General features: G+C 62.7%; 52 protein-coding genes and 3 pseudogenes (2 of these 55 cut by a window edge). 27 read left to right on the forward strand and 28 right to left on the reverse strand.

The features are described from left to right. From ABSY17_RS01540 to ABSY17_RS01610, 15 genes and pseudogenes are all read right to left on the reverse strand, one after another. Positions 1–575: the 5' portion of a UTP--glucose-1-phosphate uridylyltransferase gene (locus ABSY17_RS01540; protein ID WP_378941495.1), read on the reverse strand. The gene continues 313 nt to the left of window position 1, outside the view; only the first 575 of its 888 coding nucleotides appear in the window; its start codon is at positions 573–575; its stop codon lies beyond the left edge, outside the window. A gap of 17 nt (positions 576–592) precedes the next feature. Beyond that, complete coding sequence (locus ABSY17_RS01545) at positions 593–1,780, reverse strand: polysaccharide pyruvyl transferase family protein (RefSeq protein WP_378941715.1); 1,188 nt, start codon at positions 1,778–1,780, stop codon at positions 593–595. 7 nt (positions 1,781–1,787) lie between these two features. Beyond that, positions 1,788–2,393 (reverse strand): annotated as a pseudogene (locus tag ABSY17_RS01550) (glycosyltransferase); the annotation flags it as partial. Between the two features lie 185 nt (positions 2,394–2,578). Next, on the reverse strand, positions 2,579–2,797 hold the full coding sequence (locus tag ABSY17_RS01555; protein WP_305335607.1) for a hypothetical protein: 219 nt from the start codon (positions 2,795–2,797) through the stop codon (positions 2,579–2,581). After that, the gene (istB, locus tag ABSY17_RS01560) at positions 2,794–3,558 is read right to left on the reverse strand and encodes an IS21-like element helper ATPase IstB (RefSeq protein ID WP_304833932.1); all 765 of its coding nucleotides are present in this window, start codon (positions 3,556–3,558) and stop codon (positions 2,794–2,796) included. The genes ABSY17_RS01555 and istB overlap by 4 nt, the downstream gene beginning before the upstream one ends. Beyond that, positions 3,545–5,062, reverse strand: coding sequence for an IS21 family transposase (gene istA, locus ABSY17_RS01565; protein WP_378940750.1), 1,518 nt, complete (start codon positions 5,060–5,062; stop codon positions 3,545–3,547). The genes istB and istA overlap by 14 nt, the downstream gene beginning before the upstream one ends. 835 nt (positions 5,063–5,897) lie before the next feature. Continuing rightward, a pseudogene (locus tag ABSY17_RS01570) lies at positions 5,898–6,614 on the reverse strand (glycosyltransferase); the annotation flags it as partial. Continuing rightward, positions 6,611–8,680 carry a hypothetical protein gene (locus ABSY17_RS01575; RefSeq protein WP_378941497.1) on the reverse strand — a complete coding sequence of 690 codons (2,070 nt, stop codon included), beginning with the start codon at positions 8,678–8,680 and terminating at the stop codon, positions 6,611–6,613. The gene ABSY17_RS01575 and the pseudogene ABSY17_RS01570, both read right to left, overlap by 4 nt. A gap of 143 nt (positions 8,681–8,823) precedes the next feature. Then, the gene (locus tag ABSY17_RS01580) at positions 8,824–9,558 is read right to left on the reverse strand and encodes a hypothetical protein (protein ID WP_378941500.1); all 735 of its coding nucleotides are present in this window, start codon (positions 9,556–9,558) and stop codon (positions 8,824–8,826) included. After that, a complete protein-coding gene (locus ABSY17_RS01585; protein ID WP_378941502.1) occupies positions 9,548–10,825 on the reverse strand; it encodes a glycosyltransferase family 4 protein in 1,278 nt (425 codons plus the stop codon). Before ABSY17_RS01585 ends, ABSY17_RS01580 begins: the two co-directional genes overlap by 11 nt. A 2-nt stretch (positions 10,826–10,827) precedes the next feature. Further along, positions 10,828–11,667, reverse strand: a complete 840-nt coding sequence (locus tag ABSY17_RS01590) for a class I SAM-dependent methyltransferase (protein WP_378941504.1) — start codon at positions 11,665–11,667, stop codon at positions 10,828–10,830. Beyond that, a complete protein-coding gene (locus ABSY17_RS01595; protein ID WP_378941507.1) occupies positions 11,664–13,919 on the reverse strand; it encodes a glycosyltransferase family 2 protein in 2,256 nt (751 codons plus the stop codon). Before ABSY17_RS01595 ends, ABSY17_RS01590 begins: the two co-directional genes overlap by 4 nt. A gap of 74 nt (positions 13,920–13,993) precedes the next feature. Then, positions 13,994–14,653 (reverse strand): calcium-binding protein, encoded by a 660-nt coding sequence (locus tag ABSY17_RS01600; RefSeq protein WP_378941509.1) that lies wholly within the window; start codon positions 14,651–14,653, stop codon positions 13,994–13,996. Positions 14,654–15,016: 363 nt separating this feature from the next. Continuing rightward, on the reverse strand, positions 15,017–16,315 hold the full coding sequence (locus ABSY17_RS01605; protein WP_378941511.1) for an HlyD family type I secretion periplasmic adaptor subunit: 1,299 nt from the start codon (positions 16,313–16,315) through the stop codon (positions 15,017–15,019). 110 nt (positions 16,316–16,425) lie between these two features. Further along, positions 16,426–18,195 (reverse strand): type I secretion system permease/ATPase, encoded by a 1,770-nt coding sequence (locus tag ABSY17_RS01610; RefSeq protein WP_378941513.1) that lies wholly within the window; start codon positions 18,193–18,195, stop codon positions 16,426–16,428. 194 nt (positions 18,196–18,389) lie between these two features. On the opposite strand from ABSY17_RS01610, the gene ABSY17_RS01615 reads away from it, so the two are divergent. From ABSY17_RS01615 to ABSY17_RS01680, 14 genes and pseudogenes are all read left to right on the forward strand, one after another. Further along, the gene (locus ABSY17_RS01615; RefSeq protein ID WP_378941516.1) at positions 18,390–18,959 is read left to right on the forward strand and encodes a MarR family transcriptional regulator; all 570 of its coding nucleotides are present in this window, start codon (positions 18,390–18,392) and stop codon (positions 18,957–18,959) included. A 45-nt stretch (positions 18,960–19,004) separates the two neighbouring features. Beyond that, entirely contained in the window at positions 19,005–20,255 is a 1,251-nt protein-coding gene (locus ABSY17_RS01620; protein ID WP_378941519.1) for a glycosyltransferase family 4 protein, read from the forward strand. 182 nt (positions 20,256–20,437) lie between these two features. Further along, the gene (locus ABSY17_RS01625; RefSeq protein ID WP_378941521.1) at positions 20,438–21,910 is read left to right on the forward strand and encodes a DUF6212 domain-containing protein; all 1,473 of its coding nucleotides are present in this window, start codon (positions 20,438–20,440) and stop codon (positions 21,908–21,910) included. After that, a complete protein-coding gene (locus ABSY17_RS01630) occupies positions 21,897–24,569 on the forward strand; it encodes a glycosyltransferase (protein ID WP_378941524.1) in 2,673 nt (890 codons plus the stop codon). The genes ABSY17_RS01625 and ABSY17_RS01630 overlap by 14 nt, the downstream gene beginning before the upstream one ends. A gap of 41 nt (positions 24,570–24,610) precedes the next feature. Then, entirely contained in the window at positions 24,611–25,789 is a 1,179-nt protein-coding gene (locus ABSY17_RS01635) for a polysaccharide pyruvyl transferase family protein (RefSeq protein WP_378941526.1), read from the forward strand. 46 nt (positions 25,790–25,835) lie between these two features. Next, a complete protein-coding gene (locus tag ABSY17_RS01640; protein WP_378941529.1) occupies positions 25,836–27,008 on the forward strand; it encodes a polysaccharide pyruvyl transferase family protein in 1,173 nt (390 codons plus the stop codon). Between the two features lie 43 nt (positions 27,009–27,051). Further along, positions 27,052–28,152 (forward strand): glycoside hydrolase, encoded by a 1,101-nt coding sequence (locus ABSY17_RS01645; RefSeq protein ID WP_378941531.1) that lies wholly within the window; start codon positions 27,052–27,054, stop codon positions 28,150–28,152. Between the two features lie 83 nt (positions 28,153–28,235). Then, positions 28,236–29,186: a hypothetical protein gene (locus ABSY17_RS01650; protein ID WP_378941717.1), complete on the forward strand. Its 951-nt coding sequence runs from the start codon at positions 28,236–28,238 to the stop codon at positions 29,184–29,186. 66 nt (positions 29,187–29,252) lie between these two features. Then, entirely contained in the window at positions 29,253–30,134 is an 882-nt protein-coding gene (rfbA, locus tag ABSY17_RS01655) for a glucose-1-phosphate thymidylyltransferase RfbA (protein ID WP_378941533.1), read from the forward strand. Then, on the forward strand, positions 30,127–30,690 hold the full coding sequence (gene rfbC, locus ABSY17_RS01660; RefSeq protein ID WP_378941536.1) for a dTDP-4-dehydrorhamnose 3,5-epimerase: 564 nt from the start codon (positions 30,127–30,129) through the stop codon (positions 30,688–30,690). The genes rfbA and rfbC overlap by 8 nt, the downstream gene beginning before the upstream one ends. Continuing rightward, positions 30,687–31,766, forward strand: coding sequence for a dTDP-glucose 4,6-dehydratase (gene rfbB / locus ABSY17_RS01665; protein ID WP_378941539.1), 1,080 nt, complete (start codon positions 30,687–30,689; stop codon positions 31,764–31,766). Before rfbC ends, rfbB begins: the two co-directional genes overlap by 4 nt. A gap of 5 nt (positions 31,767–31,771) precedes the next feature. Beyond that, on the forward strand, positions 31,772–32,773 hold the full coding sequence (gene rfbD / locus ABSY17_RS01670) for a dTDP-4-dehydrorhamnose reductase (protein WP_378941541.1): 1,002 nt from the start codon (positions 31,772–31,774) through the stop codon (positions 32,771–32,773). Next, positions 32,691–33,117: pseudogene (locus ABSY17_RS01675) on the forward strand (IS6 family transposase); the annotation flags it as partial. The gene rfbD and the pseudogene ABSY17_RS01675, both read left to right, overlap by 83 nt. 189 nt (positions 33,118–33,306) lie before the next feature. Further along, complete coding sequence (locus tag ABSY17_RS01680; RefSeq protein WP_378941544.1) at positions 33,307–33,927, forward strand: hypothetical protein; 621 nt, start codon at positions 33,307–33,309, stop codon at positions 33,925–33,927. A gap of 448 nt (positions 33,928–34,375) precedes the next feature. Here ABSY17_RS01680 and ABSY17_RS01685 read toward each other — a convergent pair whose 3' ends face one another. Together ABSY17_RS01685 and ABSY17_RS01690 are read right to left on the reverse strand one after the other, a co-directional pair. Then, positions 34,376–35,626, reverse strand: coding sequence for a D-amino acid dehydrogenase (locus tag ABSY17_RS01685; protein ID WP_378941546.1), 1,251 nt, complete (start codon positions 35,624–35,626; stop codon positions 34,376–34,378). A 29-nt stretch (positions 35,627–35,655) separates the two neighbouring features. After that, positions 35,656–36,009: a RidA family protein gene (locus ABSY17_RS01690; RefSeq protein ID WP_378941549.1), complete on the reverse strand. Its 354-nt coding sequence runs from the start codon at positions 36,007–36,009 to the stop codon at positions 35,656–35,658. Between the two features lie 175 nt (positions 36,010–36,184). On the opposite strand from ABSY17_RS01690, the gene ABSY17_RS01695 reads away from it, so the two are divergent. The 8 genes from ABSY17_RS01695 (at position 36,185) to ABSY17_RS01730 (ending at position 46,132) form a co-directional block, all read left to right on the forward strand. Further along, entirely contained in the window at positions 36,185–36,880 is a 696-nt protein-coding gene (locus ABSY17_RS01695; RefSeq protein ID WP_378941719.1) for a GntR family transcriptional regulator, read from the forward strand. Positions 36,881–37,059: 179 nt separating this feature from the next. Beyond that, positions 37,060–40,539: an indolepyruvate ferredoxin oxidoreductase family protein gene (locus ABSY17_RS01700; protein WP_378941551.1), complete on the forward strand. Its 3,480-nt coding sequence runs from the start codon at positions 37,060–37,062 to the stop codon at positions 40,537–40,539. Between the two features lie 292 nt (positions 40,540–40,831). Next, complete coding sequence (locus ABSY17_RS01705; RefSeq protein WP_378941553.1) at positions 40,832–41,923, forward strand: ABC transporter substrate-binding protein; 1,092 nt, start codon at positions 40,832–40,834, stop codon at positions 41,921–41,923. Between the two features lie 99 nt (positions 41,924–42,022). Then, positions 42,023–42,916, forward strand: a complete 894-nt coding sequence (locus ABSY17_RS01710) for a branched-chain amino acid ABC transporter permease (RefSeq protein ID WP_378941556.1) — start codon at positions 42,023–42,025, stop codon at positions 42,914–42,916. Continuing rightward, complete coding sequence (locus ABSY17_RS01715; RefSeq protein WP_378941558.1) at positions 42,909–43,802, forward strand: branched-chain amino acid ABC transporter permease; 894 nt, start codon at positions 42,909–42,911, stop codon at positions 43,800–43,802. Before ABSY17_RS01710 ends, ABSY17_RS01715 begins: the two co-directional genes overlap by 8 nt. After that, positions 43,795–44,556, forward strand: coding sequence for an ABC transporter ATP-binding protein (locus tag ABSY17_RS01720; RefSeq protein ID WP_378941560.1), 762 nt, complete (start codon positions 43,795–43,797; stop codon positions 44,554–44,556). Before ABSY17_RS01715 ends, ABSY17_RS01720 begins: the two co-directional genes overlap by 8 nt. Next, the gene (locus ABSY17_RS01725; protein ID WP_378941562.1) at positions 44,553–45,305 is read left to right on the forward strand and encodes an ABC transporter ATP-binding protein; all 753 of its coding nucleotides are present in this window, start codon (positions 44,553–44,555) and stop codon (positions 45,303–45,305) included. The genes ABSY17_RS01720 and ABSY17_RS01725 overlap by 4 nt, the downstream gene beginning before the upstream one ends. A gap of 32 nt (positions 45,306–45,337) precedes the next feature. After that, complete coding sequence (locus ABSY17_RS01730; RefSeq protein WP_378941565.1) at positions 45,338–46,132, forward strand: Asp/Glu racemase; 795 nt, start codon at positions 45,338–45,340, stop codon at positions 46,130–46,132. A gap of 256 nt (positions 46,133–46,388) precedes the next feature. Here the strand turns inward: ABSY17_RS01730 and ABSY17_RS01735 are convergent, their stop codons facing one another. From ABSY17_RS01735 to ABSY17_RS01785, 11 genes are all read right to left on the reverse strand, one after another. Beyond that, positions 46,389–47,093, reverse strand: coding sequence for a GntR family transcriptional regulator (locus ABSY17_RS01735; RefSeq protein WP_378941567.1), 705 nt, complete (start codon positions 47,091–47,093; stop codon positions 46,389–46,391). Positions 47,094–47,213: 120 nt separating this feature from the next. Then, positions 47,214–47,963 carry an aspartate/glutamate racemase family protein gene (locus tag ABSY17_RS01740; protein WP_378941570.1) on the reverse strand — a complete coding sequence of 250 codons (750 nt, stop codon included), beginning with the start codon at positions 47,961–47,963 and terminating at the stop codon, positions 47,214–47,216. Positions 47,964–47,974: 11 nt separating this feature from the next. Continuing rightward, positions 47,975–48,697: an ABC transporter ATP-binding protein gene (locus ABSY17_RS01745; protein ID WP_378941572.1), complete on the reverse strand. Its 723-nt coding sequence runs from the start codon at positions 48,695–48,697 to the stop codon at positions 47,975–47,977. 3 nt (positions 48,698–48,700) lie between these two features. Further along, positions 48,701–49,480 (reverse strand): ABC transporter ATP-binding protein, encoded by a 780-nt coding sequence (locus ABSY17_RS01750; protein WP_378941575.1) that lies wholly within the window; start codon positions 49,478–49,480, stop codon positions 48,701–48,703. Between the two features lie 4 nt (positions 49,481–49,484). Beyond that, positions 49,485–50,465: a branched-chain amino acid ABC transporter permease gene (locus ABSY17_RS01755; protein WP_378941577.1), complete on the reverse strand. Its 981-nt coding sequence runs from the start codon at positions 50,463–50,465 to the stop codon at positions 49,485–49,487. 4 nt (positions 50,466–50,469) lie between these two features. After that, entirely contained in the window at positions 50,470–51,336 is an 867-nt protein-coding gene (locus tag ABSY17_RS01760; RefSeq protein WP_378941579.1) for a branched-chain amino acid ABC transporter permease, read from the reverse strand. A gap of 68 nt (positions 51,337–51,404) precedes the next feature. After that, entirely contained in the window at positions 51,405–52,604 is a 1,200-nt protein-coding gene (locus tag ABSY17_RS01765) for an ABC transporter substrate-binding protein (protein ID WP_378941582.1), read from the reverse strand. A 540-nt stretch (positions 52,605–53,144) separates the two neighbouring features. Further along, on the reverse strand, positions 53,145–53,333 hold the full coding sequence (locus ABSY17_RS01770) for a hypothetical protein (RefSeq protein WP_378941585.1): 189 nt from the start codon (positions 53,331–53,333) through the stop codon (positions 53,145–53,147). Positions 53,334–53,414: 81 nt separating this feature from the next. After that, on the reverse strand, positions 53,415–53,807 hold the full coding sequence (locus ABSY17_RS01775) for a hypothetical protein (RefSeq protein ID WP_378941587.1): 393 nt from the start codon (positions 53,805–53,807) through the stop codon (positions 53,415–53,417). A 71-nt stretch (positions 53,808–53,878) separates the two neighbouring features. Beyond that, positions 53,879–55,507: a chaperonin GroEL gene (groL, locus tag ABSY17_RS01780; RefSeq protein ID WP_378941589.1), complete on the reverse strand. Its 1,629-nt coding sequence runs from the start codon at positions 55,505–55,507 to the stop codon at positions 53,879–53,881. Positions 55,508–55,547: 40 nt separating this feature from the next. After that, entirely contained in the window at positions 55,548–55,709 is a 162-nt protein-coding gene (locus ABSY17_RS01785) for a hypothetical protein (RefSeq protein ID WP_378941591.1), read from the reverse strand. 507 nt (positions 55,710–56,216) lie between these two features. On the opposite strand from ABSY17_RS01785, the gene ABSY17_RS01790 reads away from it, so the two are divergent. The 5 genes from ABSY17_RS01790 to ABSY17_RS01810 form a co-directional block, all read left to right on the forward strand. Beyond that, positions 56,217–56,477: a hypothetical protein gene (locus ABSY17_RS01790; protein WP_378941594.1), complete on the forward strand. Its 261-nt coding sequence runs from the start codon at positions 56,217–56,219 to the stop codon at positions 56,475–56,477. Continuing rightward, positions 56,474–56,758 carry a hypothetical protein gene (locus ABSY17_RS01795; RefSeq protein WP_378941596.1) on the forward strand — a complete coding sequence of 95 codons (285 nt, stop codon included), beginning with the start codon at positions 56,474–56,476 and terminating at the stop codon, positions 56,756–56,758. The genes ABSY17_RS01790 and ABSY17_RS01795 overlap by 4 nt, the downstream gene beginning before the upstream one ends. 164 nt (positions 56,759–56,922) lie before the next feature. Further along, the gene (locus ABSY17_RS01800; protein ID WP_378941598.1) at positions 56,923–57,165 is read left to right on the forward strand and encodes a hypothetical protein; all 243 of its coding nucleotides are present in this window, start codon (positions 56,923–56,925) and stop codon (positions 57,163–57,165) included. Continuing rightward, positions 57,162–57,494 carry a hypothetical protein gene (locus ABSY17_RS01805; RefSeq protein WP_378941601.1) on the forward strand — a complete coding sequence of 111 codons (333 nt, stop codon included), beginning with the start codon at positions 57,162–57,164 and terminating at the stop codon, positions 57,492–57,494. The genes ABSY17_RS01800 and ABSY17_RS01805 overlap by 4 nt, the downstream gene beginning before the upstream one ends. Further along, positions 57,491–57,671: the 5' portion of a DUF1488 domain-containing protein gene (locus ABSY17_RS01810; protein ID WP_378941603.1), read on the forward strand. It continues 95 nt past the right edge of the window; only the first 181 of its 276 coding nucleotides appear in the window; it begins with the start codon at positions 57,491–57,493; its stop codon lies off the right edge, out of view. Before ABSY17_RS01805 ends, ABSY17_RS01810 begins: the two co-directional genes overlap by 4 nt.

Consider the following 57,671-nt stretch of genomic DNA (forward strand, 5'->3'; position numbering starts at 1 on the left):
TTCTCCACCAGCCCGGTCACGAGCTGGCCATCGCCAGTGTGCTTGAGCGAGACAATGCCGAACTTGTGGGCGTCCTCGGAAGCACATCTCTCCACCGCGATGACGTTGTCGCCATGGCGTTGATGGAGATCGACCATGGATTTCAGGCATGGCCTGTCGGCAACCATGAGCATGTCGGGCAAAAGCACCGCGAATGCCTCGTCGCCGACGATATGACGGGCCGTCCAGACCGCGTGGCCGAGACCTCGTGCCTGCTGCTGTCGCACGAAGGAAATCGTCCCGGCGCCTGGCGTGTCCTGCGCGATCCGGTCGGCCAAAGGCTGCTTTCCGGCATTGCGCAGGCTGACATCGAGCTCGAAGGCGTGATCGAAATGGTCCTCGATCGCGCCCTTCATGCGCCCGGTGACGATGATCACATGTTCAATTCCCGAGGCGAAGGCCTCGGCGACGATGTAGTCGAGCAAGGGGCGGTCGACGATCGTCAGCAATTCCTTGGGGATGCTCTTGGTCGCGGGAAGCATGCGCGTCCCGAAACCAGCGGCAGGAATGATGGCCTTGCGGATCTTCTGGTGCATGGTGGTAGCCCTCCGGTTCATGCGATTTTGCGGATTGAAGTGCCCGAGGTGTTGCCGGTGTCGATCATCCTGTGAGCGACGCCGTTTTCGGTGAGGAACCGGTGCATCTCGCCATAGATGTGGCGCCAGGAGCAGTTATATTGATCAAATCGGGGCTGATCAAAGTATTCGTCAAGACGAAACTCTTTTGCGCTGAAGACGTCGAAGCTGGGAATCTGGAATGTTTCCGCGAACTCGACCGTTCTGCTGTCATAAGTGAAGTAGATGGAGGGGGTGCCGTTGGCGAGCGCCATCAGGTTGCCGTGCAGGCGATAGCCCAGGACCAGGTCCAGCGAGCGCACGAGTTCTTCGTAGTCGGCAACGACATCGGAATAGAACAGTCGTTCGCGATAGAGCCGCACCATCTGCTCGTCGAGATACCAGGAGGCGGCCCATGGGTGCGCCCTCAAGGCATCCATTGCATCACCTCGCTGCGCCTCCGTTCCCAGGACGAGCTTCTTTTCCTCGACTTCCCCTTGTGCCATCAGCACCGCATCAAAGCGGCGGGCCATGGTTTTCACCAGGTCGCGGTGGAAGGTCAGGTATCGCTTTATGTCCTTGGCGTAGTCGGCGGAGACTTCGCGGCGGATGGTAATGCCGACCTTCCGGACGTTATCCAGCGGGGGGAGCTTGATGCGCAATTCGGGGTCGTTGCGGCGAAAGGCCGTTGGGCAACCGATGATGCGGGTGTTGCGAATGCCGATGTCCCATAGCACTTGCGCCGTGTAGCGGCCGCGCACCCCGATGGACGTGGTCGAGTCGGCCATGAGATGGAGTAGCTCGTGGCTTTGGTTCGAGAGCTGGATCTTGCCCTTCGATGGTGCCTGGGCGCCGATACCGAAGCCGATAATGGGCAGGCCAAGCCGCTTCAGGATCGGAACGGCCTGCTCCCAGTTCATGGAGTTGTGGATGTAGTTGGACCCACGCAGGAAAACATAGTCATACTCGTCGCGTAGCCGATCAACGAGGTCAGGGTTGAATGCCGAGATCTCAAGAACGCCAAGCTTGTCGTAGCTCAGAAGCTTCAGCGAAGAATCGAAGACAAAAGCATCTCCGATATTGTGATAGCTGTTGATGCTTCTTTGAATGTCATGGTGCTGGTACCAGCGGACGTTGTCGCGCCCGTATACCTCGCCGGAGGGAATCATCACGAGTACGCGTGTCATGGGCTGTCTAACCCGCTTTTGGAAGGTGGGTGGCCCGCTGGGCAGCAGCGTTGCCATGCTTCTCTTGCAGTAGCCGGCGGTAGAGCTCGACATGGTCGCGGGCGCAATCGATGTGGCCCGTCGGCTGCCTCATCGAGGCCCGTAGCCGGTCCCAGGCCTGGGGATCGCTCATCACCTCGGCCATGCGATCGGCGAGATCCTGCGCGCTGCCTGCACGGAAATGCAGTCCATCCTTTCCGTCCCACACCTTCTCGGCCATGCCGCCAATGTCGGAGCAGATGATGGGCCTGCGGTGGTGCAGCGCTTCCTGGATCACCAGCGGCGAGTTTTCCCACCAGGTGGACGGCATCACGACCCAATCCACCGAGCCGATCAGGCGCGGCATGTCGGCGTTCTGGTAGGCGCCGTAGAAGCGCACGCGGCGGCCCGCGTCGTCGATGAGCTTGGTCAGGCGTGTCTGGAAATCGGGCGGCTGGCGCTCGAGATTGCCGCCGTAGATCATCAGGCAGGCATCGTCGCCCCAGATGTCCTCGGGCACCCGCGAGACCGCGTCGATCAGCACGTCGACGCCCTTGAACGGCGTCAATTGGCCGAAATAGGCGAAGCGGTTCCGGCTGTTAGCGGCGGTCTAAACCCGCGTAAATCTGGCGGCGGCAAATGGTGGCGGAATATGGTGACGGAATCCGGTGGTCATTTGTGGCGGCGGATTCTGGTGGCGGCTTTCGGTGCTGAGTGCGCCACCAACAGCAAGGGCCCCGTCAGGGGCCCTTGCTGTTGGCGTGGGAGATTCGTCGTTGTTCAGAACGGCAACTCCGGGTCAAAGTCATCCAGCGATTCACTGGTCACGCGCTGCTCGCGCAGCAGGTTCTGGATGACCCGGCCGTAGTGGGTCCAGACACGATCACGCAGATCATCAAGCAACTCCATCACCGCCAAGGCCTGCTCTGGTGTCCAGGTGTCGTCCACCGTGAAGGGCAGCCCACGGCGCAGTCCTGAAGGCGGGTGCCACGGCTTCATGCCGCCTCCTTCGACGGTTTGCGCTTTGCGGTGCGCGCCCTGGCGCGTTCTTGTGCCTCCTTGTGCCGGTACGACTGACCCTTGATACCGACAATTTCGGCGTGGTGGACCAGGCGGTCCACGAGTGCGACCACGCAGGCCGCGTTGGGGAACACTTCACCCCACTCGGCAAACGATTTGTTCGTGGTGATCAGCGTGCTCTTGTGCTCGTGGCGCCGGCTGATCAACTCGAACAGCAGATCGGCATAGCGGCTGGAATACGACAGATACCCGACCTCATCAATGGCCAGGAGCTCTGGCCTGGCGTAGTGGCGCAGCCGGGTGCGCAGTGCCGAATCGCTGTCCAGACTGGCCAGCTCGCCCAGCAGCTTGCCCGCGGTGGTGAACACGACGGTGTGTCCCTGCAACACCGCCTGGTGCGCAATGTTCTGCGCGATCGTGGTCTTGCCGACCCCGGAGGGCCCCACCAGGATGGCGTTGCTGGCGTTTTGCAGGAACTGCAGCGTCATCAGCTCGCTCACGCTGGCCTGGTCAATCTGCTCGGGCCAGCGCCAGTCGTAATCCACCAAGGGCTTGAAGCGCCCGATGCGCGCACTGTGCAGGCGCCGCTCCATGGATCGGCGGGTTCTCTCCTGCTCTTCCCAGTCCAGCAATGTGCCCACCCAGGGTTCGGTGCAGCAGGCACTCCAGTTGGCCAGCACCCCGTGCAGTTGCAACGCCTGGGCGCGGTGTTTGAGTGTGGCCGAATCAGTTGCTGGCATCGTCACTCTCCTGTGTGAGACGGTCATAGCCGTCCAGGCTGTGGGGGCGCACGGCGATGTCGCGCGCGCGCACCTGCGCGGACAGGGCCACGCCCAGCGGTGGCGGGGTTTGCTGCTGGCGCTGGCGTTGGCGTTGGCGTTGGTGTTGCAGCGCCAGACGAACCGCATGGGGGTGCGGTACACCGCGGCTTATGGCATCGGCGACGGCGGCCGTCATCTGCGTGCGTCCATGCACATCCAGGAGTTCCTGCAACTCACGGGCGATGCGCCCCAGCGGCTCGCCCCGCTTGGCCGCCTCTGTCAGCAAGTCCTGCACCTGAGGCAGCGCGTGCACCAGGCGGTCCGTGTCGCGATGGGCTCGCGCGGCTCGCTTGTGCTGCACCAGTTCCTGCACATGGGCCTCGATCTCGATCTGCTGAGCCTTGTCCCAGCAACGCGGGTGCGTGGCCAGTGCCTGCTGGCCGTCCAGAATACGCACCTCATGCAGGCTGGCGTGCACGCTCAGGCTGCGCTGTACGTGGGTGTGGGGGATGGAATAGTCGTTCAGGTCAAAGCGAACATAGGGTGTCTTGGCCGCTGTCACGCCGCGGATCTCATCGCAACAAAACGGTGTGACCGGGATGTCCATCAGGTGCGCCTTCTCTTGGTCAAAGGCCTGCTGCACCGACAGCTGGGAATCCTCGGGGCAGCGCCGAGCGCTGGCTGCCCCGTTCACCCAGGCATCGGCCTGGGCATTGAGATCGTCGAGGCCGTCAAAGGTGCGTCCCTCGAAGAAGGCCGTGCGGATGTAGCGGATGGCCCGCTCCACGCGTCCCTTCTCATTGCCCCGGGCCGGGGCCACGGGCCTGGCCTCGAAGCGGTAATGCGCCGAGAGTGCCAGCAAGGTGGGATTGAAGCGGATGGCCGGCCCCCTGCGTTCGAGCACCGCGCTCTTGAGGTTGTCGTACAAGACGACCCTGGGAACGGACTCCCAGGATTCAAAGGCCTGGACGTGGCCGCGCAGGAAGTTCTCCATGTGCGCGCCCAGGAAGAAGCGCAGGAAGATGCGTCTGGACCAGGACAGGACCATCACAAAGGCCATCAGGGGTCGCCTGGCTTGCCCGATCTGGATGTGGCCGAAGTGGCCCCAGTCGCATTGCCCCTGTTCACCGGGCAAGGTGCGCAGGCGCAAGTAGGCCTGTGCTGGGGGGCGTGGACGGTGCCTGGCGACGATGTGGCGAAAGTGGTCGGGGCGTCCCTCGTAACCGCGCTCGGCGACCATGGTGTGCAACCGGCTGGCCGTGAGGTTGGGGAACTGCTTCAGGGTCTCTTCAATAAAGGGCAGGTAGGGGCTCACGCCCGAGGTGCGTTGTGCGGGCACTATGGGGGCGGCGCCGGCCTGGGTGAGCACGCGCATGACGGTCTCGCGGTGCACGCCCAGCTGGGACGAGATCGTTCCCACCGGCCAGTGCTCGGCGTGGTGGTAGCGCAGGATCTGCGCCGTGAGTTCAGGTGAAATGGCCATGTGAGTCGGTACTCCATACGGATGGTTTCGATGGGCGACGAAAGCGGCAACGCAAATAGTCCAGGCGTACAAAATTCGAGACCGAACGGCCGCAAAAGAGGCATTGGCAGCGTTGACTTGCGTCCGGGATCAGAGCGGTTGTTTCGCCGGGTGGGAGTACATCAGCGCAGGGCGGTGGTGGGCTACCCTGATGCGTCACTGTTTGCTGGCGCGCCCTCCATTGCCCCTGGCGTCTGGCGTGAGCGTGACGGCCCTTGCGGCTGTCCTGGTAGCGTTTGCCGGCTGCGCGCTGGGCGCCACTTCTGGCCTGGTGCGAGCAGGCCGCGCTGCAGTAGCGCTGGCCGCGGTCGCAGTGGCTGCAGATGAGCACAGGGCAGCGGCACAGGGCGCACACAAAGCGTCTGGGCGGTGGTGACGGCGCGGGCTGGGCAGTGGGCATGGACGCTCCATTCCCATGCGTGGGCCCACGCTGCTGGACAGCCACGCCCGCTTCGTGAAATACTGACAGCGGCAACGGCGCCCTCCAAAGCGGGGGGTCTCGGGGCGCGACAGTGGGTTTACCGGAAATTTACTGTCACTGTCGCGCCTGCTTCTTACACAGGTAGGCGATATGTAACGCAAAAGACCAGCGCTGCGCCATACCCCTGCGCTGGCTCACTCCCGCCATCCCACGGCCACAGCAGGCACGCCCCCCCGGCACACCTCAGTGCCCTGCAGAACGGGCACCCCCCATTCAACTCAAAGGAAGTTCAAGGCATTCAGCTGACTGCCGCGGATGACCGCGTCCGACTGCTTGCCGACACCAGATTTACGCGGAAACTGACCGCCGCTAACACCGGCAGGGGCTACGGGGCGGAAGCTCGCGTGCGGGCACTACTTCACCCATTGTGATCCCGTTTTCGATGACCGTGAGCTTCTCCGCCTCGATCCCCCATTCGGCGTAGCGCTTGGCCAAAAACATGCTCGGAGAGACGAAAGCGTCGGCCAGTTCGAGCATGCCGCGCACGAACCGCTCGCGCTTGAGGAAATGCGACACGGGTATTTCGGGAAAGCATCCGTGGCAGGCGATGGGCGATGCCTGCCTGCAAAGCTGGCCGGTCGGCCGTTTTACCATCTGGCCATGGTTGTGGCAGATCGGCAGGTATTCATGGAATGTCACCAGGACGACCGACTGCGGCAGGGCCTCGCGCACCGCATAAAGCGCTTCCATCCCCAGGCCCAGCACATGATGGAAGTGAACGACATGGGGCCGGGCGTCGCGAACGAAGCGCACGAGGTCGCGCTGGAGAGCTTCGGTATCGCCATTCGACAGGAAGAAGTGGTTGTAGTCGTCGGCGTGGAACAGCAATTCGTCCTCGGTAGGACGAAGGCTCATGAGTGCCGAAGCACCATGCCGCGGAAAGGGTTGGCCGACGCGGGCGAGGTAGACCGATTCCACGTCGGGCAACGAATTCAGGCCCTGGTGCAGGTTGTGGGACGCGATTTCGGCGCCACCCAGCGCGAGCGCCGGATGGCCGTGCGAGACGACGAGAACCCGAAGCTGCTCGGTCATGCGCGGGCCTCCGATGGGGCTTTGTTGCCGGCAAGCCCAGATAAGCCGCTGATGTCGAGGATCTTGCGATCGATGCTCTCCACGAGCGCGCCCATCGCCGATGTGCCTGTGCTCGACGTCTCGTCGGAACCGAGCATCTGCACGGATGGCAGCCAGTACGAGGCCATGCCGCCGCGGCTGAGGCGAAGGCCGAGGTCCAATCCCTTTTCCCGAGAGCCGAGATATCCCCCTGCGAAGCCTCCGGTATCGAGGAGGGCCTCGCGCGGCATGACGCAGCATTCGAGCGACGCGGCCGTAACAGGCGACAGCTCCAGCTGCGTCACCGCACTGATGGGATAGCCTTCGTAGCGGCTTGCGGGCCAGGTCCCGGCCCAGCGGACAGAGTAGTCCTCATAGGCGAGGGTAGGGGAGATGATGCTGTTCTTGAGCGCCGCCTGGGTGTCGACAAGCTTGCGATACCAGCCGGCCTTGTTCGGCACCATCGACCCTGAAAGCAGGACCACTATGTCAGACGACAGTGCCCTCGCCCCCGCCTCGAGAAGGTCATAGGCGTCGCCTGCCTCTCCGGCCGAGACCAGCCTGAGCGAGAGCCCGTAGAACGAGGCGAGCTTCCCCATGCGGGCCACCAGCCGGTGAAAGCGCTCCGAAGGTACGACAAGGGCAATCGGCGCGCGCTTCGTTTCGGGGTCGATCGCCAGCAAGGCAAGAAGGGAGGCGATGCCGTGCTCGTCGTTTTCCCCGACGCTGATGATAATCGGCGGCCCGGCGGCCGCTTCGAAGGGACCCGGATCGATGACGGCCTCGACCGTTGGCGACACCCGTTCCGAGCAGCAGAGAAGCGGGACGATCTGGCGGTCTATGAGCTCCGGCAGTGCCCAATCGGATGGGTCGATGGCGCGCATCTGGCGTACCGCTGCGAGGCGGGCCGCGGTCCGCAAGGGCGAGAGCGGCATGAAGGCGCGGCGGGTGTCACGCAATGTGAGTTCCAGGTAGAGGGTCGAAGACGGATCGCCGTCCGCCAGTCGCGCATGGGCTACGAAGCCATGCCTGTAGCCGCCGTCGCCGAATGCGCGCGAGAAAGCGGGGTGGTCGGCGAAGGCATCGGTCACGTCGGGTCGGTCGAGCCGGCTCCAGCTGTCGTCGAGCCGTGTTTCGCCGTTGTGATGGCGCAACTTCACGCTTTGGACATGACCGCTTGGGTCAAGCAGCCAGCCGGAGACAAGAAAGCCCGCGCCGTCGACCTGGAATACGTCGTCTACGCCCATGCGGACCGGAAGGGGCAAGCTCGACACAGTCTCGGCGCCGTCGAAGCTGTTGGCCGCCGTGCGCAGGCGCAGCAGAGCTTGCGGGGTACTATTTGCCCGCAGCAGCACCGAGCGGACGTGGCCAGGTGTTTCCAGCGGTCCGGCAATCAGCTTGCGCGCGTGGACGGCCACATGGCGCCAGCCGTGGCGGCCGCGCCAGACGAGGCCCTCGATGCTGCCGGGACTGATCGGCCCGTCCGCATCGAGAAGGCCGGCGAAGGCCTGGGCTCCCTGGGGAATGTCCTGGCGTGCGTAGGCGGCAATGGCGCAGTCCACGACCAGGGGCCTGTCGCCGTCGGCCACAGCCCGGGCCATGCCGGGCATGACGTCGTGGGCCCAACCTTGCAGGAAAATCTCCCCGTCCGGGCCTTCGCCAAGCAACTCGATGTAGCCGCTGCTGCCATGCGCCGCCTTGACCAGGGCGACGATAGCCGACTGCCTGTGAGGGTCGGAAGGCTCGGCGATGAGCAAATCCGCCAGGGCATCGATGGTGGCGGCCAGTCGACTTCCGCATAGCTCGGCCAGCAGCGCGGCTGCTTCGTTCACCGAGACCGTCCGAGGCGTGAAGACGTAGCGCTTGGGCGCGCCTTCCTGCTCGAACTCCACGGTCGCGAATGCGCGATCGGTGCTTTTCGTGGGCAGCACGGCCGCGAAGCCGTGCGTGGCGCCCGGCCACGGCGTCGCCAATCGCCAGCTGACGATGGCGGCAGGCGAAACCTCGGCGGAATCGTCATTGAGCGTGGCCGGCGCCGCGTTGGGCATCGGACCGCCCGTACCTATTACGAGCAGGGCGGAACTGCCGATCGGGCAACCGGTAACCCTTCCGGCCCTGGGAATCCTGCCAGTGCGCCGGGGCGCGGCGGTCAGGGATGGGGGAGGTCCATTTTCCACTGTTTGCATGGTGCTCAGGTTCGCGCTAGGAGCGCCATGGCGGCGCCGGCCGCAAAACCCACCAGCACGAAAAGCAACAGCAGCAGCGGCTTCAACTCGCCGTTGGAGCGCTTCTGCAGTCCACTCAGGGACTTTTCCATCCCCGCCACCACGCCGTCGAGCCGCATCAGATGAACGTCGAGATCGTTCAGGCGCTGGGTGATCTCGGTGCCGAGGCTGGCAACGGCGGTGCTGATGTCGATGAGCTCGACGGTCTCCTCCTCGCCGGTATCGTCGATCTGCTGCGTGCGCATGACGGAGCGCTGGGAGATCTGCAGCTGCCGTTGCGCTGCCATCAGGACGTCCAGCCTGTCGAGGACCTTGGTGAGCGGTGCGGCGATCAGGGCTTCGGCGGCCTGCTCGTCGGGGCGGGGGACGCGTAGCGCCTGCTCGTTGTCCGGTCCGTTTACCGCCACCACGACGAGATCGGAAGTTCGCGAGGCCGCCGGCTCCGGTAGCGCGATCTCGAAGGCGTGCTTGCCGTCGCCGATGCCGTTGCGCAGCAGATCGGGACGATCGCGGTCGGCAGCCGCCTCGGCTATCGTCTTGCCGTCGAGGATTACGCGGATCGCCACCCGTCTGTGCGGCTCGGCAGGGTCGAAGGCCCAGCCGAAAACGCGGCCCTGGTCGATGGCGTCAACGCGGCCATTCACCGGCTTAGTGTTGTTCTGCTCGACCATTGCGCTTGGCCTCTCGGCACTAACAGGCATACAGCTGCTCCTCTGCTGCTTGGACACGTGCGGGCTCGATCGCCTCGATCAATTCGAGGTAGCGCCGAGCGGTCGTGTCGATGTTGTCGGGCTGGCGTGCGTTGCTGGAAAGCCTGTGCCGCAGTTCCGGCTCTTCGGCGATGCGACGCATCGCTGAGGCGAGCGCGCGCGGATCGTTGGGCGAAACCCCCAGGCCGTTGACGCCGTCTTCGACCAGTTCGGCCATGCCGCCGATGTTGCTGGCGATGACGGGCCGCCCTTGCGCCTGCGCCTCCTGGATGACGAGCGGCGCATTCTCCCACCAGATCGACGGCACGATCGTGCAGTCGACGCCGGCAACGAGCTCGGCGACGTCCTCGCGCCGATAGGACCCGCGCCTCTGCACCGTGGGTGCTGTGTCGCTGAAAAGGCGGTCGATCTCCGCGACAAAGGCTTCGCTTTGGAACGGGGTGCCGCCGTGGACGCGCAATTCGAAATCGAGCCCTTCGGCGATGAGCTGCCGGGCGGCCTCGAGCAGAACAGTCGCCCCCTTCCAGGGATTGAGATTGCCGAAATATCCAAACACCGTCGGACGTCCGGCGCCGCGAGGTGCGGCCGCAGGTGTGGATCGAAGCGGCAGGCCGTTGGGGATCACGCTGATGGCGTTCTCGGCAAGTTCCCAGTCGACGTAGCGTTGCCGCAGGAAGCGGCTCGGCGCGACGAAGTGGTCGACAGTGCTCAGCAGGGCCTTCAGGTGGCGCTCGCGCAGCGCGAACCGGTCGAGAGGAATGTTCTTGAAGCAGGCATGGCAGCGGTCCGGGCTCGCGACGTGGCAGAGTTCCTTGCCGTTGGTGCGGACCATCAGGCCGTCATGGTGGCAGATCGGATAGTAGTCATGGAGAGTCATGACAATGCGGCAGTCCGGCAGCGTCCGGCGGACGATGTGCGGGAACTCGGCGCCGATCAGCAGCAGGTGATGGATATGCACCACGTCCGGCCGGAAGTCGGACAGCAGTTCCACCAGATCCGGAACAACCCCGTAGAGGTCGACCTGGCTCATGTAGAAGCGGTCGAAGTGGCCGGACCACAGCAGCACTTCGTCTGCCGCATCGCCGAGCCCTTGGAAGCTCGTGCCGGGCCGGATCTGGCGATGGACCTGGTTCGTCGCACCGAGGAAGAGCGCCTCGTGGCCGGCGCGCTGGTAGGCGCGGAAAAGGTCGTGCGCGAAGATCTCGGTACCGCCTGGATGGAGGGCCGGATGGTTGTGCGCCACTACAAGGATGCGCATGCTTACCGCTGGGCTCCCCGGCATTCGGCTACATAGACGTCCTGGTAGTGATCCGCGTCCTGGCCGCGCCAATGGCCGAGGGATTTGAGGGCGATCACAAGCCCGGCCTTTTCCAAGGCCTGGTCCAGGAAGCCGTCGTCGAACCCGACGGCCGCAAGCTGCGGCAGATCGGGGACGAACCAGCAAGGGCCGTTGCCCTCGCGCACGAAGCCAAGCCTGGTATCGCGCCTGCCAGATACGTTCGCCGCAGCGATGCCGTCAACGACGAAGGCGGTCATGAACAGGCGTCCGCCCGGTTTCAGCAGCCTGGCGACCTCGTTCAGGTGAACGAGAACCTCGTCTGGCGGCAGATGCGTGACGACTGATGTCATGATCACGAATTCGAACTGCCGTTCGGCGTAGGGAAGTTTCAGTGCCTCGCCGCTGATCTTGCCTTGGGGGTTGTAGAGCTTGTGCGCGATGTCGAGCCGCTGGAACGTGAAGTTGGGATAGGCCGGCGTGATGAAACGCCGGCACCAGGCGATGCCGCCCTCGACCGGATCGAGCCCGCTATAGCGTCCCTTCTCCACATCCAGATACTGGGTGAGCGGAACGGCCATGCGGCCAATGCCGCAGCCGATGTCGAGAACGCGATGCTCCGGCTGCAGGCCGCCCAGGCGGATGAAATGGCCCAGAAACTCCGCGCCGACGGCCCGGAAATCTCCGTCGCCGACGAACACGCTGCCCGCGTCCGGCTGCGGCAGGAAGCGGTTGCGCAGGACCGCCTCCATCAGCCAATGGACGCGATCCTGCTGGACCGTCGCTGCCGGCTCGATTTCATAGCGGAGAACCGCTTCGCTCATGCGGCGTCCCTTTCCGTCGCTTCGATTTCCATGGACACGCCCTTCGCGATTGCGCCATCGGAATAGGCAGGCATCAGCGCGCTGATGTCGTCCTCCCAGAGCTGGGTGTGCAGCCAGGAATTGTATTGGCTGGCGACGCCGCGCATGTAGTCCTGGCTGCGGCTGATCGACCGGCGCTCGAAATGATAGAGGCAGGCTGCCGGTTCATAGGCGATCTCCAGACCCAGTCGCCGGATCTTGAGGCAGAGGTCACTGTCTTCGTAGTCGCCGATGACATAGTCCTCCGTGAATCCGTCGACCCGTTCATAGGTCTCCCTGCGCGTCACAAGGCATGCGCCCGTGACGCCAGGAACGTTGCGGGCGACCTGCGCCGGCGGATAGCGTCCGGGCATTCCCTTGTAGAAATGGTGATTGAGCCAGATGCCGCGCCGGTCGCGGCCGAAATAGAGCCCGGCATGCTGCAATGAGCCGTCCTCGAAGATCAGCTTCGGGCCGATGGCGCCGAGTTTCCGCCGCTCGAGTAGCGGTCGCGCCAGCAACTGGAGCCAGCCCGGTTCGCGTGGCACGACGTCGGAGTTGAGCATCACGAGAACCGTGCCGCGCGCAAAGCGCGCGCCCGCGTTGCAGGCCCGGGCATAGCCGCCATTGCGGTTCATCACGACGAGTTTCATCGGCAGACCGTGCAGAATGTGCAGCCCGCCCAGCATGTGTTTCGTCTCGTCCTCGATCTCGGGGGAATCCAGAACGAAGATGATCTCGGCATTCGCCGCCAGCCAGGGATCGGTAGCCATGCCGGACAGTTGAAAACGGAGGAAATCCAGGACCCGATAGAGAGGCACCACGATCGAGACGAGCGGCGCCTTTGGGGGCTGGCCGTAGTCCTTCGTGTGGTCGACCCATATGGTTTTGCCCAATGCACGTTCGACATCCTGGAGGGCCGGGGCAAGAATGGTCCGGAACGCATCGTCCACGGCATGCGGCGGGGGTACGGCGCGCAGGATGCGGTTGCGCTGCGCTGCCGGTTCGAAGGGCTGCGGCTTCGGTACGAGCGGTTTCACCGCACCTGCGGTGAGCCGCAACTGAAGGCGAGGCTGGAGCAGCGGACCAAGCGGCTCGTCCAGCGGAAGCCAGGCGATGAAGCCGGTCACCGCGGTCTTTGCATTGATTTTCGCTTCGCGGCTCCAGGCCGGGAACTGGTACCAGTTGCCGTCGAGGGGCAGGGCCGTGCCGTCCTCCCTGAGATAGTCGATGCCGGCAAGGGTGGAGGTCGGATCGTTGGTCCAGCCACCAGCGAGCAGGCCGCCCTGCAACGAGAGGGCGATATCGATATCGGCAGCGGCATGCATCTGCGACCTGGCGACCTGCCGGGCCGGAAGCGGAGCCCGCAGTTGGAGGTCGACTGCCACTGCCGGGCCACCGCCGGGCAGGCTTGACAGTTGCCGCACGACGAACGCGCGCAGTCCCGATGCGCCGCGCTGCTCCGCCCACCATTTCTGAAGGCCAGGATAGCGCGGATTGCAGTTCGGCAGGTACCGGACCGCGATGCCCCTTTTGCCCAGGAACATGATGTGACGCGGCCGGGCAGGCCGCGGCGAGTCGAGAATAAAATGGCAGGATTGCCAACCCCGCTCCGAACTGTTGGAGATGACAATTTGCGACGGCAGCGGCACAACGGTACTGGCGCCGATGGCATAGATGCCGGTGATCTCGCCCAACTCAGGGCTGATGTCGGTCTCGACGAGATAGCGTCCGGCAGCGATCTGGCAGACGGAATTGGCAAGCCGCGGCGTTGGCACAAGGGTGAAGACGGCATCCTCGACGACACTGCTGAAGAGTTCGTCGCGGGACAGCCGGAACGCGCTGCGCCAAACGGTCAGCAGATTGTTCAGGAACTTGACGCGGCCTTCCGGCGAGAGGTTGCCCAGCAGGGCCTCCACATCGAGGAGCGGCAGCCGCGCAGTCGGTTGGAGCGAGAATGCCTGGAGCGTGCTTCCGTCCGCCGCGGCAATCTGCACGTCTCCCGCTTCGCTTCCCGGCTGCGTTGCCCACAGCACGCATAGCCCACCATCGGCCCGCGGCAGGGTCATGCTGACGAGCGGGACCGGTTGCGATTGCATGGCCAGGGTGAATTTGCCCAGGGCTGGTAGCTGCGCGGGGATGTCCCAGGCCACGACAGCCACCTCCGAGCAAAGCCGGAAGGCCTGTGCAAAGCTGGAGTCGCCGCCGGCGCCCTTCGAACGGTCGGACGTCACGCGTTAATCCTTCGGATAGGTTGGAGGGGTACGACGCGCCCCGCGGGAGGTGGGCAGGGCGCGTCGTCTCAGGCTCAATGGACCGTGAAATACTGGTCCGGGTGAGCCTGCATGTCTTTGGCGTCGACGTTGATGAGCGTCAGGGTGTCGCCATGGCCGAGATCGATCACGACATTGCCGCCGACCTTGATGATGCGCGCAGCCAGGTCTTCCGGGGAGGAAATGTCCAGGCCGTTGATGTTCTTCGAGATCTGCAACATGTCCTCGCCGGGGGTGAAATCGAGGATGACATCGTTGCCGCCGCCGCCTTCGAAGACAAACAGGTCACTGCCCTTGCCGCCGACCAGGATGTCGTCGCCTTCCCCCCCGTTGATGATGTCGTTTCCGTCACCGCCGAACAGGAAGTCGTTGCCGTTGCCACCCATCAAGATGTCATTGCCGGCACCGCCCGTGAGGATGTCGTCGCCATTGCCGCCGTAGAGCAAGTCGTCGCCGGGACCGCCGTTCAGGATGTCGTTGCCGTTTCCTCCATAGAGGATGTCGTTTCCGTCGCCGCCGAACAGAATGTCGTTTCCGTCGTCGCCGAACAGCACGTCATCGCCGCCGTTTCCAAAGATTGTGTCATCCCCGTCGCCTCCTTTAACGAAATCATCGCCGCCAAGGCCGCGAATGACGTCGTCAAAGCGAGATCCAAACAGTACGTCGTCGTATGCGCCGCCTTCCAATGTGGCCATTTGCCTCTCCTCTTCGCCGTTTGATTGCGTGCATCGTCGGTGGGAGTCGAGGATCACGCGAAGCCATATTGCAGTGCAAATATGACAAGCGCAACACGACCAGAAGCATAAAATGATGTTTTTTGATAAAACATTGCACTATATAAGTAAATATAAGCAATAATAGACGAAAGTACGTGAATATTGTTGGAACTATAATTGTGGAATGCACGTAAAGCGTTTCAAAATTCGAAATAATTTCCAGGCGCTTTGGATTGGTGAAACGCACGCCACCAGGCCGCGTTCCGGGCTGCCGGAAGGCTTATAGGCTGGGGCGGATCTTGTCGGCGCCCCGCAAGCCGAGCTCGCGGGGCGGCAGGGGGACTAGTCTTCCCTGAACGCGCGATTGAAGCTGTCGACGACAGGAGAAACCAGGTAGTCGATCGCCCGCCGCGGCTTGTGCACGATCAGAACTTCCGCCGGCATGCCGGGATAGAGGCGCATATCCGGATTTGCGGCCAGCGAGTCCGGGTCGACCTGCGCTCGCGCGACGAAATAGGCCACATTCGACTTTTCATCGACCGACTGGTCGGCGGCTACATAGGTAACCTTGCCCGCCACGGGCAGGTGCGAGCGCTGGTTGTATGCCGTCAGCCGAATCTGCGCCGCCGAGCCGACCGCGACGCTGGCGATATCGCGCGTGCCGATATGCATCTCGATGAGGAGCGGCTCGCTTTCCGGTACGATATCGAGCAGCGGTTCACCTGGTGTCACGGCACTTCCCGGCGTGCGCACGCGGATATCGGTGACGACGCCAGCCTGGGGAGACAGGATATCGAGGCGGCGCAATACGTCCTTCGCGGCGACGATCCTCTCCTCGACGTCTGCGAGCTCAAGGCGAGCCGTAGTGATTTCGCCGGCAATTTCCGACTGAAAGTCGCGTTCGATGCCCGTCAGCGCAAGTTCGGCGCCTGCCTTGGCTTTCACCGCTTGCGCCCTTTGCCCGGCGAGCTCGCCGCGCGAGGCTGCGAGCTCGCTGAGCCTTGCGTCGATCTCTATGAGCTTGGAGCGCTGGGCAAAGCCTTTTTCCACCAAGGTTGCGATGGCAGTTCTCTGTTCATCGATGAGGTTGATCTGCCGGTCGACGGCTTCCACCTGGATGGTCAGGAACTTTGAGCGCTCGGCCAATTCCTCGATCGTCGTCCGCTGGATGCTGTTGCGCCCATTCTTGGACTCGCGGCGCTTATCGAAATACGCGTGTTCAGCCGCCATGGCGTCATGGACTGCAGCGTTGCCGCCGCTGCCAAATTCGTCGGGAAAGCTTATTTCCTCGGTGCCGGCCTGCTCCGCCCTTAGCCGCGCCAACTTGGCAATCAGGCCGATACGCCGGCTTTCCAACCCTTGGAGATCGGCGCGGGCCCGCGTGTCCTCGAGTTTTATCAAAGGCTGTCCGGTGGCGACGTGATCGCCCTCCTGCACCACCACGCGGCTCAGGACGCCGCCCTCGAAATGGCTGACCGTCTTGCGCTTCGAATCGACGATGACCGTGCCGCTGGCCACCGAGGCGCTGCTGAGGTCGGCAAAGAACGCCCAGCTGAGAAATCCGCCGAACGAGATCAGGATTGTCGTGATTCCCGCGATGACAAGGCGCCGGAGCGGCGAACGGCCTCTGCCCTCGGCCATTTCCAGTTCCTCGGCGGTTGCAAGCAGCGGCGCCCGCGGGTGGTGGTTCGGGACATCGGGCCTACGGACAGGCTGAACATCGGTCCGTGCCGATGGCATCGACTTGCGCATCATGATGCCACAACCTCGCGTGACGGTTGAGCCGGCGTCATCGAAGCAATCACGTCCGTGCGCTCCCCGAACTGGGTGATGCGCCCGTTTTCCAGGACGAGCAGCTTGTCTGCGACCTCCATGATTGTCGGCCTATGGGCGATCATCACGACAATGGCACCGTCGTTTCGGGCCCTTTCGATCGAGCGGATGAGCGCACGTTCGCCGACGGCGTCGAGATTGGCGTTCGGCTCATCCAGCACGATCAGGCGGGGGCGATCATAGAGGCAGCGGGCAAGTGCGATGCGCTGCTTCTGTCCGCCCGAAAGCGTCAGGTGGCCGTCGCCGACCGGCGTGTCGTAGCCTAGGGGCAGGCGGCCGATCATGTCGTGGACATCCGCCAGCCGTGCGGCCTCGAGCACCCTGTGCGGGTCGCCGTCTTCCATCCGCGAGATGTTGTCCCGGATCGTTCCTTCAAGCAGCGAAACCGATTGCGGAAGATAGCCGGCCACCCGGCCGAAGGAGCCGCGCTCCCAGAGATAGACATTGTTGCCGCCCAGGAAGATGCCGCCCGACGTGGGCTTGAGGACGCCGACGAGCAGCCGCGCCACCGTCGATTTGCCTGCTGCCGAGGGTCCGACCAGCCCCAGCACCTCGCCGGGGGAAAGGGAGAAGGAGATGCCCTTGATGATCGGCACGTCCATGCCCGGCGCCGCGTAGACCAGCTTGTCGACGACGAGGTCGCCGTGCGCATGCGGCGTCGGCATGGTCTGGCGCACCGCCAGGTCCTCGTTCAGGGCTGCCTCGAGCCGGCGCCAGCCGGCGATCGCCAGGACCCATTGCCGCCAGTTCTCGATGACGGAATCGATTGGCAGGAGCAGCCGGCCGACAAGGATATTTGCCGCCATCATGGCGCCGGGGCTGACTTCCTGTTCCAGCACGAGCAGGGCGCCCGCTGCGAGCGTCACGAGCTGTATGATGTAGCGGAGCACGCGGGTGATTGATGACATCGCCCTGCTCCTGCTTCCGCTGCTTTCAAGCGCTGCCAGCGAATGCATCTGTGCGCCTCGCCATCGCCGCGCCAGCGCCGGCAGCATGCCCATCGCTTCGATCGCCTCCGCATGACGAAGGGACGCAGCGATTTTCGACACTGATTCGATGTTGGCCTGGCTTGCCTCTTTCATGAGCTGGCGCGTGAGCAGGTCTGTAACGACACCGCAGCACAGCAGCAGTGCGACCGAAATCGCGCCGACGATGCCGAATACCGGATGCAGCATGAACAGGGCGCCCAGAAAGATCGGCGACCAGGCGGCGTCGAGGGGGGCGCTAACGGCCGACGAGGTGAGGAAGCTGCGCAGTTCCGTCAGGTCCCGCAGGGACTGGGTGGCGCGGGCGACCCCCTGATTGACGGAGGCCTGAACCGCGGCGGTCAGGAGCGGCAGGTTCAGCCATCGCGTCACGGCGCTGGCCATGGCCTGGAACGAAAGCGCACGGATGAACTCGAGTACGCCGTAGACCATCAGGGCGCCAACCGCCAGGATCGTCAGCATGACGAGGGAATCAATGCTCTGGCTGTTCAGCACCCGGTCGTATACCTGGAGCATGAATAGCGGCATCGTCAGCATCAGCAGGTTGATACAGGCGCTTAGCAAGGCTGCATAAAGGAGGGTCACGGCAAACACACGCCTTGCCTGTAAGACGAGCAACCGCGGATTGAGCGTCCCGTCTTGGGCGACAACCGGCCCATTTTGGCCCTTGCCAACTGGGCTTTTTCGAACAGTATCGAGCATGGGCGATTTGGCCTGGGGCTTACGTGTTTAGCGATTTGAGGGTGTTATCTGCATCACATGCAGAGCATATTACAATATCTCTGTCGTCATCGTGACACAAAAATGATAGCTATTCGAAGAGTGGGAGACATGGGTGGGGCGTTGTTGAATTTTACTTCAAGTTTTGAAGTAAATTACCAAGAAAGGAGAGAGGGATGACACAAGGACTTCTCTACCCGTCCATGGGGGTGGAAGATGCAGTATTACTACGGACCGGGGGCGAAGAACTGCATGTCGCCCCTGACCAGCCGCGCCGGGACGAGAGCAGCGATGGCCCGCAGGTGTCGTGTTTCGACCTGGCACGTTTGCTCGAGCGGTCCAGCCGGCGCTTCTCAGGCCTGATAGGCGCGGAGCTTACGCGGCGGGGCGTCGACGATATCGGACCGTCCCAGGTGATGGTTCTGCTGGCCATTGGCGATACCGAGCTGTCGGTCGGCGAACTGCTCGATCGCGGCAACTATGTCGGCTCGAACATCTCGTACTACCTGAAGCAGCTGACCGATGGCGACTACATCGAGCGCGTCACCTCCCAGCGCGACAAGCGCTCGGCCCGAATCAGACTAACCGAGAGGGGCAGGCAGCTCTGTGCAGATCTGCGGGACGCGGCGAAGGCCTTTGAGCGCAGCTTTTGCGTGGAGCAGGACCTCCGGGATCTCGCAACCGCCTTCCAGGCGCTGCACCGGCTCGAGCTGATGTGGGCCAATGCAGCACGCTACGGCGTCTGACGTGCGCCCGAAGGGCGGCTCCTTGCCGGGGGCTCGCTAGGCGTCATGCATGTAGCTTTCGTGCACCGGCGCGGTTTCGGCCAGTTCGCCGCGCTGGCCGCCCATTTGGCGCAGGCGGGGCACGAGGTAAGCCTTGTGACCGAGGCCGTGGACCAGCGGGTGCCGTCGGTTCGCATCGTGCGGCACCGGTCGGAGCCGGGTCCGCGGGCGCATCCGCTGATGGCCCGCCATCTCGGTATACCCGACCACCATGTCCGGATCGGTCACCGTGTCGCCGAGACGTTCGACGCGATGGCGCGCCAGGGCCAAAGCCCTGATATCGTCATCGGTCACATCGGCTGGGGCAGCATGATGTTCGTGAAGGACATGCTGCCGCGTGTGCCTGCGCTCGGCTACTGCGAGTTCTTCTATCGGGCGGCCGGGGCGGACGTCGGATTTGCCCCGGACAGCCAGCCCGACCTCGAGACGCGCAAGCGGATCAGGCTTCGCAACATCGCGCAGTTGATTTCGCTGGAGGCGCTGGATGGCGGCATAAGTCCGACCCAGTGGCAGAGGAGCCTTTATCCGGCGGATGCGCAGGAGCGCATCACGGTGTGCCACGAAGGGATAGATACGCGGTGCTTTCGCCCCGATCCGGCTGCTTCCCTGAAGCTTCCGGACGGACGCGTGCTCAAGGCCGGCGATCCTCCCATCGTCACCTTTGTCGCGCGCGACCTCGAACCCTACCGCGGCTTTCCGCAGGCGCTGGAGGCTGCATCCAAGGTCATCCGGAGGCATCCCGATGCCTTGTTCGTCTTCGTGGGCGGCAACGGCGTGAGTTACGGCACGCCGGCACCCGGCGGGGTGTCGTGGAAGGAGCACCTTCTCGCTTCGCTGGATCTTCCAAAGGACAGGGTGATTTTTCCCGGCCCGGTTCCGCATCCGGTTTTGCGCCAGCTTTTCCAGATTTCGGCGGCCCATCTCTACCTGACCTACCCGTTCGTCCTTTCCTGGTCGGTCCTGGAGGCGATGGCCTGCGGCGCTCTCGTCATCGCCTCCGATACCGCCCCCGTCCGGGAAGTCATCTGCTCAGGCCGCAACGGCATCCTGGTGCCGTTCTTCGACACCGACGCTCTCGCCGAGTCGATTCTGGAAGCCTTGAAGAGCCCAGACAGCTTCGCCGAACTGCGGATCGCTGCGCGTCGAACGATCGAGCAGCGCTTCCGGCTGGACGAGTGCATCGCCAGCCAGACTGCCCTGATCGCAAAAATGACGGGTGTGGATTGCATTCCCTCCCAGGCAGGGCATGCCGTTTGAATATTACTTCAAGTTTTGAAGTATACTTTGGTAGATTTAGTACAATAATTTTATTATTGTCTGCGCCTATATTTATTGGTACGTGTCAAATCGATTGATTGTTGAGGATTTCTCGCGATCGAACGACAATCGAATTTTTCGAGAGATATCGTTATTATTAAGGGTGCTTCGTACAAATGTTGATGTCTTCTGGCGGGAAGCAATCGACGGCAAGTATAAAGTTGATTGCTGCGTCCGATATGGACCGGGTCAACATTGAAAAGGCCGGAATTGAACATCTGGTCGTCTTTCTTGGCGATGGCATACGTTCGCAGCCGGCCCTGAAGAACTCCTTTCCTCTCATTGCCGTCGCCTTCTCGGAGGAGGCCGAAGCTGAACTGAGGAATGCTCTCGTCTCGCTCCGGCGACTTGCCACGGTGCCGGAAGTTCCCGTCCAGCGGCTCGATGCGCGAAACGGGACCGAGATGTGCGCGCTCATTCGTACGCTGGCCGAGGACGGGTTGGGGCGACTGGCCCGGTTCACCGCCTCGATGACCTCGGAACTCGCCATGCTTCGCCGGGAGCGCGAAGTGCTGTTCGAAAACTACCGCGCGCTCGAAGACGCATTTCAGGTGCAGAACTGGGAGCCGGTGGCGGAAGTGTTCGCGCACGATCCCCATGTCGACCCAAAGGACGAAGGTATCGGCCAGTTGCTGTCGAGCGCCTATGTCGAGCAGCTTCTGCCGGTCTCCAGCCAGGGCGTGGCCGGCATCGCCCTCCATCTCAATTCGGTGCCGAAGGACGGCGCCGAACTCGTCGTCACGCTGAGCTATGTCGAGAGTCGCGAGGGCGTTGCCGAGTGGAGCGCTCCCGCTTCAAAGCTCGTCGCGAACTGGAACTTCTTCTCGCTGCCGCGGGCTTGCGGATGTGGGGCGAAGACATTGCGGCTCAGGGTGTCGACCACGGGTCCCGAGACGGTGGGGCTGTCGCTCGGCTTCCCGATAGCCAGCGAGCGTTACACTGCGCGCTCGGAGGTCTCGCATCCCGATCTCGATCTCAGGCCACTGGCATTCCGTGTGTTCACCGGACTGCCCGGCGTCAAGCCATCCCGAATGCCCAACATGATCGCGCCCACCGACCTGCTCGACGGCCAGTTCATCGAAGATTACCGCCTGGCGCCGAACCTGCTGAGCCGAATCGTCGACGTTTCGGTCTCGCCGGTCGTGCCAGAGTTCCAGACCGTCCGCTTCCTCGAGCACGAGCACGCGGTGGTGTGCCATCCGCTGCCGAGCGGAATTTCCGCCGGCGCCGTCAGCCGCGCGGTCGAGCCCGGAACCATTTCGTTCTCGGCGAGCGCCGTGATCGACCATCCGGAAGGGGCTCCGGCGGCTGTCAGTTTCCTGCTCGTCCCAGCAAACTCCAACGCACGGTCCGAAGTTGCCGAGTTGGTGCGCACGGGCTCGGCAAAACCGTCCGCCTTCTTCAGCGGTTGGCGCGAGGTCGGCCCCGATCGGGCGATCAACATCAACATCCACATGGACGAGCCGGTGCGCGCGCACATGGATCTCATGATCCTGAGCCGTGCCGTCACCGATTCAGTCGATTTCTCCTGGCTCAAGGTGTCGGGCTTCCGGCTGGTCAAGCAGTCGGGGGAGGCGATCAATGTCCGCCGGTAAGCACGACCTGATTGCCGTGGCGATGCCGCTCTACGGTCATGCCGCGCTGGCCCTGGAAGCGCTGGAATCCGTCCTGGCCTCGACGGCGTCCAATTGCAGGATTGCCATTGTCGTGTCCGTCGACGGCGATCCGCGGCACGAGGCTTTCGACCTGCTGCTGCTTTATGCCGCCAGCCATCCTGAAGTGCATGTGGTGTTCGGCCCGAATGCCGGACCGGGCGGGGCGCGCAATCGCGCGATCGACTACGTGCTCGAAAACCTGCCGGAGGCCAAGGCGCTCTATTTGCTCGATGCCGACAACAGGGTCCTGCCGGGCACCATCGAGACTCTGTACGAGCAACTTCTCACGAGCGGCTGCGGCTGGGTCTACACCAATATCGACACCTTTTCGGTGAATTGGCGCGCGCACTACGGCAATCGCTACTCGCGGCTTGTCCACTGCATCACCGACAACATCTGCGACACCGGCTCGATGATCTCGATCGATGTCTTCTTGGCCGGCGTGCGCTTCAACGACGACCGGCAGAACGGGTTCGAGGACTGGGAGTTCTGGCTTTCCTGCATCGAGCACGGCTTCGTCGGCGTCCCATCGCACGACACCACCTTCGAATATCGGCTGCGGGCGGAAAGCCGCTTCAAGGAAGCCAATCGCGAACGTGCCACTTCGGTCAGCTTCCTCAGGAAGCGCCACAAGGCGTTGTTTCAGCGTCCGATGCTCGTCGAGTTCGAACACGAGGAGTGTCCGCGCTATCTCTTCGCGCGGACGGAAGATGCCGCCATCTCGTTCTTCACCGACCCAACCAAGCCGGCGCGGATGCTTCGCCTCGACGACATCATCCCGGACTTCTGGGCGAGCATCGGCGAGCCAGACAATGTGCACTTCCCGCCTTTCCTGATGGCAGGCAGCGGCGCGACGCTCGACCTTTTGCGGCGGTCGCGCATGCTGCCCAACGTGCTTTGCCACTTGGAGCGCCTGAGCGAGAAGGCAAACATCGTCTTCGTCCAGCTTGGCAACGATGCGGCGCAGCGCAAGATCGAACCGGTGATCCTGGAGTCGGGGGCCACTCAAGCCGCGTCTGCGGACCTCATCTTCATTCCAACGTCGCTTGTTCGCGACGTGATCCATAACAACGCGCTAGACTGGTTCGCCTCGATCGGCAGCCAGCAGATCTGGCCTACTTCGGCCATCCTCAAGGTGCGGTTCCCGTTCCCGAGAAGCCTGCCGCGGCGGTCGCTGATAACGCCCCAGCAGGTGATGATAAATTGCGTCAACTCCATTGCCACGAGCCCGCTGCGCCGAACTGCGGGCGCGCGCTGGACATGGCGGCCGGCGCGGCTTGTGCCTTTCGCGGATCTGCACAAGTCGCTGCGGAACGAGATCGGCGGCTCGCCCGTCCTGCCGCTTGGCCACAGCGACAGCAAGCGCACGGCTGCGCTGCTCGTGCCCAATGCTTCGTTTGGCGGCGCCGAGAAGGTGGTCTATGCGGCCTCGCGCGAGCTGAAGAGGGCCGGGTTCGAGACCCACCTCTTCGTGCTCGGCACGCAGCGCATGGACGTTATCGACGAGTTCGACGCGAGCTTCGACTACATCCATTTCTGGAGCGAGGGCATTCCGGCCTGGGGAGGCTCGGGCCAGTTCCTCGGCCAGGACTTCATCGCCGAGCACCATGAGGCCGACTGGGGCGCGCTCAAGGGGCAGCTCTCGGGGTTCGACCTGATCATCAACAACCATGTGATGTCGGTCCATCCGCTGATTGCACGGCTGCGCTCGGAGGGCGCGCGCACGGCCTGCTATCTGCACGTCGTTGACAACACCTCGTTCAAACGGCCGGCCGGCCAGCCCTTCGCAGCAATCGCTCATGAGCATTGCTACGACGCGTTCCTGACGTGCTCGGAGCAGCTCAAGATCTACCTGCGCAGTTTCGGTGTCCCCCTCGAAAAGGTCTTCGCCGTGCCCAATGGCGCGAGTTTTTCGGTGCCACCCAAGGCGCTTGCCGAAGTGGTGGCCGCAAGGCGCACGGAGCGCAAGGACGACCGGCTGCGGCTGCTCTATATGGGACGCTTCGACCAGCAGAAGGGCATCGACCGCCTGGCCGCGACAATCGCCGAGCTGCACGCCGCGCGCGTTCCCGTCGACATCAGGGCGATCGGAGGCGAGATTCTCGCCGATTCCACCGTTTCCTGGACGGAGCAGTTGAAGGACCTCGGCGTCGACGTGCACCCTCCGGTCTTCGCCAGCAAGGAACTGATCAAGGCGCTGGGCTGGGCGGACGTGCTCGTCATGCCCTCGCGCTGGGAAGGCGCTCCATTGATGATCGCGGAAGCGCAGCAGCTTGGCTGCGTTCCCATCGCAACCGGCGTCGGCGCCGTGGGCGAACTCATCACCCATGGCGAAGACGGCATCCTCATCGATGCCGAGGTCGACTCCCAGGTGGTGCGGCAGATGGCGGGGGTCATCGAAGAGGTCGCCCGCGATCGCCGCAAGCTCACTCCGCTCATGGAAGGCTGCCTCAACTCGGCGGCGCGCCGGTCGTGGACAAGCTCGTTTTCGGAATTCCTCGGCTGGTGCGACGGCGCGGTGAGCAATTCATCGCTGTCGCGTGGCGTGGTCATGCGTCGGCACGAGCCGTCGGACGCATCGGTCGCGGCGGTGGGCTGAAAGGCTTCCACCAGTTCCTTCAAGCAGAAAGGTTTAGTTGTATGCGTCCACGGATCCTCGTGACGGGCATTCCTGGCCACTACTCGCGCCTTGCAAACGGCGCCAACGGATTGGCCGTCTCCTATTCGGAACGGCAGAAGCAACCCGAGTCGAAGGACGAGTTCCTCCAGGAACTGCGAAACATCAGCAATACCGGCAATTATCTGATCGGCGAGGGGGCCATGCGTGCGCTTGCACCGCACGCCACGCAGATCCCCTTCTGGCATCTCTACAATTGCAGCCGCAACGGGGATGGGTTCGAGCAGTTCAATTCCAACTTCGACATCTGCGTGTTCACCTGCGCAAACCTGTTGCGCAAGGGACTGTCCGCCGATGCGGAAGCAGATGTGCTGAGCAAGCTCAAGATGCCGATCGTGATGCTCGGCATCGGCCAGCAGAACCGCAAGGATCTGGAAAATGCGCTGCCCGAGGGCACGAAGCGGCTCCTGAGCATCCTCAAGGAGCGGGAGCACTATTTCCTGACGCGCGGTTTTGAAACCACGGATTTCCTCAAGGACCAGGGCTTCTCCTTTGTCCAGCCGACCGGCTGTCCGTCCGTCTATTTCATGCCCGACAACATGCGCCGGGCGCTGAAGAAGCTGCCCGCCGTGCAGATCGGCAAGGCGCGGACCATCTTCTCCGGCTATCTCGGCGGCAACCAGGATGCGATTCTCGACGCCAACGCGCTGAACCCGCAGGGGGCGGTTCCGCAATATGTCGTCCAGGACGAGTTCCTGCACTTCGACATGCAGGTGGAGCCGAATGCCGAAGGGCGCGTCTACGACTCAGCCTCCGGAAAGATGATCGGCGACGTCGCCTATCCGGGCACCGAGCGGCTCAAGAGCCCGTTCGATGTGCGCACTTTCTTCGACACGAACCAATGGCGCGCCTGGGCCTCGTCGATGGACTTCAATTTCGGCCGGCGGTTCCACGGCTCGATCATTGCCATGCAGGCGGGGGTGCCGAGCCTCATGGTGGCGGTGGACGACCGCATGCGCGAGATGCTGGGCTTCACCGGCTTGCCGGCTATCGACGCGACCGATCTCGACAAGGCCGAGAACCGGGCCGAGTTCGTCGCGGATCACCTGGCCGGCCTCAACGCGTCCGAACTGGTCGACCGCTACTCCGATCGCGAGCGGAACTTCCGCGCGGCGCTGCGCGAGATCGGCATCGGGCAGTAGCGGCTCGCTTGCACCCAAGGTCTCAGGCACAATTTCAGGGAATATCATGCGCATCCTGCTTACGGGCATCCCATCATATCTGCAGCGAACCGTGGCGAGCGTATCCGGGACGGAGGTCCGCCACAGGCCCTATTTCGACGACATCCGTACCAAGGCGGAATTGATCGAGCAGGTCAGGAAGATAGCCAACACGGGCAACTACCTGATCGGGGAGGGCGCGGCCTACAGCCTGAAGGCTCATGACGTCACCTACGTGCCGTTCTGGCACCTTGCCCGCAGTTGCGGTTCGCAGGACGTCTACGAGCACCTGAACCAGGAGTTCGACATCTGCGTCTTCGCCTCAGCCAACCTTTTGCGGCCCGGCTATTCCGCCGACCTGGAAGCGGAAGTGTTCGAGAAGCTGAACATGCCGGTCGTGGTCATGGGCATCGGCATCCAGCGCAAGGAAGGCCTCAAGGAGAACCTGCCCGCCGGCACCCTCAAGTTCCTCGATGTCCTCAAGCGCAAGGAGAGCTTCTTCCTGACCCGCGGCTACTTCACTGCCGAGTTCCTGAGGGAACAGGGCATGAAGTTTGTGAAGCCGACCGGCTGTCCGTCGCTCTATTTCAACCCGGCGGGGATGCAGCGCTCCCTCGGGGCCCTTGCCAATCCTGATCTGGCGAACGCCCAGAAGATCGCCTTCGGAGGCTACCTCGGCAGCGTCGCCGATACGATCGTCGATGCGCATGCGCTGCTGAAGCCGACGAGCGTCGCAAGCTATGTCGTGCAGGACGAGGTGATCGCCTACAACCTGTCCTTGTCCGCCGACGATCATGAGCCTGTCTATGACAAGGCCAGCGGCCGCATCACCGGGGCGACCTCCTACAAGCATTCCGAAAAGTGGCAGAGGGACCATGAGCTCGTGGTCTTTTTCGACACGAACCAGTGGCGAAACTGGATCGCCTCCCGCGAACTCTGCTTCGGCCGCCGGTTCCATGGCTGCATCATCGGCATGCAGGCCGGCGTGCCCGCACTCATGATCGCCGTCGACGACCGCATGCGGGAAATGCTGGAGTTTGTCGGCTTCCCCTACATGGAGGCGGCGACGTGGAACCGCGAGGCCGACAAGAAGGCCTATCTCGCCAATTTCCTATCCAAGATCGACACACAGGCCGTCACCGACCGGTACTCGGCCTGCGAAGCCAACTTCCGCAGCGCACTCAGCCATGTCGGCCTCTAGCTACAGGGGCAGGGGGACAAGGCCAGGCAGGCTTCTGCCTGGCATGCTGCTGGCGCTCCTGGGCTTCGCCCAGGCGCCGCTCGCGCATGCCGCCGAGGTCACGGCCGCCCGCATCGGGGTCAACCGCCTGAACCTCGCCTGGCTGTCGCGAAGCGACCAGGAAAGGGTGCTCGGGGAGATGGCGGTGAACGGCATCACCCACGCCCGTCTTTCGCTGTCGCGGCCGGTCGACAAGAGCATCGAGGGCCTCGAGATCGCCAGCCGCCTGGGCATCCGGATCCTTCTCGAGGTACAGCTTGCGAACAAGAGCTACTATCCCGAGACGGCTCGTCCCCGGAGCGGCTTCGACCGCATCTGGGATGTCCACCGGCTCTCCGAACTCGATCTCGATCTCTACCGCGTGGGATTGCGCGACGCACTCCGCCGCATCGATGCCCTGGGCATTCGGCTGGAGGCGGTCGAGCCTGGAAATGAGATCAACTTCAGTGCCTACAACGGCGATCTCCTTGTCTATCGTCGGCCCGGCGAGCGGACCCCACGCAGCATCGCCGAGCTGGCGGAGAGGGCGGCCTTCGAGCAAGGCCTCGACAAATACCTGGAGGCCGTGAAGATCACTCGCGAGGAGGTGCGGCGTACCGTTCACAGCAGCGACGCCGCCATCGTCTCGGCGGGCCTGTCCGACCTCAGCGCCGACTGGGCTGACGGGAGGGGCATGGAGCGCCTCGATCCGGGCGAGGTCGTTGCGCTGCTGCGCAAGCGCGGCCTCGACAGCCTGGTCGACGCCTATGGCATCCACGTTTACCCGGGACAGAAGCCGGCGCCAGCCTTGTCCGATGGGGTGAGGCGCGTCCTCGACTTCTGCGGGACGGACAATGCCGGCCGGCCCTGCTGGGTGACGGAATGGGGGATAGCGAATACGGCGCGCCATTGCCCCGTCGACGACCATAAGCGGGAAGACGCGGTGCGGGCCGTGCGCGCAGTCTTCCACCAACTGATGGATGAAGGGCGGCTGACGGCAGCCTACTACTACGATTGGGACACCGAGCAGTCATACAGCCTATGGCGTTGCGGCCGCTTGAGTCCTGCCGGGGCGCTCGCCGTCACACCAGCTGTCACCGAGGAGACGCAGGCAGTGTCGCCTTGAGCGGGACGCACTTCCCGCAGGCGGCAAACATAGTGAAGCGGCAATCTGTATTGCATAGTATTTCCAATATGCGGGAATCGGGTTTGCTTATCTATTCCGACGAAAACCTAGAGGTATTTCATAGGCCGGGATCATCGTCCTATGTTCTCGCGACCTTCAACGAAATGGAGATGCAGGCAAACGGCCGCCGCTTCTGGGGGCAGCGGTTTTGCGAGAATGCGGACATCACCGCTGTCGGTTTCATCAGCCGGCGCCCCAACTGGTTTCCGGCGGCGAGCATGGCGAAGGCCAGCGTCGCGGCGGCGCCGATCCTGCGGCAGGCATCCGAACGCATCCTCTACGGCCACTCCCAGGGTGGCTACGCGGCGCTCCGCTATCGCCGCCTCCTTGATGCCGACATCGCAATCGCCTTCTGCCCGCAGATCTCCATCGATCCCAGGGCCGTCCCCTTTGACGGCCGCTTCACGAGCCACTTCGTGCCCTCGCTTCATGAAGACATGGAGATCGCGCCCGCGCACGGGGTCGGCCGCGCCTATGTCTTCCATGATCCGTTCCATGCTGTCGATCGGGAGCACGCGGAGCGGATCGCGGCGACGCAGGAGGGGGCACGGCTTGTCCCGGTGCACATGACCGGTCACGGCACTGTCCGGGCCTTCGCCGGAACGGCGCGCGGACTGGCCCTCGTTGCAGCCTGCCGGGCTGATGATGTGCCAGGGCTACGCGCGCTCGCTCGCGCAGCCAGGGTCAGGGCCGCCATGCGGCCTTATCAGATCGCGCTCACCGCGATTACCCGTCATCCCGCTTGGGCCGACCGGCTTCGCGAGCGGTTCGTCCAGGAGTTCTCGCCGGTGCAGCGGGTCAACTTCCTCTACCATCGGGCCAATCGACACATACGCGGAGGCGAGTTGGCGACCGCGCGCGACATGCTGGTCGAGGCCATGGCCCTTCAACCGAGCAATGCCGGGCCTGCCCGGCGCCTGCAGGAACTCGACGCGCGCATTGCCCGCATGGGCAAGGCGGCGGCAACTTTGTGAGACTTTCGCCGGTTTTGTGTGGTTGCCGCTAAATGCGGGCAGCTAAATTGAAAAGGATCTGGCAAATTGAAGGGCATAATACTAGCTGGCGGTAGTGGGACTAGACTATACCCGGCAACACTTGCCGTATCAAAGCAAATATTGCCAATCTACGACAAGCCAATGATTTATTATCCGCTCGGCGTTCTTATGCTGTCTGGAATTCGAGACATCCTTATTATTTCGTCACCGCGCGATCTGCTGCAATTCCAGCAGCTTCTCGGTGACGGGTCGGCATTTGGCGTGTCTTTTTCCTACGCTGTTCAACCGTCCCCCAACGGGCTGGCAGAGGCTTTCATCATAGGGCGCGAATTCATTGGCAATAGCCCGGTTGCGCTCATCCTCGGCGACAACATCTTCTATGGCGACGGGCTGTCGGAGCGCTGTCGAGCCGCGGTCGGCCGCGACAACGGCGCCTCTGTCTTCGCCTATCAGGTCGAGGATCCGCAGCGCTACGGGGTCGTGACATTCGACCGGACGACCCAGCGTGCCCTCTCCATCGAAGAAAAGCCGGTCGAGCCGCGTTCCAACTGGGCGGTAACTGGTCTCTATTTTTACGACAATTCGGTTGTCGATATCGCCTCGTCCCTCAAACCATCGGTTCGTGGCGAGCTGGAGATCACCGACGTCAACCGCACCTATCTCGAACAGGACAAACTGCACGTCGTCCGGCTGGGAAGGGGGTACGCCTGGCTCGACACCGGGACCCATGACAGCCTTCACGATGCGTCGTCCTTCGTGCGTACGATCGAGCATCGCCAGGGCATCAAGATCATGTGCCCGGAAGAAATTGGCTTTGAGCTGGATTGGGTCAGCCAGGAACAGGTGCTTCGCCGTGCCGCCTCGCTCGGCAAGACCGACTATGCGCGCTATCTCGAGCGCCGGGTCAAGGAAATCGGCCATGGTTGAGGTGCGCAAGCTTGGCCTGGACGGTGTGTTCGAAATTCGCGTGGCCAAATTCGAGGATCCGCGCGGTTTCCTTTCCGAGACGTGGAACGCCGGAAAATTGGCGGATGTCGGCATTGCCATCGACTTCGTCCAGGACAACCAGTCGCTGTCGCGCCAGCGGGGCGTGGTGCGGGGGCTGCATTACCAGGCACCGCCCTTCGCCCAGGACAAGCTGGTGCGTGTGCTGCGTGGGTCGATCTTCGATGTCGCAGTCGACATAAGGAAGGGTTCGCCGAGCTTCGGCGACTGGGTCGGGCTGACGCTTTCCGACAAGGAATGGAACCAGATTCTGGTGCCCAAAGGGTTCGCGCATGGCTTTGTCACGCTCGAGCCCGACACCGAGGTCGCCTACAAGGTGTCTGCCCCTTATTCGCAGTCGCATGACCGGTCGATTCGCTTTGACGATCCCGACATTGGAGCCGAGTGGCCGGTGACGGCCGCCGATATGATCCTGTCGGCCAAGGATGCCGCGGCCCCCCTGCTGACCGAAGTCGAAACCGGATTCGTCTACCCGTGAGACACGCCCCTCAAACCGTTCTGGTCACCGGCGGTGCCGGGTTCATCGGCTCGGCTGTCTGCCGGCATCTGGTCGGCACCGGCAACTACCGCGTCATCAACCTCGACAAGCTGACCTATGCCGGAAACCTGACTTCGCTGCGCGACCTCGAAGGCAATCCGAACTATGCATTCCGCCACGCCGACATCTGCGACACGGACACGGTCCGCCGGATCCTGGCGGACGGGAAGGTTGAGCTGATCATGCACCTCGCCGCCGAAAGCCATGTTGATCGGTCAATCGACGGGCCGATGGCTTTCGTCACCTCCAATGTTGTCGGCACGGCGAGCCTGTTGTCGGCGGCACTCGACCATTGGCGCAGCCTTGGCGAGGAGGCGCGCAAGCGTTTCGGCTTCCATCATGTCTCCACGGATGAGGTTTTCGGCGACCTGGCTTTCGAATCCGGTGTCTTCACCGAGGAATCACCCTACAAGCCATCGTCCCCCTATTCGGCGTCGAAGGCGGCTTCCGATCATTTCGTTCGCGCCTGGCACGAGACTTACGGGCTGCCGGTTGTCCTTTCCAATTGTTCCAACAATTACGGACCCTACCACTTCCCGGAAAAATTGATCCCGCTGGTCATCGCCAATGCGCTGGACGAACAGCCCCTGCCGGTCTACGGCAAAGGCGCTAACATACGCGACTGGCTGTTCGTCGAAGATCATGCCAGGGCGCTGGAAGCGGTCATGACCAGGGGGCGCATCGGCGAGAGCTACAATATTGGTGGCCGGTCCGAGCGGACCAATCTCGTGGTCGTCGAGACCATCTGCGCGTTGCTCGATGCGCGAAGGCCGCGGGCCAGAGGCCGCTCCCATCTCGACCTCATCACCTATGTCACCGATCGGCCGGGACATGACCGGCGCTATGCCATCGACCCCACCAAGAGCGAGCAGGAACTGGGCTGGAGGCCGCTCGAGACTTTCGAGACGGGGCTTGCAAAGACCGTCGACTGGTATCTGGAGAATGGCTGGTGGTGGCGGCCGATCCGCGAACAGCGTTTCGACGGGAGCCGCCAGGGACTGGTCGGCGCCACGTGAGAATTGTGGTCACAGGAATCTCGGGCCAACTGGCTCGCTCGCTTGCCGTGCAGGCGAAAGACCAGGCAGAGATCGTCCTTGTCGGTCGGCCTGATCTCGACCTTGAGAACCCAGCGACATTCGCTCCGATTCTGAAATCGGTCGCACCAGACATGGTGATCAATGCGGCGGCGCATACCGGTGTCGACCAGCAAGAAGACGAGCCTGACAGGGCGTTCAGGATCAATGCCGAGGCGCCGGCCGAGCTGGCACGACTGACCAGGCTCGCCGGCATCCCGATCGTCCAGGTTTCCACGGACTATGTATTCGATGGCACCTCGACGCGTCCTTATGTTGAGACCGACAAGGCCAATCCTCAGACCGTCTATGGCCGCAGCAAGCTTGCGGGTGAAGAGGCGGTCCGCGCCGGCAATCCGGATCACATGGTGGTCCGTACGGCCTGGGTAGTCAGCCGCTATGGCCGCAATTTCGTCAAGACGATGTTATCCTTGGCCGCCACACGTGACCGCCTGCAGGTGGTTTCCGACCAGTTCGGCAATCCGACCGACGCCCACGATCTTGCGGATGGATTATTGGTCGCGGCAGGCGTCTGGCGTCGTCAGGGCGGCTTTCCGCAGGGCCTCTATCACCTCGCAGGGCAGGGCAAGGCAAGCCGGTATGAGCTGGCAAGTCATATCTTTGCGATCAGTGCTTCGCTTGGGGGACCATCGGCGGCGGTCGAGCCAGTCAGCAGCAACCAGTGGCCGGCCAAGGCGGCTCGTCCGGCCAATTCAGAACTGAACTCAGACGCTTTCTTTCGTGATTTCGGGTATCGCGCGGGCGAGTGGAAAAAGCGGATTGAGGGACTCGGTAAGGTTGTGTCGCACACTGCGTGTCAACGAAGGCTGACATATGGATGCTGCTCCTTTTGCCTTGGAGAGTTCCATGTTTTCAGGCCGTCATTTCGACCGTTCGGTAATCCTGCTGTGCGTGCGCTGGTACCTTGCCTACAATCTCAGCCTGCGTGATTTGGAAGAGATGATGGCCGAACGTGGCATCAGCGTCGACCACTCCACAATCCACCGCTGGGTCATCCGCTTCTCACCGTTGTTGCTGGAGCGGTTCAACGCGCGCAAGCGAGGTGTCACCGGGAAGTGGCATGTCGATGAGACCTACATCGGGGTTCGCGGCCGGTGGATGTACCTCTACCGCGCCATCGACAGCGTCGGTGACACGGTCGAGTTCTTTTTCAGCGAGCATCGTGACCTGTTGGCCGCCAAGCGCTTCATCCGCAAAGCATTGAAGCGTCATGGAAGACCTGATCGTGTTGTCGTTGACGGCAGCCAAACGAACCTGGAAGCAATCAGTTCGAAATCCTCGCTGCATAGTCCTGTCCGCAATGGGCTTCATGCCATCCCAAACACGAGTTTGCGACACAGCCCAGGGAGGACCACTTTTCAGGGGGCAGACCACCGAACGGTCGAATTGACGGCCTGGAAACATCGAACGCTCCTGATCACAAGAAGCGACATCCATACGTCAGTCTTCCTTGACGCCGAGTTTGCGACATAACCGGGACTGGCGCCTGATCGCCAATGTCGATGCCGTGCTGTCAGACACAAATGCCGGCGCCTTCCACGACGGCGACTATGTCGAGGCATCGCTCGGCTATGCCTATCGCCCGGTCGACAACGACCGGCTCAATGCGCTGTTCAAATACACCTGGCTCTACGATTTGCCGGGCATCGACCAGGTTGGCATCAACGGCTCGCTCGCCAGTCCCAAGCAGCGTAGCCACATCCTGTCGGCGGACCTGATCTATGATCTGTCCCCGTGGCTGTCGGTGGGCGGCAAATACGGCTTCGGCATCGGCGACGTCCAGCAACGGATGATCGACGGGTCCGAGACGTTTTCCAACTGGCAGCGCTCGTCGGCGCATCTCGGCATCCTCAGGGCCGACCTGCACATCGTGAAGGAGTGGGATCTTCTGGTCGAAGGCCGCGTGTTCTACATGCCCTCGGCGGAGACCACCGACTACGGCGCACTCGCCGCCGTCTATTGTCATGTCGGGGAGAACTTCAAGGTCGGCGTCGGCTACAATTTCGGCCGCTTCTCCGACGACCTCCGCGACCTCACCCTTGATGACGAGGGCGCGGTCCTCAACGTCGTCGGAAAGTTCTGACAAAACTGGTCATGATGGAGTTGAACTCTTGGCGCCGCCGCAAAGTTCGATGCGTGCCAAAGAACGGCCGGTCGCGTCTGTGTTCTATGCCGTGAGGATTGCGAACTGCTCGGCGATGGGTGGGTCAGGATTGTCGGCCAGGTACCCGCGGACATTCAGCAGGATTACCGATTGATCGAAATGGCAGCCCTTGAACTTTAATCTTGAGGCACCTTCTATTTCTGAGCACGCTTGCCGAAGCGTTTTCGACAGAGCCTCTTATCATGCTCAAAGGCCGCTATTTCGGCCGATTAGTGATCTTGCCGTGCGTTGGCTGGTATCGGTCATATGGTCTGGACCGTGCAGAAGACGGAAGCTACCCGCGTCTACGGCGCCCTACCTTGCTAAGGCGATGCTGACGCAAAAAGGCCCGCGATTTCGCGAGCCTTCTGCGTGGTGTTTGGCCGGGCTACTGCGCCAGCATGCCGGCTGGATCGAAACCGGGTTTCGAGCGCTTGACGATATCGGCTGTGATGCGGGCCGAGCCGGCCGACATGGTCCAGCCCATATGGCCGTGACCGACATTGAAGACCATGTTGGCAAAGCGTCCGCCCCGACCGAAAATCGGCGTGCCTTCCGGTGTCATCGGTCTGAGGCCAGCCCAATATTGCGGCTTGGCGTAATCCGCGCCGTTGGGGAATATGTCGCGAATGGCCGAAAGCATGTGGCGGAAATCCTCCGGCTTGTGCGAGCGGTCGAAACCCGCGAACTCGGCCGTCGCCGTTACGCGCAGGCGGTCGCCGAAGCGGGCATACGCAACAAGATTGTCCTCGTCGACGCCACCCACGGTGGGCGGCAGGTTGGAGGCGTCGAGCGGCATGGTCACCGAATAGCCCTTGATCGGGTAGACCGGCAGCGACACGCCGAGGCGGCGCGCGAAATCGGGCGCGAAAACGCCAAGGCACAGCACGAATTCGTCGGCCGTCACCGAGCCGTTGGAGGTGGTGACGCGGGCTATTCGGTCGCCGCTGTTTTCGAAACCCTTGACATCCGTGCCGAGCATGAACTTGACGCCGAGCTTTTCGGCGCAATGGCGGGCGAGATTTTGCGTGAAGACGCGGGCGTCGCCACTGCCGTCCGACGGGCAGTAGACGGCACCGGCGAACTTTTCCTTCACCTTGGCAAGGGCCGGGTCGATGCAGGCCGCCTCGTCGGGGGAGACGGTGCGCAGCTCCAGCCCTTCCTCGGACAGGATGCGCGTATTGGCTGAGCCGCGGGCGAAGGATTCGGGCTTGCGGTAGAGATAGAGCAGGCCGCCGTCGAGGCCGTGATAGTCGACCCCTGTATCCGCGACGATGCCTTGCAGCCGCTCCTGCGAGTAGCGGCAGAGGCGCACCTTGCGCTTGGTGTTGGTTCGCGCCTTCTCGGCGGTACAGTTCATCAGGAATTTCCACGACCAGGCCCACAGCCTCGGATCGAGGCTGGGCCTGAAGCGCAGTGCCTGGCTGTCGTCGAACAGCGAGCGGAGCAGGATGCGCGGCGCCTTGGGCGAGGACCAGGTGTAGGCGTGACCGGGGGCGATAAGCCCGGCATTGGCAAAACTGGTCTCGCTTGCCACCTCGGGAAGCCGGTCGATGACCGTCACCTCGTGCCCGTCACGGGCAAGTTCATAGGCGGTGGTTACGCCGACAACTCCGGCGCCGAGCACGGCAACGCGCATCCCAAAATCTCCGTGTTGTGCTGCTGGGCTCAGAGAGCGGCGATGACAGCGATCTCGACCGTGAACTGCGGCGCAGCGAGCTTCGATTCAACGGTTGCGCGGGCCGGGGCGTTGTCCGTGGCGACCCACGCGTCCCACACGGCGTTCATTTCGGCGAAGCTGGCGATGTCGGCGAGCCAGATCGAAGCCGACAGGACCTTGGTCTTGTCGGTTCCGGCCTTGGCCAGTACGGCATCGATGCGGTCGAGGATATTCTTGGTCTGGGCCGTAACACTTTCGCCGCCGGCATCGAGAGCGACCTGCCCCGACACATAGACGGTATTGCCGTGCACGACTGCCTGGCTCATGCGCGGGCCAACGTCAATTCGGGTGATGTTGCTCATGACTTAATGCTCCATATTTCGGTTCGAGTGCGTCGCGACTATATGTCGACACAAGTGTATCCACAAGAGGATTGTGGACTGCACTTCGTCGTGGCATTAGTTGAGCGACGTTGGGCCGCTAAGCGGGGCTCAATCCATGGACAGCCGGACCGAAGACGGAGCGCAGGTGCAAAAGATAGCCAAGCCCAAGAAGACTGGACGTGCTGCCGACAGCGTTGAAAAGGTTTACGAGGCGGTCAAGGAGTTGGCTGTCGAGTACCGGTTCAAGCCTGGCGAGCGTGTCAACGAAGTCGAGCTGGCAACCAGGCTGGGCGTGTCGCGCACACCGGTGCGCGAGGCGCTCAACCGGCTCGCCCGCGATGGCTTCATGACCTTCGTGCCCAATCGCGGTTTCCACGCCCGCGACATCACGCCCGAGGGCGTGCAGGAACTCTATGAGTTGCGCGCGGCGATCGAGCGGGCGGCCTTCCGGCTCGCCTGCGAGCGGGGTACCGACGCCGAGATCGCCGAGACCATCGCCATCTGGCAAAACAACAGCAATCTCGGTCCGACGACGGATTGGGCGAAGGTGGCCGAGGCCGACGAAGCGTTTCACATCGCGATCGTCACCCTGTCCAAGAACAGGCGTATGCTGAGCGCCCTCGAAGCCGTCAATTCGCTGATCCGGTTCTTCCGGCGCATCGATCTCGAGAGCAATCGCCGGCGCGGCGGCACCTATGACGAACATGCCGCGATCATCGAATGCCTCAGGCGCCGTGACGGCGACGCCGGCGGCGAGCTCATCGAGCGCCACATCACGCTGAGCTCGGCCCACGCCGTCGAAGTGACCAAGGAAGGCCTGGCGCGGATCTTCTTCGGCCGTCCCGACTAGGGCGGCAATCACCACCAGTCGAAGCGATACCTTGCTGTGCCTAAGCGGCAAGGCGTTGCTCGATGCGTTGACAGATCAATGTGTATACAGTAATGGATTTACATGAGAGCTGACTTTGCTCTCGCATGTCAGTTCCGTCTGGTCGTGCCCGGGCGGACATCCGCGCCCAGGAGATCCAGATGGCCAATCCGGCAGTTTCGCTCGACGACAAGTACCTGCTGGACGACGGCCGCATCTACGTGACCGGCACCCAGGCGCTGGTGCGCCTGCCCATGGTGCAACGTCGGCGCGACCGTGAGGCCGGGCTCGACACGGCAGGCTTCGTCACCGGCTATCGCGGCTCGCCGCTGGGCGGCATCGACCAGGCGTTCAGCCAGGCGCGCAAGTTTGCCGAGGCGAGCGACATCCGCTTTCAGACCGGGCTCAACGAGGACATCGCGGCGACCGCGATCCTCGGCACCCAGCAGATCAACCTGATGGAGAAGGCCAACAAGCAGGGCGTCTTTTCTATGTGGTACGGCAAGGGCCCAGGCGTCGACCGCTCGGGCGATGCCTTCCGCCATGGCAACCTCGCCGGTTCCTCCTCGCATGGCGGCGTCCTGCTGCTCGCCGGCGACGACCACACCTGTAAATCCTCGACCACCTCGCACCAGAGCGAATATGCGCTGATGGACGCGATGATCCCGGTGCTCAACCCGGCCGGCGTGCAGGAGATCCTCGACTTCGGCCTCTATGGCTGGGCGCTGTCGCGCTATTCCGGCTGCTGGACGGCCCTCAAGCTGATCGCCGAAACCGTCGATTCCTCCGCCTCGATCGTTGTTGCGAGCGACCGCCTCGCCTTCAACACGCCAGGCGATTTTGAGATGCCTGCCGGCGGGCTTGGCATTCGCTGGCCTGACAGTCCGCAAGAGCAGGAACGGCGACTGCACAATCTCAAGTTGCCGGCGGCGCTCGCCTTTGCCCGCGCCAACCGTTTCGACCGCGTCGCGCTCGGCGGTCTACGCCGCCGCCTCGGCATCGTGACGACAGGCAAGTCCTATCTTGATGTGCGCCAGGCGCTCGATGAACTCGGGATCTCGGAAGAGCGCGCCGTCGAACTCGGCCTGTCTGTCTACAAGGTCGGCATGGTCTGGCCGCTCGAGCCCGAGGGCATCACCGCCTTTGCGTCTGGGCTCGAAGAGCTTTTGATCGTCGAGGAAAAGCGCCCGCTGATCGAAGGCCAGGTCAAGGATATCCTATACAACATGCCGGCTGAGCGGCGGCCGCGCATCTTCGGCAAGCGCGATGGCGAAAACCGCATCGTTTTGCCAGCGCATGACGACCTCACCGCAATCCAGATCGCCCGCGCCATCGCCGCGCGCATCCTGCCCTTCATCGAAGACAAGGATCTGGTTGAGCGCATTGGCAAGCTCTCCGACATCGACGGCGCCAAGCTTGCCAGTCTCGCGCCGGTACAGCGCACGCCGTATTTCTGCTCGGGTTGCCCGCACAACACCTCGACGCGCGTGCCAGAAGGCAGCCGCGCACTCGCGGGCATTGGCTGCCATTGGATGTCGCAGGCCATGGACCGCAACACTGCGACCTACACACATATGGGCGGGGAGGGGGCCAACTGGATCGGCCAGGCGCCCTATGTGCCGACGCGCCACATCTTCCAGAACCTCGGCGACGGCACCTATTTCCACTCGGGCCTGCTCGCCATCCGCGCGGCGGTCGCCGCCAAGGTCAACATCACCTACAAGATCCTGTTCAACGACGCGACGGCGATGACCGGCGGCCAGCGCCATGACGGCACGCTGAACCCGCAGCGCATCACACACCAGCTCCGAGCCGAAGGCGTCGAGCGCATTGCCGTTGTTTCCGACGATATCGAGAAATATCAGGGCCAGGAGCCATTCGCGGCCAATGTTTCGATCCACCACCGCGACGAACTCGATGCCGTGCAGCGCGATTTGCGTGAGGTCGAAGGCGTGTCGGGCATCGTCTACGACCAGACCTGTGCTGCCGAGAAGCGCCGCCGCCGAAAGCGCGATCCCAAGCCGCGCGTCGAGCGCCGCGTCATCATCAACGAACTTATCTGCGAAGGCTGCGGCGACTGCTCGAAGAAATCGAACTGCCTGTCGGTGACGCCCGTCGATACCGAATTCGGACGCAAGCGCCGCATCGACCAGTCATCGTGCAACGAGGATTTCTCCTGCGTGAAAGGGTTCTGCCCGTCCTTCGTAACGGTTGAGGGCATGAGGCCGCGCCGGCCCAAGAACATCGATCCGAAGACGATCGCCGCGCGGCCGATCGCCGAACCGACACCATTTGAACTCACCGCACCCTGGAACGTGCTGGTCACCGGCGTCGGCGGCACCGGCGTCATCACCATCGGCGCGATCCTCGCCATGGCTGCTCATATCGAGGGCAAGGGCTGCTCGACGCTCGACATGGCCGGCATGGCGCAAAAGGGCGGGCCGGTGACCACGCACCTGCGTTTTGCGCCGACCCCGGACGACCTGCATGCGGTGCGCATCTCTTCGCGTTCGGCCGACGTCGTGCTCGGCTGCGATCTTGTCGTCGCTGCCGGCAAGGAAGCGCTCGGCGCGATCGCCAATGGCAAGACGCGCGTCGTGCTCAACTCCGAAGAGACAATCACCGGCGCTTTCATCCGCGACCCCAATTTCCGCGTTCAGGGACTTGGGCTTGCGGGCGTGGTCAAGGACATCGCCGGCGCCGATCAGGTGGAAACGATTGCCGCTACCCAGATCGCAACGGAGTTGCTCGGCGACTCCATCGGCACAAATCTGTTCATGGTCGGTTATGCCTGGCAGCGTGGGCTGATCCCGCTGACCTCGGCAAGCATCGACAGGGCGCTTGAGCTCAACGGTGCGGCGGTCGACATGAACCGCACCGCCTTCCGCCTCGGCCGACTTGCCGCAGCGGATCGTGCGGCCGTCGATGCCTTGCTGCCCAGGACGCAGGCCAACTCACCGCTTGGCCATCGTGTTGCCTCGCAGTCGCTCGACGAGGCGGTGACACGACGCGTGGCGTTCCTCACCGCCTATCAAAATGCTGCCTACGCAAGCGACTACCGCGCCTTCGTCGATCAGGTGCGCGCCCGCGAAAGGGCATTGACGGGCTCTGAAGGCAAGCTCTCCGACGCCGTCGCCAGCTATCTGTTCAAGCTGATGGCCTACAAGGACGAATACGAGGTGGCGCGGCTCTATTCAGACGGCACGTTCCGCAAGCAACTGGCCGAGACTTTCGATGGCAAGGGCAAGCTGACATTCCACCTGTCGCCGCCGCTTCTGGCCGAGAAGGATCCCAACACCGGCGAGCCGGCCAAGATGACCTTTGGTCCGTGGATGCTGGGCGCCTTCGGTGTGCTGGCGAAGTTCAAGCGCCTGCGCGGCACCGCACTCGATCCGTTCGGCTACAGCGCCGAGCGCCGCACCGAACGCGCGCTTGTCGTGGAATACCGAGCCCGCATCGAACGCCTGCTCGTTGGCCTGACGCCGGACAATCTGGCGACCGCCGTCGCGATTGCCGAGGTGCCGGAAGAGATTCGCGGCTACGGGCACGTCAAGGAATGCAACCTCAAGCTGGCGCGTGCCAAATGGGCATCGCTTGAACAGGCTTTCGAGCAGCGCCCGCTGGCGATTGCCGCCGAATAGGATTCGGCCGGCCCGAACCGTTCAGCTCGGGCCTCCTTTCCCTGGTTTCCGACGTCGCTTCGCGTGCCTGAAAACAGCGTGGCGGAACGGTCGGCGGGCCTGTGCGCTGCAGCATGAAGCCGCACCGGAAACCGCACAAAACAAGCCCTTTCAGCGATCCTGCGGATAAAATCGAAAGTGCATCATTATGTGTATTCACTTCTGAAAAATTCTGTGTCTACATATCTTCGATAAAGAGGGGACCGGGCGCCACGTAGCGGCCCGGCCGACAACGAAACGAATGGAGATGAAAATGCACAAAGCCCTATTAGCTGCCGCTTGTCTTGCGCTGGGCAGCATGCCCGCATTGGCCCAGGAGGTCGTTCTTGGCGCCGTCGTGCCGCTGTCCGGCGCGAGTGCCACGCTCGGCGACGACCAGCGCCGCGGCATCGAACTTGCCGTCGACAAGATCAACGAGAATGGCGGCGTGCTTGGCGGCAAGAAGCTTCGCGTCATTGTCGAGGACTCCGGCGGTCGCGCGCCGTCCGCGCTCGACGCGGCCAAGAAGCTGGTCACCGTCGACAACGTGCCGGTGGTGATTGGTGAATACTCTTCCGGCATCACCATCCCGGTCGGCCAGTACCTGGTCCAGGAAGGGCGCGTGCATCTCAATATCGGTTCGTCCAGCGGCAAGATTCGCGGCCTCGGCGACGGTTCGTTCTCGCTGATCGGCCTAGACAACGTATCCTCCGGCTTCGCTGCCCAGGACGTGGTCGATAACAAATGGAAGAAGGCGGCGGTGATCGTGCCGAACAACGCCTATGGCCAGGGCGTCGCCGAACAGTTCCAGAAGGCCTTTTCAGCGCTTGGCGGCGAAGTTGTCACCACGGTGATGTATACCGAGGGCCAGACCACTTACCGCCGCGAACTGCAGCAGATGGAACGCAGCGAGCCCGACGTCTATGTCTACTCGGCTTATGGCAAGGAAGCCGCGACAATCAACCGTGAGTCTTTCGAGCTCGGCATCAACTCGACGCCGTGGTACGCCATCTATCTGTCGATGTGCACCTCTGACGCCGACCCGAAATTCGTCCAGGGCCAGTATGGCCTCGACCTGAACTACATCGGCCCCGATGGCGCTGCCTATGAAACCGCCTACAAGGCCAAGTACAACGAGCCCTTCAAGACCAGCTTCAACGGCTATGGCTACGACGCCGTGATGATGACCGCCGCGGCCATCGAGAAGGCCGGCTCGGCCGAGCCGAAGGCGATCACCGCCGCGCTGAAGGAAATCGGCAACGGCTACAAGGGCGCCACCGGCGACATCACCTTCGATGCCGACCGCCAGCGTTCCAAGCAACCCTACCTCAAGCTGAAGATCGAGGACGGCGTTCAGCAGCGCTGATGCCAGGTCTTCGGGGCAGGCCGGCACCTGGCGCCACGCCTGCCCCTTTCGCGCACGCGCCTCGCAGGCTGCGCTGAATTCCCCTTATGAGAAAAGAGCATGGTCCAGTTTGTCGTCGACGTCCTGATCCGCGCGGTCGACCTGGCGCTGATCGCCATCGGGTTGAGCAGCGTCTATTCGCTGATCCGCTTTCCCAACGTAGCGCTTGTACAATATGCGACGACCGGCGCGCTTTTGGCGCTTGGCCTGCAGATGGCCGGCTTGCCGCTGGTGGTTGCTGCCATCGCCGCCTGCGCGCTGGTCGGCATCATCGCTGTGGTGCTCAACGTCGTCGTTTTCGAACGCCTGCTGCGCGCCGGCTCGGCCATCGCCATGATCGGTTCGCTGGCGCTTTCCATGGTATTTTCGGCGATCTTCCTCGTCACGGCTGGCCCCAGGCCCAAGCGCTTCGAGCTGGAGATCAACCCGCCGCTGCGGTTCCTCGGCGCGCGCCTGACCGAGCATCAACTGATGTCGGTCGGCATCAGCGCGCTTGCAATCGCCGTTTTCGCGCTGATCCTGTTCCGCACCGACCTCGGCCGCTGCATGCGTGCCACCGCCACCAATTCCGTGCTCGCCAGCGCCACTGGTATAGACACCCGCAAGGTCACCAACACCGTCGTCCTTCTGTCCGGCGTGATGGCCGCACTTGGCGGTATTGGCCTGTCGGTCAAGGGCGAGATGAGCGCTCAGCTCGGCCTCGACATGCTGCTGCCGGTGTTTGCCGCCGCAATCCTGGGCGGGCTCGGCAATGCACTCGGTGCTGCCGTCGGCGCTGTCGTGATCGCCGCTGCCGAAACGATGGTCACCAATGTCAATTTCGGGCCGCTGTTCGGCGAGTCCGTGCTGTTCATTCCTGCGGCATATGCCACCGCCGCATCCTTCCTGCTGCTCGTCGTCGTACTTCTGATGAAGCCCTACGGCCTGTTCGTCTCGGAGGTGAAACGTGTTTGAGTTCCTCATCCATGTCGCGATCATGGCCTGCCTCTACGGGCTGTTGTCGCTCAGTCTCGACCTGCAGGTCGGCTTTGCCGGGCTGGTCAATTTCGGCCAGGTGATCCTGTTCGGCTGCGGCACCTATGGCGCGGCGATCGCCTTCTCGCACCAGCTTGGCCCGGTCGCCGGCATCGCGCTCGGCATCGTCTTCGCCGTCGTGGTCGCTGCCGCCTTCGCCCGGCTCGGCCGCAATCTCGGCGCCGACTACTGGGGCATCGCCACGCTCGCTGTTGCCGAAGTGCTGCGTATCCTCGCCAACAACGAGGCCTGGCTGACCGGCGGCGCACAAGGCGTCAGCGGCATTCCGCTGCTGTTCGGCGACATGCCGCGCCCGATGGGGCCGCTGATGACGCTAGGCCTGTGCGTGCTCCTGCTTCTCGCCGCCTGGTGGCTCTGCCAGCGCCTGACCACCAGCCGCTACGGGCTCGCGCTCAAGCTGATGCGCGAGGAGCCGCAACTGGCCGCTTCGCTCGGCTACGACCTGGCAGCGCTCAAGACACAGACGTTGATGGTCGCGGCCGTTCTCGCCGCCGCTTCCGGCTTCGTCTTCGCCCACTACGTCACCTTCGTCGGTCCTGACCAGCTGGTCAGTTCCGAGACTTTCCTGATCTGGGCGATGGTCATCATCGGCGGCTCGGGCAACCATCTCGGCGCCATCGTCGGCGCGATCCTGATGCAGTTCCTGTTCGCCTTCGTTCCCTTCGTGAAGGACGCGCTTGGCCTGCCCTCGGAATATGTCGCAGCGATGCGCCTGACGCTGGTCGGCGGCGGCCTGCTCGCCTTCCTGATGGGGCGCACGCAGGGCCTGATCCCCGAACGTATCGGAGGCAAGCAAAATGGCTGAAGCTGTCCTGACCGCCGAGCGCGTCGCAAAAGCGTTCGGCGCTCATAAGGTGCTGAGCGACGTTCGCTTTCGCATCGGCGCCGACGAGATCGTCGGCCTGCTCGGACCGAACGGTTCGGGCAAGTCGACCCTGCTCAACATCGTCTCGGGCTTTTCACGCCCCGATGCCGGCGATATCCTGTTCCTCAGCAAGAGCGTCGCGGGAATGCCTTCGCACAAGATCGCGCGACAGGGCCTGGTGCGCACCTTCCAGCTGCCGTCGATGCCGCACCGCATGACCGTACGCGAGGTGCTGCGCGCCGGATCGCGCGACGGGGCAGGGCTGCTCGATGCCTTCAGCAGCAGAGGCAGCGACGACGCCGAGGCGGAAGAACTGATCGAGCAGTTCGCGCTCGCGCCTGTCGCCCATCAGCCAGCAAGCTCGCTGTCGGGCGGGCAGAAGAAGCTGCTTTCCATCGCGGTCGCCTTGCGCACCCGGCCAAAGCTGCTTTGCCTCGACGAGCCAACGGCGGGCGTGCATCCGCAGCTGCGCGGGCGCATGGTCGAGTTGCTCAAGGCGTTCAACAAGCGCGGTGTAGCGATGCTGGTGGTCGAACACGACATGCATTTCATCCGTGAACTGTGCGGCCGCTGCATCGTGCTCGACCGCGGCGAGATCATCGCCGATTGCGCCCCGCGCGAGCTCACCGAAAACGAGCGCGTCGTCGAGGCCTATCTCGGCAAGTCGGTGGCAAGGCAGAAGGTGTCGGCATGATCCGCGTCAACAATGTGCGCGCCGGCTATGGCGATGGTCCCGATATCCTGCAGGGCATTGACCTGACCGCATCTGGCGGCGAGATCGTCACCATTCTCGGCCCCAATGGCTGCGGTAAGTCCACTCTTCTCAAATGCATCGCCGGCTTCGTCAGGCCACGCAGCGGGGCGGTCGAGATGGAAGGCCGCGATGTCAGTGCAGTTGCCGTCCATGACAAGGTCAAACACCATCGCATGGGTTTTGTGCCGCAGACCGACAATGTGTTTTCTACGCTTACGGTCGCCGACAACATCCTGCTTGGCGCGCGACATCTGCCGGTGGCCGAACGCAACGAGCGCTATGCCGAGTTGATGGCGCAATATCCTTCTCTGGCCTCCAAGCAAGAACGCAAGGCTTCGGCTTTGTCGGGTGGCGAGCGCCAGATACTTTCGCTGGCCCGCGCTCTGATCTCCAACCCGAAGGTGCTGTTACTCGACGAACCCTCGGCGGGCCTGTCGCCCCTGATGATGCACGAAGTCTTTGCCGCGATCGCCGAGATCCGCGACCGCACCGGGATGTGCATCGTCATGGTCGAGCAAAACGCCTTCGAAGCACTAGGTGTTGCCGACCGGGCCTATGTGCTGTCGCTCGGCAAAGTGGCGATCGAGGGCAGGGCGGCGGACCTGCTGGCCGATCCTGCGATGCGCCATCTCTACCTCGGCGGCGAGCCACCGGCTTCCGAGCATCCCCGGCTCGCAGCCGTCAGCTGACGCAGCGCCTCCCAGACATAGAAGGGCAGATCATGACCATCGCCGCACAACCCGCCGCAGCCGCCGGCCTTGTCTCGAATATCGAGAACATTCCATTCGAAACAGACGATGGAATCGGCCAGACGGCCAATCTCGGCCTTCTAGTGCTGCGCACCGACCAGACCATCGAAGACGAGTTCCGTTTTGCTTTGCCCGAGGGCGTAGCACTCTACGAGGCGCGGCTGCACTCGCCTGTCGAGATCACGCCCGACAATCTGCGCAAGATGGAAGCCGATATCCCCGGCACCGTCGGTCTTTTGCCCGACGTGCGCTTCGACGTCATCGGTTTCGGCTGCACCTCGGGCGCGCTGGTGATCGGCGAGAGCCAGATTGCCAAGCGGGTCAGGGAAGTCATGCCGGAAGTGAAGGTCACCGATCCTGTGACCGCGGCACTCGCCGCCTTCATGGCGATGGGGGCCAAGAAGATCGCGCTTCTCACACCCTACATCGCCACCATCAACCACACGCTACGGGAAGCCTTCATGACGCGCGGGCTTGAGATTCCCGTCATGGGCTCGTTCAACGAGCCGGACGACAATCTCGTTGCCCGCATCACAACCGAAGCGATCGAAAGAGCCATCCTCGATGTCGGTTCGTCGGATGAATGCGAGGCGGTGTTCGTGTCCTGCACCAGCCTGCGCGTCGCCCGTATTGCCGAGCGTGTCGAAGCGAAGCTTGGCAAGCCGGTGACGTCGAGCAACCATGCCATGGCCTGGCACATGCTGCGCCTGGGTGGCTATGGCAGTCCGATCGAAGGTCTGGGCAAGCTCTACCGCACATCGCTTTGAGCGATGACTTGGTAGATCCAGCGGGCCTACCAAATCCTGCGTGCCACGAAGTGAAGCGAGGAGATGCTCGGCGTTCGCCTTGCGTCGGGCTCTCCAAGCAGCTTCACAATGCCAAACCGAGACGCTGTTTGCACCTCGTCATGGAGGCGACGCAGAGGCTGAGCACCCTTCTCCGCCAGCGGCGTTGGCCCATCTCGCGGACGCCGAGATCGCACGGGTCCACATCAAATCGGCGTGGATCAACGCGCGCGAAAAATCAGCAGAGAATATCGGCCAGCCTGTCGGGACGTTGACCAGCGCGCGCGAGGTCCAAGCCGGACAGCAGATCGACCAAATGGCTCTTCATAAGCGCGGCGGCCTCCGAGGCTTCCCCTGCCTCGATGGCATCAACAAGTGCGTGGTGCGCATGGCTCTCGCAAGTGGTGTCGCGCCGTTTCCAGTAGAGCGCGATAATCAGCGAGGAGTGTGAAACGAGATCACGCACGAACCCGGTCAGGATGGAATGATTGGCGATTTCGGCGACACCGACATGGAAGCGCGCCGACAGCATGATGGCGTCGCTGTCGCGACCGGCATGCAGCGCCTCGCGCTCCTTTTCGAGATGCCGGCGCAGGAGGAGAATGTCTTCCGGCGTGGCCATTTCGGCGGCAAGTGCGGCCACCTTCGGTTCGATCAGGGCGCGTGCCTCGAGCACCTCGCGCGCCTCCCTGGGCGACGGATGGGCGACAAAGGCGCCGCGATTGCGCTCGAGCCGGACGAGTCGGTCATGGGCGAGCGCCTGAAGCGCTGCGCGGATGACGGTGCGGCTGACCGAATAGATCGACGCCAACTCGTCCTCGGGCAGCTTCGTGCCGGGCGCGAGGCGATGACCAACAATAGCATCTCTCAGGCCGCGATAGATCGGGGCCCAGCGCGCCGCGGGCCTGTCGCTGTCGTTTTCGGGTCGCAGAACCGTCGACATGTACATCGTTTCTGGCAAGCTCTCCGTTCAGCGCTCGCCGTTGGCAGTCATCGAACCCGGTCGCGCCAGCCGCAGGAATCCCACATGCGGCGCCGGCCGGTCAATCCCGTCCCGCGCCGCTCAAGTCTTGGCGGCCGCCTCGCCTGACGGCGACAGGGACGCATAGGATCCCGCGTAACGCTTGGCTAACGGCGTGGCATAGCCGCCCGCCTTGGACGTCTTGAGCCCCAACGCCGAAACGACTTCGGCCAGCCTGACCGCGCAGGCTACGCCGTCAAGCACCGGCACCCCATGCTCTTGCGACAGCTCTTCGGCCAGGTCGGTCATTCCGGCGCAGCCGAGCACGATCGCCTCGGCGTGGTCCTCGGCGATGGCCCGGCCTATCTCGCCCGAGATCTTGCGGCGGGCATCCGAGCCAGGCAGCTCGAGGTCAAGCACGGCGACATTTGAGGCGCGGACTCTGGCGCAGCGTGAGGCCAGCCCATATCGCATCAGATTGTACTCGATGGCGGGCACCGAGCGCGCGAGCGTGGTGACGACGCTGAACTTGCCGGCGACCAGGGTTGCCAGGTGAAACGCCGCCTCGCCGATGCCGATGACCGGCGCGTTGGTGGCACATCGCGCAGCGTCGAGTCCGGTATCGTCGAAGCAGGCAATGACATAAGCATCCATGTCACCGGCCCGCGCCATTTCGGCGATGATGCCCGGCACGGCGAACACCTCGTCGAAATAGCCCTCTATGCTGGGCGGGCCGTCCGTCGGGTTGACCGCAACGATATCGGTTCCGGCCGATGCGGCGGCTTCAGCCGCCTTGCCGATCTTGTCGGTCATCGAGGCCGTAGTGTTGGGATTTATGACGAGGATGCGCATGTCCGTCTCGCCTATACTTCGCCGCCGAGATAAAGGTGCCTCACCCGCTCGTCGGTCAGCATCTCGGCCGAGCTGCCGCTGAGCACCACCTTGCCGGTGGTCAGCGCATAGGCGCGCTGCGAAATGCGCAGGGCCATGCGCGAATTCTGTTCGACCAGCAGCACGCTGACCTTCTCGTCGCGATTGATGGCCACGATGGACCGCGCGATGTCCTGCACCAGCTTGGGTGCGATCCCGAGCGACGGCTCGTCGAGCAGCAGCAGGCGCGGCCGGGCCATCAGCGCGCGGCCGATCACCAGCATCTGCTGCTCGCCGCCGCTCATCGTTCCAGCCTGCTGGGCGTAGCGCTCCTTCAGCCGGGGAAAGCGCGTCAACACCATGTCGATGTTCTGCTGGATCTCGGCCTTGTCGCTCCGCGTGAAGGCTCCCATCAAGAGATTGTCGCGGACCGTCATGAAGGGGAAGACACGACGGCCCTCCGGCACCATGGAGATGCCCATGCGGACGATCTCGTCGGGCGCGGTGCCGTCGATGCGCTTGCCGCGATAGTGGATCTCGCCCTTGCGTGGCTTCTTGAGGCCGGTGATGGCCCGCAGGATCGAGGTCTTGCCGGCCCCATTGGCGCCGATCAGCGCTACCGTCTCGCCCTCGCGCACCTCCAGCGACACGCCCTTCAGCGCATAGACGTGGTCGTAGTAGAGTTCGACGTCGGCGAATTTGAGCAGCGGATCCATGGCCTACAATCCGATCGCTTCGTCTTCGGCGCCGAGATAGGCCTCGATCACCATCGGGTCCCGCTGGATTTCGGAAGGCGTGCCTTCGGCGATCTTCTGGCCGAAGTTGAGGACGACGATACGATCCGAAATGTTCATGACAGCAGCCATGTCATGCTCCACCAGAAGCACGGTAATGCCGCGGTCGCGCAGCTTGCGCACCATCCCGACCGCGCGCCGGGTCTCGTCATGGTTCATGCCGGCGAACGGTTCGTCGAGCAGGATCACCGCCGGGTTGGTCGCCAGTCCGATGGCAATGCCGAGTGCCCTGAGATGGCCGTGGGGCAGGGTGCTGGCAATCTCGTTGCGCATCGGCACAAGGCCGAGGAAGGTAAGTATCTCGTCGGCCGAGCGGCCGAATGCCGCCAGATCCTGACGGGCGGCGGTACTGCCGAAATAGAAGCCGGCCAGGCTGGCCTGCGAACGCAGGTGGTGCGCCGTCACGACATTGTCGTGCACGGTCATGTTCCTGAAGATGGTGGTTTCCTGGAAGGTGCGCACCACGCCCTTACGGGCCACGATATGCGGCGCCAGTCCCGAAATCCGCTCACCCTTGAAGCGCACTTCACCATTGGTGGGCCGCAAGAAGGAAGCGATGAGCTTGAACAGCGTCGACTTGCCGGCGCCGTTCGGCCCGATCACCGACAGGATCTCGCGCTCGCGCACGGAAAATGACACGTCGTTGACAGCGACCAGGCCGCCGAAGCGCTTGGTGAGCCCAACGATCTCGAGGATGTCGGCCATGGCGTCAGGCGCTCCTCTTGCCGGGCAGCGTCAGGCTCAACAGGCCGTTGGGCAGGACGAGCATCAGTGCAATCAGAACGGTAGAGAATATCAGCAGTTGGTATTCGCCGGTCTGGAACAGCATGTCCCAGCCGAAATAGAGCACGAAGGTGCCGAGCATCGGGCCGAGCACGTAGCCCAGCCCGCCGAGGAAGCAGTTGAGCATGAAGTTGATGGAGTCGGTGACGGTGAAGCTCGACGGATAGATCGACTGCGAGATCGAGGCGAACATGGCCCCGCCGACGCCGCCCAGGAAGGACGAGATCGCATAGGCGATGATGCGCAGATAGGCGATGTCGACGCCGATGGAGGACGCCAGCTCCTCGTTCTGCTGCAGCGACTGGCAGAGCTGGCCGATGCGCGAATGAACGAGCCGGTAGAGGCCGAGGAAACAAAGCGCCATCATCAGTACGGCCACGATGTAGAAGGCGAGCCGGGGGTTGGCCAGCGTGGCGAAATCGGGAACCAGTGTGAGGCCGAAGATGCTGATGCCGGTCGGCAAGGGGATGCTGACGATGCCCTTGGCGCCGTTGGTCACCGGCAGGGCCAGGGCGAGCAGCCGCGTAACCTCGGTGAGCACCAGCGTGACCATGGCGAAATAGACACCGCGCAGCCGCAGGATCGGCAGCCCGATGAGCACGCTCGCGCCGGCACAGAACAGGCCGGCCAGCGGCAAGGTCAGCCAGAAGGACACGCCGTAGTTCATGACCAGGATCGCCGACACATAGCCGCCCATCAGCGCATAGGCGCCCTGCCCTATGTTGATGCAGCCGATGTAGAAGGTGATCCAGACGCCGGCGCTGATGATGCTGAGCAGCGCAACCGAGGTCAGGGTGTAATAGAGGTCGGTTCGGCCGCTCGCGCTGATGAGCAGCGGCACACCGACCAGTAGCACCAGAAGGACAACGACGGCCCAGATGATCCTGGTGGACGTTGCTGTCTTCATCGCATCAGCCCCACGGTTTGCCCATCAGCCCATTTGGGCGGATGCTGAGGAAGACCATGAGCAGCGCAAAGATGACGAGGTAGGTGACGTCGCCATATTGGCGCAGCACCGTGAGGCCGACCGATTCCATCATGCCGAGGATGAAGCCGCCGGCAATGGCGCCGCCGACGACGCCGGCACCGCCGATCATCACCATCAAAAAGGCCTTGACCGAGATCGGCCCGCCAATGCCCGAATTAACGCCGGTGATGCTGACCAGCAGCCCGCCGACCACGCCGGCGAGCATCGCGCCGAGCGCAAAGCCGATCATCGTATAGCGGTCGACCTTCACGCCCATGAGTTGGGCGGCGATGCGATCCTGAGCCAGCGCCCGCATCGCACGGCCCGGCTTGCTGTATTGCATGTAGAGCATGAACGCAGCGATCATCAGGATCGCGACCACGCCGACGACGATGCGGTCGTAGGGCATGATCAGCCCGTCGGAAACAAACACGCCGCTGACGATCTTGGGGACGCCGCGCTGCTTCTCGCCAAACAGGAGCAGGATCACGGCATCGAGAAAGAAGGCGGTGGCTGCCGCTAGCAGCATCGTGCTCTCTTCACGCTTGCTGCGCCTGATGACGGTGCGAAAGAGGAATCTTTCCATCAGCGCGCCGATGATGGCGAGCGTCACGCCCGAACAGACCAGCGCCACGGCGAAGGGCAGCTTGAATTGGCCGTAGACCGTATATGTGACGAAGCCGCCCAGGACATACATCTGCCCATGGGCGAAATTGAGCACGTTCATCAGTGCGAAGATCAAGGTCAGTCCGAGCGCGACCAAGGCGTACTGGGCGCCGAGATAGAGCCCGTTGGCGATCACCTGTTCCATGGCGGGAAGTCCGCTCCGCGGGAGGTTCGGGATCGCTCCCGAACCTCGATTGACGTGTCAGGCGGATGTCAGTCCACTTCCCCGACGAACAGCGTCTTGAAGGCGCCGTTCTCGAACTCGGTCACCACCATCGGCACCGAAACCTGCCGCTTCTGTCCGAAGGAGGACGTGCCGACATATTTCAGCGTGCCACCCTTGGCGTAAGGGTTGGGCGCGGAGAATGTGTCAATGGTCTTCTTGAACTCGTCGACACTGTCGATTGCCTTGGGGTTCGCCTTCAGCGTCTCGATAATGTATTCGAGCGCATAGACCTTGGTGTTGGACTCGTCGTTGTATTCACCGAACTTCTTAGTGTAGCGATCGATGAATTCGTCCATCATCGGCGTGCGGATCTCCGGTGTCGAGGCGCCACCGACCGAGATGAAGCCGTTGGCCAGTTCACCGGCACCTTCCTGAAGCACCGTCGCGTCCTGCGCCGTCTCGGCCGAGATCAGGCCCTGGTAGCCGAGCTCGCGTGCCGCGCGGATGAGCAGCGGCGCATTGGCAGGCGCCACGCCCGAAAGCACGAGCAGGTCCGGCTTCAGCGCCACGATCGGCGTCAGCACCGGCGTGAAGTCGCGCGTATCGTTCTGATAGGTGTCAGTCTCGGCGACGACGTCGAGGCCGAGCGCCTTGGCGGCAGCGACACCGCTGTCGCGCTGACTGAGCGGATCGGATTCGTTGGCAGCGATGAAGGCGATCTTCTTGATGCCCTTGTTGTCCATCAGATATTTGTAGATCGCCGGACCCGACTGATAGTTGGCGACCATGCCGAGCACGGCGTTGGAGGCCGGCGCGACATAGAGCGATTTCGGGAAGGCGTAGGGGAAGTAGATGATCCCCTGGGACTCGGCCACCGGACGGACGGCGGCCGCCCCGTCGTCGACATTCGGCCCGACGACATAGTGGATGCCCTCCTGTGCCATCTTTTCCATGCCGGCGATGGCGCGCTTGGGGTCCTTCTGGTCATCGAAGGTGACGATAGTGATGTTGTAGGTGTCGTCGCCGATCTTCACGCCGCCGGTTTCATTGAGCCAGTCGGCGCGCGTCTGCATCGAACGCACGTTGGAGGTGCCCCAGGCCGCGGCGGGACCGCTGGCCACACCGACGAACCCGATCTTGAGTTCCTTGTTTGCGGCTTGCGCCGGAAGCGGGCCGACGGCTGCGATCGCCAATGCCGAAACGGCGCCCAGCGCCAACGATTTCAAAGTCGCGCGTCTGTTGATCATGGCGTTCCCCATTGTTGGTATCCGGCGTTGGGTTACCTGTTCTCTGCGGCTCGGATTACGTAAGGAAACTCTAATATACAGGTTTGTCAACACGATCATCATCGCTTGTATACAAAATGCCAGTATCGCATCAGTTAGATGTCAGCATTCAATAGGTTGTCCATTCGGACCGGACCGAGGAGACTGGAGTTACCAGGCTTCAGCCAATCTCGGAGGGTCCGAATGAACATCCGAAAGAACGCTCGTCAGACGCCGCTGCGTTGAGCGGATCTGCCAGCAGCCCCTATCGGGTGCAACTTCGGCATTGGCGAAGACAAGCACGACCTGTGCGTGCCGCTGTTACGCGAGGCGTTACCGGGACTTCTTCCAAGCGTTTTGATGTCCGGCCGTCACCTAATTGTGAACTGCGCGGTTGACCCTCTGGATGAGGCGATGTCTGATGGACCGACACGAGCGGTACGCAGAAACCCCATCGAGGCCATTCGACCAATGGCGGCGGAAGGTCCGAGATGAAGCGGCGGGCCATCGTGGGTAGAGCTGTCAGAGAAGCCGATTGTCCTCGGCGGCCTGTCGGGCACGGCGGCGTGTGCCGTCTGTATCTGATTTCCGGTGCCTTTCCGCCGCGGCCTTCCGAATCTGTTCGAAGCGGTTGTTCTCGTCTTTAATGGCAGATGGCTTCAGTTCGACCTTTGACGATTGCAGTTCGCCCTTCTTCACAAAAGAGATCATTCTTCACGCTCCTTGCGTTGACGGATTGAGGGAATGCACGGCGACACCGGGACGAAAGATCCATGTGGTTGCGGGAAAGATTCAGGTCGCGAGTGCGGTGGCGCAGCCGATCGAGGCGCGTCGATCGGGAGCGGTTTCTCCGGGCATGATTGCCCAACCTCCCGTCTCGATGAACTTTTGTCTCTCGTAGCCCACGGTCTTGGCCTTTAATTCAGTCAGCTTCGATGCTGCGTCAGGTGCTGCATTGAACCTCTCGACGCATATGGTCGAGGCGAGTTGACCGCGCGCCACATCGCCGGCTGTCATCGCAAGTGCCTGCGAGGTGCCGCCGGTAACCCAGCCGCCCCAGCTGAAGCCGACGATCATGGTGCCGACGGCCGTGCCAATGCACGTCCAAACGAGTGTCGACTTGGACGGTTGGTAGTTCTCCCATCGTGCGGCGATGGACTGCTTTTGGTTGGTTTGCATGGCCATGGAAACGTTCCTTGTTGATGGGGTTTCATTCATCTTCTGGCCGCGATGCAGCCAGATGGTTCAGGCGTTGCTCAGTAACCCATGCCGCCCATGCTGGTGGGGCTTCCGTTGGAGGTGTTGGGCGGGATATCGGCGATCATCGCTTCGGCGGTGATCAGGAGTGCCGCGATCGAGCCGGCGTCCTGCAGGGCTGTTCGCACGACCTTGGCGGGATCGACGATGCCGACCTTGTTCATGTCGACATAGGATTCCGTCTGCGCGTTGAAGCCCTGATTGGGATCTTTCGCTTCCAGAAGCCTTCCGACGACGACAGAGCCTTCGACGCCGGCGTTCTCGGCGATCTGCCGGACCGGGGCTTCAAGCGCTTTCCGCACGATCGAGATGCCGGCAGTCACGTCGGCATTCGCCCCGGTAAGTGCTGCCAAAGCAGTCTTGGCGCGCAGCAGGGCTACGCCGCCACCGGCAACGATGCCTTCTTCCACGGCGGCTCGTGTGGCATTCAGCGCATCGTCGATGCGGTCCTTCTTTTCCTTGACCTCGGTCTCGGTCGCGCCGCCGACACGGATGACAGCAACGCCGCCGGCGAGCTTGGCCAGGCGCTCCTGCAGCTTTTCCTTGTCGTAGTCAGACGTGGTTTCCTCGATCTGCATCTTGATCTGCTGGATGCGCGCGGCAATGCTGGCTTTCGCGCCGGAGCCGTCGATGATCGTGGTAGTGTCCTTGTCGATCAGCACGCGCTTGGCCTGGCCGAGCATGTCGACGGTGACATTCTCGAGCTTGATGCCGAGATCCTCCGATATCATTTGGCCAGCGCTCAGGATGGCGATGTCTTCCAGCATCGCCTTGCGGCGGTCGCCAAACCCCGGCGCCTTGACGGCAGCAACCTTCAGGCCGCCACGCAGCTTGTTGACGACAAGCGTCGCCAGTGCCTCGCCTTCGACATCCTCGGAAATGATCAGCAGCGGCTTGCCGCTCTGGACCACGGCTTCGAGGATCGGCAGCATCGCCTGCAGATTGCCGAGCTTCTTTTCCTGAATGAGGATGTAGGGGTCTTCCAGTTCGACGCGCATCTTGTCGGCGTTGGTGACGAAATAGGGCGACAGATAGCCCCGGTCGAACTGCATGCCTTCGACAACGTCGAGTTCGGTTTCGGCGGTCTTGGCTTCCTCGACGGTGATGACGCCCTCATTTCCGACCTTGTCCATCGCCTTGGCGATCATCGCTCCGACCGCAGCGTCGCCATTGGCGGCGATGGTGCCGACCTGTGCGACCTCGTCCGATGACCCGACCTTCTTGGCCCGTGCCTGGATGTCCTTGACGACGGCAGCGACGGCAAGGTCGATGCCGCGCTTCAGATCCATCGGGTTCATGCCGGCGGCAACAAGCTTTGCGCCCTCGCGCAGGATGGAGGCGGCGAGCACTGTTGCAGTGGTGGTGCCGTCTCCGGCGAGATCGTTGGTCTTCGAGGCCACTTCGCGCACCATCTGCGCGCCCATGTTCTCGAATTTGTCGGCAAGCTCGATTTCTTTGGCGACGGCCATGCCGTCCTTGGTGATGCGCGGGGCACCAAAGGCGCGGTCGATGATGACGTTGCGGCCCTTCGGGCCGAGCGTGACCTTGACGGCATTGTTGAGGATTTCGACTCCGCGCAGCATGCGGTCGCGGGCATCGGTCGAAAATCTGATTTCCTTGGCAGACATGATGCACGTCCAGTTTGTTCTTGGGGTCGCAGAGCCGGGATCAGCCCGTTTTCTTGGCCGCTTCGCTCGTGGCAAAGGCTCCCATGATATCGGCCTCCTTCATGGCCATGAGATCCACGCCGTCGGTGCCGATCTCTGCGTCCGAAAAAGTGGTGCCACCCTGGATTTGATATTGCCTTCGGCGCGTCGGATAACGACGCACTCGTGAAGTGGCTGGAATTTCATGGAAGTTCTTTCTGCGGTCGGCGCATAGGGCAACCACCCCACATATATAGCGCCTCTGGCACTCGAATGATAGGAGTGCCAAAAATAATTATTGCCATTCTGAAATCAGAAGAAACTTATAGCGCAATGATTTTAAATATTGGAAGATAACGTGAGAATATTGAAGGTTATAATTTGAAGTTAATGGTCGAAATAAGATGATTTAATATTCATTTCGCGTCCGTTTTTTGCCGATTTCACGTTGAAGAAATCTCGAAATAGGCGTATACAAAAAAACTCGTTGATTTGGCCGACTTGGCTTTTCGCGGTGTCAGAGACCTTCGACCCGCCATCCACCACCGAATTCTCGAAAGCGAATGCAGGGCATCGATCCGGCACCTATCTCGCCCGGTTCGAACCTTGGAATGATCCCTGACGCTGACCACGAACGTAGCGTCGGAGCGTTGCGGGGCGCATCCCGCGCAATCCTGCGGAGTACGCAGCCATGACCAGTCGCACCATAGAAACCGTCGTTCACTTCGCATCCCCATTTTCGTTCGCGGGCCTTGATGTGCCGCAACCGGCCGGAGCCTACCGTGTCGATCGCGACGAAGAATTGATCGAGGGCGTCTCCCGGGTTGCTTGGCTGCGGACCAAGACATTCATCCATTTGCCGGCAATCGACACGGAAAGCCCGAAACAGCAGATGGTACCGATCAATCCGGCAGACCTCGAAGGCGTGCTGGAAAAGGACAAACAATCATGACCACGAAAACCCTCATGCGAGGCAATCATCCGACCCGGCGCGACCCAGCAATCCATCGCTTCGCGATAGGGCAGACTGTGCGGCTCAAGCGTGGATCCGGCATGTGGCCATACCGCATCACTGCCACATTGCCGCCGAGGGAAAACTCGCCTCAGTACCGCATCCGCAATGAAGAAGAGTGTCATGAGCGCATGACGACCGAAGACGATATCGAATTGCTCAGCGCGTCGCCGCTTGGTGATGACGCAAGTCTTCTCGAAAGGACATTTGGCAATGGCTAAGGGACAAAAGCGCAGCAGCCGTGAGATCCGAAAGCCCAAGCAGGCAAAGGTGAAAACTGCACTGACACCTGAAAGCACATTCGGCAGCCGGATCAAGATCGCCTGAATCCCGCCGCAGGCGGCAAGGGCAAGAGTTGACGGTCGGGCTCGGGAATTGGACGCAGATGAAGATCGTGATCGAATTCTATCGCACCCGCGGCAAGGACGACGCGCATGCGGTCGTGGGCCGCGAGGCAGATGAAGCCGCTGATGTTGAGGAGGCGATAAAGGTCGCCCAGCGCCTGTCGCAAACCCTCGACCTGCCGCAGCGGCCGGACGCCATGACGATCACGGATGCGAACGGCAGGATCCTTTATTCCGGGGGTACCCATGTCGACGCACTCCCAAAAGGACGGTCACCACCATGAATAACCGCATCAACGAAAGCCAACGCAGACGCGATGCCGCCGCGATCGGCATCTGGGACAATGAAGGCGGGGCGCGCGGCCGCGATGCTCTCGATCATCAATTCGGGCATCAATTCGGGCGGCGCATCGAGGCGGATCGCTCCTGGACCGTCTATCATGTCTTCACGGGCATACCGGCGCATGTCGACGGACAGGCAATGACGGGCCTGACCCGGTCGGACGCAACTGACGGCATGACGTTCCTCAATCTTCGCAGTACCGGCCGCCACAAGGAACGGATCGGGCCAGAGGCACCTGGACCGAACGGCGCGACAGGAGGCAACACGTGACGCTCGCTTTTCTCAATCCGAGCCGCAGCTTCGATGAAGCCAAAAAAGCTGTCCGCTTCATCGGTCATGACGGCATGTTCGAAGTGCGTTTCTTCGTCGAAGCCGGCGCATTGGCGAAAGCGGGGGCCAGCGCAGGCAGGACACAGCTATCCGAGTCAGAGTGCCTGACGGCCTTCG

It is taken from the genome of Mesorhizobium sp. ANAO-SY3R2, from assembly GCF_042466635.1.
In the GTDB taxonomy this organism is placed as follows: domain Bacteria; phylum Pseudomonadota; class Alphaproteobacteria; order Rhizobiales; family Rhizobiaceae; genus Aminobacter.

Coding starts and splice junctions, on each gene's coding strand:
- ABSY17_RS01605 (WP_378941511.1), bottom strand. CDS start 16,315: ATGGCCGAGGGCAGAGGCCGTTCGCCGCTCCGGCGCCTTGTCATCGCG.
- ABSY17_RS01690 (WP_378941549.1), bottom strand. CDS start 36,009: ATGAGCAACATCACCCGAATTGACGTTGGCCCGCGCATGAGCCAGGCA.
- ABSY17_RS01610 (WP_378941513.1), bottom strand. CDS start 18,195: ATGCTCGATACTGTTCGAAAAAGCCCAGTTGGCAAGGGCCAAAATGGG.
- ABSY17_RS01730 (WP_378941565.1), top strand. CDS start 45,338: ATGACCATCGCCGCACAACCCGCCGCAGCCGCCGGCCTTGTCTCGAAT.
- ABSY17_RS01645 (WP_378941531.1), top strand. CDS start 27,052: ATGCTGCTGGCGCTCCTGGGCTTCGCCCAGGCGCCGCTCGCGCATGCC.
- ABSY17_RS01735 (WP_378941567.1), bottom strand. CDS start 47,093: ATGTCGACGGTTCTGCGACCCGAAAACGACAGCGACAGGCCCGCGGCG.
- ABSY17_RS01740 (WP_378941570.1), bottom strand. CDS start 47,963: ATGCGCATCCTCGTCATAAATCCCAACACTACGGCCTCGATGACCGAC.
- groL (WP_378941589.1), bottom strand. CDS start 55,507: ATGTCTGCCAAGGAAATCAGATTTTCGACCGATGCCCGCGACCGCATG.
- ABSY17_RS01685 (WP_378941546.1), bottom strand. CDS start 35,626: ATGCGCGTTGCCGTGCTCGGCGCCGGAGTTGTCGGCGTAACCACCGCC.
- ABSY17_RS01750 (WP_378941575.1), bottom strand. CDS start 49,480: ATGGCCGACATCCTCGAGATCGTTGGGCTCACCAAGCGCTTCGGCGGC.
- ABSY17_RS01805 (WP_378941601.1), top strand. CDS start 57,162: ATGAATAACCGCATCAACGAAAGCCAACGCAGACGCGATGCCGCCGCG.
- ABSY17_RS01580 (WP_378941500.1), bottom strand. CDS start 9,558: ATGCCTGTTAGTGCCGAGAGGCCAAGCGCAATGGTCGAGCAGAACAAC.
- ABSY17_RS01760 (WP_378941579.1), bottom strand. CDS start 51,336: ATGGAACAGGTGATCGCCAACGGGCTCTATCTCGGCGCCCAGTACGCC.
- ABSY17_RS01770 (WP_378941585.1), bottom strand. CDS start 53,333: ATGATCTCTTTTGTGAAGAAGGGCGAACTGCAATCGTCAAAGGTCGAA.
- rfbC (WP_378941536.1), top strand. CDS start 30,127: ATGGTTGAGGTGCGCAAGCTTGGCCTGGACGGTGTGTTCGAAATTCGC.
- ABSY17_RS01545 (WP_378941715.1), bottom strand. CDS start 1,780: ATGACACGCGTACTCGTGATGATTCCCTCCGGCGAGGTATACGGGCGC.
- ABSY17_RS01630 (WP_378941524.1), top strand. CDS start 21,897: ATGTCCGCCGGTAAGCACGACCTGATTGCCGTGGCGATGCCGCTCTAC.
- ABSY17_RS01615 (WP_378941516.1), top strand. CDS start 18,390: ATGACACAAGGACTTCTCTACCCGTCCATGGGGGTGGAAGATGCAGTA.
- istB (WP_304833932.1), bottom strand. CDS start 3,558: ATGCCAGCAACTGATTCGGCCACACTCAAACACCGCGCCCAGGCGTTG.
- ABSY17_RS01640 (WP_378941529.1), top strand. CDS start 25,836: ATGCGCATCCTGCTTACGGGCATCCCATCATATCTGCAGCGAACCGTG.
- ABSY17_RS01765 (WP_378941582.1), bottom strand. CDS start 52,604: ATGATCAACAGACGCGCGACTTTGAAATCGTTGGCGCTGGGCGCCGTT.
- ABSY17_RS01710 (WP_378941556.1), top strand. CDS start 42,023: ATGGTCCAGTTTGTCGTCGACGTCCTGATCCGCGCGGTCGACCTGGCG.
- ABSY17_RS01625 (WP_378941521.1), top strand. CDS start 20,438: ATGTCTTCTGGCGGGAAGCAATCGACGGCAAGTATAAAGTTGATTGCT.
- ABSY17_RS01590 (WP_378941504.1), bottom strand. CDS start 11,667: ATGAGCGAAGCGGTTCTCCGCTATGAAATCGAGCCGGCAGCGACGGTC.
- ABSY17_RS01600 (WP_378941509.1), bottom strand. CDS start 14,653: ATGGCCACATTGGAAGGCGGCGCATACGACGACGTACTGTTTGGATCT.
- istA (WP_378940750.1), bottom strand. CDS start 5,062: ATGGCCATTTCACCTGAACTCACGGCGCAGATCCTGCGCTACCACCAC.
- ABSY17_RS01800 (WP_378941598.1), top strand. CDS start 56,923: ATGAAGATCGTGATCGAATTCTATCGCACCCGCGGCAAGGACGACGCG.
- ABSY17_RS01720 (WP_378941560.1), top strand. CDS start 43,795: ATGGCTGAAGCTGTCCTGACCGCCGAGCGCGTCGCAAAAGCGTTCGGC.
- ABSY17_RS01575 (WP_378941497.1), bottom strand. CDS start 8,680: ATGCCCAACGCGGCGCCGGCCACGCTCAATGACGATTCCGCCGAGGTT.
- ABSY17_RS01755 (WP_378941577.1), bottom strand. CDS start 50,465: ATGAAGACAGCAACGTCCACCAGGATCATCTGGGCCGTCGTTGTCCTT.
- ABSY17_RS01700 (WP_378941551.1), top strand. CDS start 37,060: ATGGCCAATCCGGCAGTTTCGCTCGACGACAAGTACCTGCTGGACGAC.
- ABSY17_RS01775 (WP_378941587.1), bottom strand. CDS start 53,807: ATGGCCATGCAAACCAACCAAAAGCAGTCCATCGCCGCACGATGGGAG.
- ABSY17_RS01725 (WP_378941562.1), top strand. CDS start 44,553: ATGATCCGCGTCAACAATGTGCGCGCCGGCTATGGCGATGGTCCCGAT.
- ABSY17_RS01705 (WP_378941553.1), top strand. CDS start 40,832: ATGCACAAAGCCCTATTAGCTGCCGCTTGTCTTGCGCTGGGCAGCATG.
- ABSY17_RS01795 (WP_378941596.1), top strand. CDS start 56,474: ATGACCACGAAAACCCTCATGCGAGGCAATCATCCGACCCGGCGCGAC.
- ABSY17_RS01555 (WP_305335607.1), bottom strand. CDS start 2,797: ATGAAGCCGTGGCACCCGCCTTCAGGACTGCGCCGTGGGCTGCCCTTC.
- ABSY17_RS01790 (WP_378941594.1), top strand. CDS start 56,217: ATGACCAGTCGCACCATAGAAACCGTCGTTCACTTCGCATCCCCATTT.
- ABSY17_RS01585 (WP_378941502.1), bottom strand. CDS start 10,825: ATGCGCATCCTTGTAGTGGCGCACAACCATCCGGCCCTCCATCCAGGC.
- ABSY17_RS01620 (WP_378941519.1), top strand. CDS start 19,005: ATGCATGTAGCTTTCGTGCACCGGCGCGGTTTCGGCCAGTTCGCCGCG.
- ABSY17_RS01745 (WP_378941572.1), bottom strand. CDS start 48,697: ATGGATCCGCTGCTCAAATTCGCCGACGTCGAACTCTACTACGACCAC.
- ABSY17_RS01635 (WP_378941526.1), top strand. CDS start 24,611: ATGCGTCCACGGATCCTCGTGACGGGCATTCCTGGCCACTACTCGCGC.